This is a genomic window from Streptomyces sp. NPDC005576, assembly GCF_042871745.1.
In the GTDB taxonomy this organism is placed as follows: domain Bacteria; phylum Actinomycetota; class Actinomycetes; order Streptomycetales; family Streptomycetaceae; genus Streptomyces.
This window is the reverse complement of the sequence record NZ_JBIAJC010000001.1, coordinates 651,618-709,288: the sequence shown is the minus strand read 5'-3', so window position 1 is coordinate 709,288 and position 57,671 is coordinate 651,618. Positions and strand designations below refer to the sequence as shown.

Here is a 57,671-nt window from a genome sequence, read left to right as displayed (position 1 = left end):
CGGCGGCGGCCCCGGCACCGGTGAGCACCCACACGTCGTCCAGCGAGCGTTCCGCGAGGCCGTCCGCCAGGGAGCGCCGCCACTGCATCGCCGGATGGTCGGCGCGTACCGCCGCCACGTCGTAGAGGAAGAGCCCCGAGGCACCGAGCACCACCAGGGCGAGGAGGGCGGCCGGGACGCGGCGGGACGACCAGAACCGCCCGGCCCGCCCGGCCCGTCCACCGGCCGGCTCGTCGGTCGCGGGGACCGGCCGGTGCGAGGACGAGGAGGCGTCCCGGTCGGGGCCGCCCGGCTCCGGCGGGCCGACGACGGGGAGCCGCTGGGTGCCGTGCTCCGTGCCGCCGTCCTGGTACGAGGGTTCGCTCACCGGATCCTCCCCTGTGCCGAGGAGCCGGTGGCCGCCGAGTGCAGGCGTTCGATCCGCACGGCCACTTCGGGCACCTCCATTCCCGCCAGCGTCTTGACCCGCTCGGCCACCTGTCGGCGTACGGCACCGCACTGACGGCCGATGTCGCCGGGGTAACCGAGCTCCAGGCTGACGTGTACCCGGGCGGAGTCCCGGTGAACGGTGACCGAGGCATTGGGCGGTGCACCGTCCTCGGGAATCTCGTCGATGGCCTCCCGGGCGGCCTGCGCAGCGATCTTCGCGACGACCCGGTCGGCGATCCGGGTCTCGCCGCGCTCCGCCGCGGGAACCGGGCCGGTCACCGTCGTCACCGTTGCCGGCCGCCGCGCTCGCGACTCCGGAAGAAGTCGCCGGGTTCCAGGTCGCCGTCCAGGAAGCGGCCGGCGATGAAGCCGATCGCGCCCAGTGCGGCTACCAGCAGGAAGGCACCGAATCCGCCGAAGTATCCGGCGAACCCGAGTGCCATGCCGGCCACCATGCCGACCACGGCCATGCTCATGCTGACTCCTCAACTGCCTTGTCGCGCAGGGGTAACGGGGCCCGGTTGGCCGGCCGGCCGCCGGGCCCCGGGGCATGACCGACCGCAGGGCACACGGTGCGGCCGGGGACTACTGGACCCGCGAGGACGAACCGTCGTCCTCGTCGTCCTCCTCGTCGGGCAGCTTGACGTCGCTGACGGCGATGTTGACCTCGACCACTTCGAGCCCGGTCATCCGCTCCACGGCGGCGACCACGTTCTCGCGGACGTCGCGGGCCACCTCGTGGATGGCGAAGCCGTAGTCGACGACGATCTCCAGGTCGAGCGCGGCCTGGGACTCGCCGACCTCGGCCTTCACTCCCCGCGACGGCGACTTGCCGCCGCTGCCGCCGCCGGGCACCCGGTCGCGCATGGCGCCGAAGGTGCGGGACAGCCCGCCGCCCATGGCGTGCACGCCGTCGACGTCGCGTGCCGCCAGTCCGGCGATCTTCTCCACGACTCCGTCCGCGATCGTGGTTCGCCCGCGGGTACCGGCGTCGCCGCCCCCGCGCTTGGTCAGGCTCCTGCCCCGGTCTTCGCCGGAGCCGTCCGGGCCGGGGCGCTGCGTGGTGGTCTCACTCATGGCCGCTCATCCCTTCGATGGGGCAGGGGTGTACTCCCTTGCCCACATTAGGTGCGCTTGTCCGGGTTCGCGCTGCGGATACGGCAGGCTGGGGCGATGACAACGGCGGACGGCCCCCGGCGGGCGGATGGATGGGCGGCCTCGGTGCGCGAGCGGCTGGGTCTGGGACGGTTGCTCCCTCTGGGCGGTCCGGCGGACGGGGCGTGGATCGCCGAGCGGGCCGCCGCTTCGGTGCTGCGGGATTCGACGGCCGGGCCCGGTGCGGTGCTCGGGCGGCTGCGCATCGGCGCGGCGACGGCGGGCACGGCCCCCGGCACGGCACCGGGGGGAGGCCCGAGGACGGCGACCGGAGAGCGGTACGGAGAAGTGCTGCGGGAAGAACTCCGGCAGGACGGCGCACAGGGGCCGCCCGCGCCTCCGAGCGCACTGCCGCCCGGGCCGCTGCGGATCGAGGCGGAGTTCACCGCGATCGCCGACCGCCCCCTGCCGACCTCCGCCGCCCTGCTCAGGGAAGCCCTGCTGGAGGCGGCGTCTCGGCGGCTGGGGCTCGACGTGGCCGAGGTGGACCTGCGGGTGACGGGGTTGCTGGACGAGGGGCCGACCGGACCGTCCGGGTCCACGGCCGGCGCTGCTCCGACCGTGCACCCGGACGGTCCGGTCCCGGCGGACGCGCCCCCGGCCGGTGCGAGGGCCCGCGAACGGGTGGCCTTTCCCCGGCCGGAGATGCGCGCGGGGCGGGACGACGGGCCTGCGGGGCTGGCTGCCGCGGCGGTCCCCGGTGTGGTCTCGCTGACCCGGGTGCTGGGCACTCCGGTGACCACCTGCGCCGACCATGTGCGGGTCGAGGTGGCGACGGCCGACGGCCACCGCGTGCTCGACGTGGCCCGCGCGGTGCGCACGGCCGTGACGGGCGCCCTGGAGGACGGGCCGCCGGTCTCGGTGCTGGTCACCGCGGTGGTGGAAGCCCCGGAACGGAGCTGAGGGCCGGCCGGACGGGGCCGGCCGGCCCTCGGTACGTCCGGATCACTGTCAGTCGGTGAGGCCGGCCAGGTCGCGCAGTCGGCGGCCCTGGGCCGCACGCTCGGCGGCGCGCTGCTCCTCGTACGTACGCGAGATCGCGCCGCGCAGCAGCGCCTTGGTCTCGATCACGGCGTCCCGCGGCGCGGCCAGCAGGGCGGCGGCCAGATCCTGGGTCGCGGCCTCGAGCTGGTCGGCGGGGACGACGAGGTTGGCGAGGCCCGTGCGCTCGGCCTCCCCGGCCGTCACGAAGCGGCCGGTGGCGCACATCTCCAACGCGCGGGCATACCCCACGAGGTGCACCAGGGGGTGCGTGCCCGTGAGGTCGGGGACGAGCCCGAGACTGGTCTCCCGCATGGCGAACTGCACGTCGTCGGCGACGATCCGCAGATCGCAGGCGAGGGCGAGCTGGAAGCCCGCCCCGATGGCATGGCCCTGGACGGCCGCGATCGACACGATGTCGTTCCGCCGCCACCAGGTGAACGCCTCCTGGTACGCGGCGATGGTCGCGTCGAGCCCGGACTCGGGCCCGCGCGCCATGTCGAGGAAGGACGGCTCACCGTCGAAGCCCTCGGGAGCGAACGCCTGCCGGTCGAGGCCCGCGGAGAAGGACTTGCCTTCGCCGCGGAGCACCACCACCCGCACGGTACCGGGAACCGCCCGCCCGGCCTCCGTCAACGCCCGCCACAGAGCGGGAGACTGAGCGTTGCGCTTGGCCGGATTGGTCAGGGTCACCGTGGCGACCGCGTCATCGACGGTGAGTCGTACGCCGTCCTTGTCGAGCAGCGGGTCGAGCGAGGTCATCGTGCGCCTCCGGATCGGGGTGCTGTCAGCACTTCACTTGCTAAGTGACTGAACAGTAACCACCAGGGCGACCGTGTGGTCGACCGGGTGGCCCACCCCGATTTACGGTGGACCCGCTGCCCGCGCCCGAGACCCGCCGCCGACGGTCAGGCCGATCCGGCCTTCTTGCCGCGTGTGGCTCCGCCGCGTCCCCGCAGGGTCACGCCGGACTCGCTGAGCATCCGGTGGACGAATCCGTAGGAGCGGCCCGTTTCCTCGGCCAGCGCCCGGATGCTCGCACCGGAGTCGTACTTCTTCTTCAGGTCTGCCGCGAGCTTGTCGCGCGCGACGCCGGTAACCCGGCTGCCCTTCTTCAGAGTCTCGGCCACCCGTGCCTCCTCAGGGAAGTGCGCTCTGGTTTCTCATGATCACCCCTACCGTGCGCCCTGGCCACCCATTCAGCAAGGTACGTACAACCCGATTCCGCGCCAGGGAAGGGCTCCATGGAAGCGGAATGAAGCATTCCGAGGGGCTCAGGAGGCAGGTGGGGAGAGCACGAAAGAGAAAGCGCAGGTCAGGGCCGTCCGAGGTGAGGGCGCCGAAAAGACTGCGCCCGGCAGGTATCTGCCGGGCGCCGCGCCGAGGGATGAGACCGTCTCGCACAGATGAGGGATCACGCGTAGGCCGAATGATCCATTCGGCGTGGATCATTCGACAGGGACAGCTTCGGACGTACCCGGACAAGGGGCCGCCCCTGCCGCCGGGCCGGGCCGGGTCAGGCCAGGGCGACCAGGTCGCGGTAGTCGGAGCCCCAGAGGTCCTCGACCCCGTCGGGGAGCAGGATGATGCGCTCGGGCTGGAGCGCCTCCACCGCGCCCTCGTCGTGGGTGACGAGGACGACCGCGCCCTTGTACGTCCGCAGCGCCCCGAGGATCTCCTCGCGGCTGGCCGGGTCGAGGTTGTTGGTGGGCTCGTCGAGCAGCAGGACGTTGGCCGAGGAGACGACCAGCGTGGCCAGGGCGAGCCGGGTCTTCTCCCCACCGGACAGGACACCCGCCGGCTTGTCCACGTCGTCGCCGGAGAAGAGGAACGAGCCGAGGGTCTTGCGGACCTCCACGAGGTCGAGGTCCGGCGCCGCGGAGCGCATGTTCTCCAGGACCGTGCGCTCCGGGTCGAGGGTCTCGTGCTCCTGGGCGTAGTAGCCGAGCTTGAGGCCGTGGCCCTCGATGATCTCGCCGGTGTCGGGCTTCTCCGCACCGCCGAGGAGACGCAGCAGGGTGGTCTTGCCGGCGCCGTTGAGGCCCAGGATGACGACGCGGGAGCCCTTGTCGATCGCGAGGTCGACGTCGGTGAAGATCTCCAGTGAGCCGTACGACTTGGAGAGGCCCTCCGCCATGAGCGGGGTCTTGCCGCAGGGCGAGGGTTCGGGGAAGCGCAGCTTGGCGACCTTGTCGGAGACCCGGACCGCTTCCAGCCCGGCCAGCAGCCGGTCGGCGCGCTTGGCCATGTTCTGGGCCGCGACGGTCTTGGTGGCCTTGGCGCGCATTTTGTCGGCCTGCGAGTTGAGCGCGGCGGCCTTCTTCTCGGCGTTCTGGCGCTCGCGCTTGCGGCGCTTCTCGTCGGCCTCGCGCTGCTGCTGGTACAGCTTCCAGCCCATGTTGTAGACGTCGATCTGGGACCGGTTGGCGTCGAGGTAGAAGACCTTGTTGACGACGGTCTCGACGAGGTCGACATCGTGGGAGATCACGATGAAGCCGCCGCGGTAGGACTTGAGGTAGTCACGCAGCCAGACGATGGAGTCGGCGTCGAGGTGGTTGGTGGGCTCGTCGAGGAGCAGGGTGTCGGCGTCCGAGAAGAGGATGCGGGCGAGCTCGACACGACGGCGCTGACCCCCGGAGAGGGTGTGCAGCGGCTGGCCCAGCACCCGGTCCGGGAGGCTGAGCGCCGCAGCGATGGTGGCCGCCTCTGCCTCGGCGGCGTATCCGCCCTTGGTGAGGAACTCCGTCTCCAGGCGCTCGTACTTCTTCATCGCCTTCTCGCGGGTGGCGCCCTTGCCGTTCGCCATCCGCTCCTCGTTCTCACGCATCCGGCGGAGGATCTCGTCCAGGCCGCGGGCGGAGAGGATGCGGTCCCGGGCGAGGACGTCGAGGTCGCCGGTGCGCGGGTCCTGCGGGAGGTAGCCGACCTCGCCGGAGGAGGTGATCGTCCCTCCGGCGGGGGTGCCCTCGCCGGCGAGGCACTTGGTGAGCGTGGTCTTGCCGGCGCCGTTGCGGCCGACGAGGCCGATGCGGTCGCCCTTGGCGATGCGGAAGGACGCGTTTTCGATGAGGACACGGGCGCCGGCGCGCAGCTCGATGCCGGAAGCGGTGATCACGGTAAGACTCCAGGGCGGTATGGACGGCGGAGGGACGAGGGCGGAGGTCTCTCGACGCCGCTAATGCACAAGGAGAATTGCCATGGGCCCATTCTACGGGCGGTGCGCAACTCCTCCGCCGTGCGTGGGCCCGGACCGCCGGGCGGTGCCCGAATGAGACGGGAATCACAGCCTCCGGCGCGTGGCGGAGGGTGCCTTCCATGACGGGCACGTGCGGGACGCCGCGCACCACCCCGTACACCGCATCCCCGGGGCGGGCCGGGGGACGTGCCGGTCAGGCGGGACTGCCGCCGGTGTGCACCTGGAACGCGGCGCGGCGCATGGCCTTGGCGAGCGCCGGATCGGGGTGGGCGGCGGCCAGCGCCACCAGGACCTGGACGGTACGCGGGTGGCCGACCGCCCGGACCTCTTCGAGCAGCGCCGGGACGGTGCCCTGGACGGCGGAGTCCAGATGCCGTACGAGCAGCTCCGCCTCGCCGTGGTCGGCGACGGCCGCCGCGGTGTCCACCCAGAGCCAGGTCGCCTCCTCGCGGCTGAGCACCTCCTGGGCGTCGTCCGGGTCGGCGCCCTCGTACTCGGCGAGCCAGAGCAGGGCGTACGGGCGGATCGAGGGGTGGGTGACGACCGCGCGGACCTCGGGTTCGGCGGGGGCGCCGACCACGCGCAGCGCCTCGAAGGCCAGTCCGCGCAGCAGCGCGTCCTCGCCGCGGGCGACGCCGAGGAGTTCGGCGACGGCGCTGGGGACCGTGCGGGCGGCGAGCCAGGCCCGGTATTCGGCGCGGGCGGGCCCCGGAGTGAGCCGGGCGCAGCCGAGGAGCATGTCGGCGGCGGGCTGTTCGATGTTCCCGGCCGGGCTCTGCGCGGCGACGCAGATCTGCTCCAACTTGACCCAGACCGCCCAGTTGCCGAGCGGGGTGAGGGTGGCGTGACCGGGTTCGAGGGTGAGGGCGCCGACGGCGGCGAGGCCCTCCAGGGCCCAGTCGAGCAACAGGGCGTTCAGCTCGTCGGAGGGTGCGGCGGCGGGGGCGACGGGCCCGGCGACGGGCCCCGTACCGGTCGGCGTGTCCCCGGCGCCGGGGGCGTACGGCACCTCGCAGCGTTCCTCGTGGAGCTCGGCGACGCGCTGGCCGAGGAGGTCCAGGAGCACGGGTACGGGGACGGGCCCGGCCGAGAGCTGGAGCAGCGAGAGCACTTGGGGCACCGCCTCGATCGCCTCGGCGACGGCGGTCGTCTCGATGCCCTCGGGCGAGGCGTGCACCAGCGACCAGGCGTCGAAGAGCGCGACCCAGCCGCGGAGCACCGCCGAGTCGTCGCGGTCCCAGGCGCGCAGGCGCCAGCCGGGGCGCACGGTGTCGCCGTGCAGCTCGACGAGGCCGGCCAGCCGGGCGCGGTCCCAGCCGGCCAGCACGCGGTCGGGGCCGAGACCCAGCTCGGCGGCCGCCCGGTCCAGGTCGGGAGCGGCGAGCGCCGCGCCGGGGTTGCCGCCGTCGGCAGCGGCCCAGCGGGCGACCCGCACGTCCGCGGCGAGCACCTCCCTGGCCTGGCGGGCCAGTTCGGTGCGTGGCGGAGTGCCCTCGGGAGGGCGGGGGGCGGGCCTGCTGCGGCGGGTCGTCACGGCCTTGCGCGCCGTGGCGAGGGGTCGCGGGCGGACAAGTCGCAGCCTGGAGTCGCGCGGGTTACGGGACGTCACGGGGAGCAGTCTTGCCTCTGACGGGCCGAAAGCCCAAACGGAGGCCGTGCCGCCTCGTCCGAGCGGCCCCGCCCGGCCGTCACCAACCGGGCGGTTTGCCCCCAACTCTCACATCAGGGGCGTGAGAAAGCGGCGGAGGGACTCCTCGTAGGCGGCCGGGTCCTGGTTCCACATCGACGCGTGGGGGGCGTCCGGCACGGGGTGCAGGGTGACGAGGTCGGGGCGGAGGCCGGCGAGTTCCCGCGAGGGGCCCCAAGGGGCCAGGGTGTCGCCGGGGCCGTGGAAGATCAGCGTCGGAACGCGCAGCACGGTCGGCAGCCTGCCCTGGAGGAGCGGGGCGCCCCGCAGGCCGGTCCTCCCCTGGGCGGCGCGTACGGCGAGCGGCATCAGCGCGGACGGGACGCCCCGGGCCGCGGCGAGGGCGCGCAGGGTGGTCTCCCAGTCCATCACCGGGGAGTCCACCACGAGGCCGGCGACGCTGTCGCGGAGCGCGGAGTCGACGCAGGCGTGCAGGGCCATGGTGGCACCGGTGGACCAGCCGAGCAGGACGACCTTCTCGGCGCCGTAACGGAGGGCGTAGCGGATCGCGGCGTCGAGATCGCGCCATTCCGAGGCGCCGAGGTGGTCGAGCCCGTCCGGAGAGCGCGGGGCTCCGGCGTCGCCCCGGTAGGAGAGGGCGAGTACCGGGAGGCGGAGGTCGTTCAGGAAGCCCGTCACGTTCAGGGTGTGCTCGCGCGTGGTGCCGATGCCGTGCAGGGCGATGACCCAGGTGGAGCGGTCGGCCGGGACGTACCAGGCGGGCAGCGCGCCGAGTTCGCCGGGGATCTCCACCTCGTGGTGGACGAGCCCGAGGGCGGTGCCGGGGTCGCCCCGGTGCACCTCGGGGGTCATCCGTACGCGGGTGCCGGGTTCCAGGGAGCCCCGGGTGACGCGTTCGAGCCGGCGGACGACGGTGTCCGCGGAGAGCGCGGGTTCGTCGGTCACGGGGCCCACGACGGCGTGGACGTCCTGTCCGGCAAGACCCCAGAGTCCGGGGCGGAGCGAGGCGAAGGAACGGGTCAGTGTCACCCGCCCGGGCGCCGTCGCGTGCACGGTCAGGCCGCGGTCGGCCGGGAGGGGGCGACCGGCGGGGACCGTGAGAGCGGTACCGCCGGCGTATCTGCCGACGGCGACCGCTGCCGCGCCGGCGCCGATGATCGTGGAGACGGCCGCTGCCGTCGCTGTTGCCGGGCGCACGGCTTCAGTGTCGGGGCAAGGCGGTGCGGGGGGCCAGCGGGATGGGCCGTCCGGTGGGCCCGGCGTGTCGCGGGGCGTGTCGCGGCGGGGGGCCGACGGGACGCGTGGTGGGACCCCGGGGCCCCTGGGGCAGGGCGGGTCGACGGGCGGCCGCGGGCCGGGGCTCGCAGGGGCGGGGTTCACAGCGGAGGGGCTCGACGGGGCGGGTGCGGGCTTCCCGGGGCGCGGAGCCGGCCGGGGTTCAGCCGCGCTGGCCGTAGCCCCTGAGCGCCTCGGCGACCTCGTCCAGCTGCTCCGGGGAGAGCAGGGACGGGGCCCGGCCGGGGACGGAGCCGGCCGCGAGCCAGACCCGGCAGAGCCATTCCAGCTGGGCGGTGCGGTCGTACGCCTCGTCCAGGCTCGATCCGTATGTGACCGTGCCGTGGTTGCGGAGCAGGCAGCCGGTGCGGTCACGGAGGGCGTCGAGCATCTTCGCCGCCAGCTCGGGCGTGCCGTAGCGGGCGTATCCGGCCGTGCGGACCGGACCGCCGAGCATCGCGGCCGCGTAGTGGACGGGCGGGATCTCGTCGACGAGCGTGGAGACGGCGGTGGCGTGCACGGCGTGCGTGTGCACCACGGCGCGCGCGCCGGTGGAGCGGTACACCGCGAGGTGGAGCGGGAGCTCGCTGGTGGGGGTGAGGGTGCCGAGGACGCGGTGACCCCCGAGGTCGACGCCGGTCGCGTCCTCGGGGCCCAGCCGGTCGTACGGTACGCCGCTCGGGGTGACCAGCACGGTGTCGCCGACGCGTACCGACACGTTGCCGGAGGTGCCGACCACGAGGCCGTCCGCCGCCGACCTGCGGGCCGTGCGGACGAGGTCGCCCCAGGCGCGGGAGAGCGTGTCCGGTCGGGGGTCGTGGTGCTTCTCGGCGCGCTCCTCGGTCATGGACGAGACCCTAAGGGCTGTCCCGCACTTCCTGGCGGGGCAGCCCTCAGGGACCGTCGAGAGGATCTCCCTGTGAATCGTGGGGAAGGGCGACGCCCCCTCCGAACGTGACCGGAACGACATTCAGGGCCCTGTCCGGGCTTGTCCGGCTTCCCGGTCCGGGCCGGATACGCAGGTGGAGGGCAGTCCCCCCAACGGCCCCGGCGCCAGGCCGACTCGCCCTCGCGGAGGACCGGAACGCCCCGCCCGACCGAAGGGGCACCGCAATGCCCCGCCCAGTTCATCTTCCGTTCACTCAGGTTGCCTACGTTCATCGTGCCAATGACGTCGAACGATTGCCTGGGTAAATGGAACACATCACGCTGCTGCTCGCGATAGTCGTCGCGACAGCTCTCGTGTTCGATTTCACGAACGGTTTCCACGACACCGCCAACGCGATGGCCACCACCATCTCGACCGGCGCCCTGAAGCCCAAGACAGCAGTGGCGATGTCCGCCACCCTCAATCTGGTCGGCGCGTTCCTGTCGGTGGAGGTCGCCAAGACGATCTCCGGCGGGATCGTCAATGAGGACGGCCTCAGAACCGAGGTCATCTTCGCGGCGCTCGTCGGCGCCATCCTGTGGAACCTGATGACCTGGCTGGTCGGTCTGCCGTCCAGCTCGTCGCACGCCCTGTTCGGCGGACTCATCGGTGCCGCCGTGATGTCCGCGGGCTGGTCCTCGGTCGACGGCGGCACCGTCGTCACCAAGATCCTGCTGCCCGCCGTCGCAGCCCCGCTGGTGGCCGGTGCCGCTTCGATGCTCGCGACGAGGCTGTCGTACCGCGTCAACCGGAACGTCACCGACGAAGCGCAGCTGAAGTCGACGGCCAAGGGTTACCGGGCCGGGCAGATCGCTTCGGCCGGTCTCGTCTCGCTGGCCCACGGCACCAACGACGCACAGAAGACGATGGGCATCATCACCCTGGCGCTCGTCACCGGCGGTGTCCTCTCCCCCGGCTCGAACCCGCCGGTCTGGGTGATCTTCTCGGCCGGTCTGGCCATCGCCCTGGGGACGTACTTCGGCGGCTGGCGCATCATCCGCACCATGGGCAGTGGGCTGACGGACCTCCAGCCGCAGCAGGGCTTCGCGGCCCAGACCAGCGCGGCGACCGTGATCCTCGCCTCCTCGCACCTCGGCTTCTCGCTCTCCACCACGCAGTCGTGCTCCGGCGCGGTGATGGGCGCCGGGCTCGGCCGCAAGGGGGGCACCGTGAAGTGGTCCACCGCGACCCGGATGTTCGTGGCCTGGGGCCTCACGCTCCCGGCAGCCGGCCTGGTCGGCGCGGGCGCCGAGTTCCTGACCCGGCAGGGCACCTGGGGCATCGTCCTGGTCGCCGTACTGCTCATCGCGGGCTCCGGCGCCATCTGGCTGCTGTCGCGGCGCCAGCCGGTCGATCACACCGGCATCGCCGAGGCGGACGAGCCCACGGGCATCGTCGCCGCGGCCGTCGCCGCCGTCTCCCCGCCGCCGGCCGGCCTTCCGGTCACCGGCCTCACCGCCACCATCCCGTCCCCGCTCCCCGCCGCGCCCGTCGTGGCGACGACCACCGACCCGGTCCGTCCGGCCGCGGTGTAAGGACTCGTCCCCATGAAAATCGACTGGGCAGCACTCGCCACCGTCTTCGGTGTCAGCCTCGTGGTCACCGTGGCGCTCGTCGGCTTCTTCAGCCTCGGCGTCGCGGGTCTCGCCAAGCGGGCCGGTACCGCTCCGAGCGGCGGCTCCGGCTCGTCCGCCACCCTGGCGCGCACCGGCGCGTACGCCTGCTTCGCGCTGTGCGCGGCGGCGGTCGCGTACGGCATCTATCTGATCGTCGCCTGACCCGCACCTCCGTACGTCGCACCACCCCCTCGGGCCGGACACACCGTGTGTGTCCGGCCCGATGTGCGTCCGGTTGTGGGTCCGAGCACACCGCGGTCCCGCAGGTCAACGGCGAGTTGACGGGCCTTCGCGCTGCGTGGTGGACTGCCGGAGCCATTCACGGCGACAGCAGAGGAAGCCGGTGCGAGTCCGGCGCGGTCCCGCCACTGTCACCGGGGAGCGGCGCCCCTGTCCTGTCACGTGCGTCGTGGCACGGTCCGCCCCGCGCGGGCCGGACGGCAGGGGTGGCCGCCGATCCGGGAGCCAGGACACTCTCGTCGCCGTGCCGTCGAACCAGGGCGCGGACCCTGAGTGAGGACATACGCCATGCCCGGCCGCCGTGCGCCCGATCCCCTGTCCGTCGTGCCGACCGTGCCGGGGCCGCTCCCTCACGCGGCGGGCTGAGCCGTGCGTGCCGACCGCCTCTTCGCGTACGGCGCCACCGCGGGGCTGATCGCCGACCGATGGCTCGGCGACCCTCGCCGGGGTCATCCGGTCGCCGGCTTCGGCCGGGCCGCCGCCGCCGTGGAGAAGCACCTGTGGCGGGACCACCGGGGCCGGGGCGCGTTGCACACCCTGCTGTGCGCCGGAGGCGCCGTGGGGGCCGCCGCGCTCGCCTCGCGTGCCGTGCACCGCAGTCCCGCCGCCGCCGTCGCGCTGACGGCGGCCGTCACCTGGTCCGTCGTCGGGGGGACCTCGCTGGGCCGCGAGGCCAGGGCCATCGGCGCGGCGCTGGACGCCGGGGACGTCGAGGCGGCCCGCGAGCGGCTGCCGCATCTGTGCGGACGCGACCCGCAGGCGCTCGACGGCCCGGGGATCGCCCGTGCCGTCGTGGAGTCGGTCGCCGAGAACACCTCGGACGCCGTCGTCGGCGCCCTGGTCTGGGGGGCGCTCGGCGGGGTGCCGGGGCTCGTCGGCTTCCGTGCCGTGAACACGCTGGACGCGATGGTCGGCCACCGTTCGCCGCGCCACCGCCGCTTCGGGTGGGCCTCGGCCCGGCTGGACGATGTGATGGGCTGGCCCGGGGCCAGACTCACCGCCGCCCTCGCCGCCGTCGCCGGGGGACGGCCCGGGCAGGCCGTCCGGGCCTGGCGCGCGGACGCGGGCCGGCATCCGAGCCCGAACGCGGGCCCGGTGGAGGCCGCGTTCGCGGGGGCGCTCGGGGTACGCCTGGGCGGGACCCTCGCGTACGGCGGACGGATCGAGCACCGGCCGGTGCTGAACGGCGCCGAGGGGCGGGCCGTGGCCGTGGAGACCGGGGACATCGAACGCGCGGTGCGGCTGTCGCGCCGGGTGAGCGTGCTCGCGCTGGCCGTCTGCGTAGCCGGACGGCTGGCGGCGGGACGGGGGGCGACACGGCCGGTGGGGACACGGCGGACGGGGACCCAGGGACACATGATCACGGAACGGGGCCGGGCGTGAGCAGCGGGAACGCGGGCAGGGGCGGCGGGCTGCTCGTCGCCGGCACCACCTCGGACGCGGGCAAGAGCGTCGTCACCGCGGGGATCTGCAGGTGGCTGGTGCGGCAGGGGGTGAAGGTCGCCCCCTTCAAGGCGCAGAACATGTCGCTGAACTCCTTCGTGACCCGGGAGGGCGCGGAGATCGGGCGGGCGCAGGCCATGCAGGCGCAGGCCGCCCGGGTCGAGCCGTCCGCGCTGATGAACCCGGTGCTGCTCAAGCCGGGCGGCGACCGGTCCAGCCAGGTCGTGCTGATGGGCAAGCCGGTGGGCGAGATGAGCGCGCGCGGCTACCACGGGGGCAGGCAGGAGTCGCTCTTCGGGACAGTCGTGGAGTGTCTGGAACAGCTCCGGGGCACGTATGACGCCGTGATCTGCGAGGGGGCGGGCAGTCCGGCCGAGATCAATCTGCGGCGGACCGACATCGTGAACATGGGCGTCGCCCGGGCCGCGCGCTTCCCGGTGCTGGTCGTCGGCGACATCGACCGGGGCGGGGTGTTCGCCTCGTTCTTCGGTACGACGGCCCTGCTGAGCCCCGAGGACCAGGAGCTGGTCGCGGGCTATCTGGTCAACAAGTTCCGCGGTGACGTGTCGTTGCTGGAACCGGGTTTGGAGATGCTGCTGGGGCTGACCGGGCGGCGGACGTACGGGGTGCTGCCTTTCACGCACGGTCTCGGCATCGACGAGGAGGACGGGCTGCGGGTGTCGCTGCGCGGGACCGTCCGGGAGTCGGTCGTGGCACCGCCGCACGGCGCGGACGTGCTCCGGGTCGCGGTGTGCGCGGTGCCGCTGATGTCGAACTTCACCGATGTGGACGCGCTGGCCGCCGAACCGGGCGTGATCGTGCGGTTCGTCGACCGGCCGGAGGAGCTGGCCGACGCGGACCTCGTCGTGGTGCCCGGTACCCGGGGCACCGTGAAGGCGCTGGAGTGGCTGCGCGCCCGGGGGCTCGCGGACGCACTGGTCCGGAGGGCCGCCGAAGGCCGTCCGGTGCTGGGGATCTGCGGCGGTTTCCAGGTGCTCGGCGAGCGCGTGGAGGACGAGGTCGAGTCGCGGGCCGGTGTGGTGGAGGGCCTCGGTCTGCTGCCGGTACGCGTCCGTTTCGCGCGGCAGAAGACGCTGGCCCGGCCGACCGGTACGGCGCTCGGCGCGCCGGTGGAGGGGTACGAGATCCACCACGGCGTCGCCGACGTACGGGGCGGCGAACCGTTCCTGGACGGGTGCCGGGTGGGCCAGGTGTGGGGGACGCACTGGCACGGGTCGCTGGAGAGCGACGCGTTCCGGCGGGCGTTCCTGACGGAGGTCGCGCGGGCGTCGGGGCGGCGGTTCACGGCCGCCCCGGACACCAGTTTCGCCGCGCTGCGCGAGGAGCAGCTCGATCTGCTGGGCGACCTGATCGAGGAGCACGCGGACACCGACGCCCTGTGGCGGCTGATCGAGGAGGGCGCGCCGAAGGGGCTGCCGTTCGTCGGCCCGGGCGCGCCGGTGCTGCCGGGGGCGGGCTCCGACGTGGGCTCCGTACCGGTGGCCGTACCGGCGCCGGTCGCCATGAATACGGACGTTTCCGACACCATCGAGGAGGCCCTGTGAGCACGCCGTATCCGTTCACCGCGATCGTCGGCCAGGACGACCTGAGACTCGGGCTGCTGCTGAACGCCGTGTCACCGGCGGTCGGCGGAGTGCTCGTACGCGGCGAGAAGGGCACCGCCAAGTCCACCGCCGTGCGGGCGCTCGCGGCCCTCATGCCGGAGGTCGCGGTCGTGCAGGGCTGCCGGTTCTCCTGCGATCCGGCCTCCCCCGACCCGGCGTGCCCGGACGGCCCGCACGCGGCGGCGCCCGGCACTTCGCGGGCGGCGCGGACGGTGGAACTGCCGGTCGGTGCCTCCGAGGACCGGCTGGTCGGCGCGCTCGACATCGAACGGGCGCTCGCCGAGGGCGTGAAGGCCTTCGAGCCGGGTCTGCTGGCCGACGCGCACCGGGGAATCCTCTACGTGGACGAGGTCAACCTCCTCCACGACCATCTGGTGGACCTGCTGCTGGACGCGGCGGCGATGGGTGCCTCGTACGTGGAGCGCGAGGGCGTCTCCGTACGGCACGCGGCACGGTTCCTGCTGGTCGGCACGATGAACCCGGAGGAGGGCGAGCTGCGGCCGCAGTTGCTGGACCGGTTCGGGCTGACCGTGGAGGTGGCCGCGTCCCGGGACACCGATCTGCGGGTGGAGGTCGTGCGGCGGCGCCTCGCGTACGACGACGATCCGGCGGCCTTCGCGGCGGCGTGGGCCGACGAGGAGAGCACGCTGCGTGAGCGGATCACCGCGGCGCGCGCCCTGCTCCCCCGGGTCCTGCTCGGGGACGGGGCGCTGCGGCGGATCGCCGCGACCTGCGCGGCGTTCGAGGTCGACGGGATGCGCGCGGACATCGTGATGGCCCGGACCGCGACCGCGCTGGCCGCCTGGGCGGGGCGCGAGGAGGTGACCGCCGACGACGTGCGGCAGGCTGCCCTGCTGGCGCTTCCGCACCGGCGCCGGCGCAACCCCTTCGACGCCCCGGGGCTCGACGAGGGGAAGCTCGACGACACGCTCCGGGAGGCCGCCGAGGAGGAGAGCCGGCGGGACGAGCGGGACGGCGGCCCCCGGGGTGACGCCGGCCCCCAGGGTGACGGTGACCCCGACAGCGGGCCCGACCCGGACCCCGACTCCGATCCCGATCCCGGCGGGCCGGGCGACGGGGGCGGACCCGGCGGTGGGGTGCCTCCGCAGGGGGGCGGTCCCGAGGACGCGGCTTCGCCTTCGCCTTCGCCGGAGAGCGCGGACGCCCCGGCGGGCGGCCGGGGCGGTCCGGCGGGCGGGGAGCAGCAGCCGGTCGCGGCGGCGGAGCCGTTCCGTACGAAGATGCTGAGCGTCCCCGGCCTCGGCGAGGGAGCGGCCGGCCGTCGGTCGCGGGCCCGTACCGAGCACGGCCGGACGACCGGCGCGCGGCGTCCGGAGGGGGCGCTGACCAAGCTGCACCTGGCCGCGACCGTCCGGGCGGCGGCCCCGCACCAACGGGCACGCGGCCGGTCCGGGCGGGGGCTGGTGGTGCGCCGGGACGATCTGCGGCAGGCGACCCGGGAGGGGCGTGAGGGGAACCTCGTGCTCTTCGTGGTGGACGCCTCGGGGTCGATGGCGGCCCGGCAGCGGATGGGCGCGGTGAAGGGCGCGGTGCTGTCGCTGCTGCTCGACGCGTACCAACGGCGGGACAAGGTGGGGCTGGTGACGTTCCGGGGGCGGGATGCCCAGCTGGTGCTGCCGCCGACCTCGTCGGTGGACGCCGCGGCGGCCCGGCTGGAGACGCTGCCGACCGGCGGACGTACCCCGCTGGCGGCCGGGCTGCTGAAGGCCCACGACGTGCTGCGGGTGGAGCGGATGCGCGATCCCTCGCGCCGTCCGCTCCTCGTGGTGGTGACGGACGGCCGGGCGACCGGCGGTCCGGAGCCGGTCGCGCTCGCCGCTCGGGCGGGCCGGCTGCACGCCGCCGAGGGCACCGCGTCCGTCGTGGTGGATTGCGAGTCGGGGATCGTACGCCTCGGGCTCGCCGCACGGCTCGCCCGCGATCTGGGAGGCACCGCCGTCACGCTCGACGAGCTGCGCGCCGATTCGATCGCCGGGCTGGTCAAGGATGTTCGAGCAGCCGGGAGGGCCGCGTAATGCCGCAGGGACAGCCGACTTCGGTACCGGACGACGGGCTCACCACCCGTCAGCGCCGCAACCGTCCGCTTCTTCTCGTGCACACCGGGATCGGCAAGGGGAAGTCGACCGCCGCCTTCGGGCTGGCGCTGCGCGCCTGGAACCAGGGCTGGCCGATCGGGGTGTTCCAGTTCGTCAAGTCGGCGAAGTGGAAGGTCGGCGAGGAGAACGCGCTGAAGGTCCTCGGGGCCAGCGGCGAGGGCGGCACGGTCGCCTGGCACAAGATGGGCGAGGGCTGGTCGTGGGTCCAGCGCGGGCCCTCTGGCGAGAACGACAACACGGCGAACGAGGAGAAGGCCCGCGAGGGCTGGGCGCAGGTCAAGCGTGACCTCGCCGCCGAGACGTACAAGCTCTACGTGCTGGACGAGTTCGCCTACCCGCTGCACTGGGGGTGGATCGACACCGAGGACGTCGTCGAGACGCTGCGGAACCGTCCCGGCACCCAGCACGTGGTGATCACCGGCCGCAACGCCCCGCAGGCGCTGCTGGACGCCGCGGATCTGGTGACCGACATGTCGAAGGTGAAGCACCCGATGGACGCGGGTCAGAAGGGCCAGCGAGGCATCGAGTGGTGAGTTCTCCGGAGAGCGTTGCCCGCAGTGGCCCGCGCGGTGGGACGGGCGGCGGGACGGGCGGCGGGACCGGCGGTGGGGCGGGCGGTGTGTCCGCCGGTGTTCCGCGTCTGGTGATCGCCGCACCGTCCTCCGGCAGCGGCAAGACCACCGTCGCCACCGGGCTGATGGCCGCCTTCGCCGCGCGCGGGCTCGCCGTCTCCCCGCACAAGGTGGGCCCCGACTACATCGATCCGGGCTACCACGCGCTGGCCACCGGCCGGCCCGGCCGCAATCTCGACGCCTACATGTGCGGGACCGGTCTGATCGGACCGCTCTTCGCGCACGGGTCGGCGGGCTGCGACCTGGCGGTGGTGGAGGGCGTGATGGGGCTGTTCGACGGGGCTTCGGGGCAGGGTGAGCTGGCGTCGACCGCGCAGGTGGCGAAGTTGCTGCGGGCGCCGGTGGTACTGGTGGTCGACGCCTCCTCGCAGTCGCGTTCGGTGGCGGCCCTGGTGCACGGCTTCGCCGCCTGGGACCCCGGGGTGCGGATCGGCGGGGTGATCCTCAACAAGGTGGCCTCCGACCGGCACGAGACGCTGCTGCGGGACGCCCTGGAGGAATCCGGGCTGCCGGTCCTCGGGGTGCTCCGGCGGGCCGCGCAGGTGGAGACCCCGTCGCGCCATCTGGGGCTGGTGCCGGTGGCCGAGCGGCGCGCGGACGCCGTGGACGCGGTGGCGGCGATGGGCGAGCGCGTGCTGGCCGGCTGCGACCTCGACGCGCTGCTGGCACTGGCCCGTACCGCTCCCCCGCTCGCCGTCGAGGCGTGGGAGCCGGAGCGGTACGCCTCCTCGGGGAAGCGGCCGGTGATCGCGGTGGCGGGCGGGGCCGCGTTCACGTTCGCGTACGCCGAGCACGCCGAGCTGCTCACGGCGGCGGGCGCGGAGGTCGTCCCCTTCGACCCGCTCCACGACGAGAAGCTCCCCGACGGCACGGCCGGACTGGTCATAGGGGGCGGCTTCCCGGAGGTGTACGCCCCCGAGCTGTCGGCCAACGAACCGCTGCGCCGGGCGGTCACCGCGCTCGCGGAGAGCGGGGCGCCGGTGGCGGCGGAGTGCGCGGGGCTGCTCTATCTGGCGCGCGAGCTGGACGGCCGCCCGATGTGCGGGGTGCTCGACGCGAGCGCCCGGATGTCGGCTCGCCTGACGCTCGGTTACCGGGAGGCGGTGGCCGTCGCGGACAGCTCGCTCGCGGCGGCCGGCACCCGGATGCGCGGCCACGAGTTCCACCGCACCGTGCTGGAGCCGGGCGCCGGACCCGTACCGGCCTGGGGGATGCACCTGCCGGAACGCCGGGTGGAGGGCTTCGTCCGGGGCGGGGTGCACGCGAGTTACCTGCACACCCACTGGGCGGCGGCGCCGCAGGTGGCCCGGCGGTTCGTGGAGCGGTGCGGGGTGGGCTGAGGCCCTTTCCGTACGGGGGCCTTCCCCTACGGCGGCCTTTCCGTACGGCGGCCTTCCCGTACGGGGCGCGTCGTCCGTCGTGCCGCGTACGGTCCCCGGCGGGAGGCGGTGGCTCAGTCCGCGATGCCGACGACCAGCCAGATGAAGCCGACCCCGGCGATCGTGCAGAGCACGGTGGAGCGGGCCGGGTGGTCGTGGTGGGCCTCGGGCAGGATTTCGGCGGCGGCGAGGTAGAGCAGTGCGCCGCTGAAGAATCCGAGATATCCGCCGAGCAATTCCTCCGGAAGAGTGAACACCAGGGTGGTCGCCGCGCCCACGATCGGGGCGATAGCGTCCGCGAAGAGCATGAAGAACGCCTTGCGGCGATTGTTCCCGTAAAGACTGGTAAGGGTGTAGGTGTTGAATCCGTCGGCGAAGTCGTGGGTGATGACGGCCAGCGCGACGGCGGCCCCCATGCCGGCGCCGACTTGGAAGGCGGCACCGAGCGCGACCCCGTCCATCAGGCTGTGGCCCACCATCGCGGCAGCAGCGGTCAGCCCCACCTGGGGCACGCGTTCCTCGCCCGCCCCGTGTGCCGCCTGGCGTACGGCGAGCAGACGCTCCACCAGATGGGCCACCAGAAAGCCCCCCACGAACAACAGCAGCGCGGCGGGCACCCCCGCCACCGGCCGCCCCGCCGCATCGATCGCCTCCGGCAGGAGGTCGAGGCCGACCACACCGAGCATCAGGCCGCCGGCGAAGCCGAGCACCAGGTGGCGGCGGTCGGTGACGCGTTGCGCGACCCAGCCGCCGGCCAGAGTCATCAGGAACGCGCCGAGCGCGACGAACACCGCCATGGGCCCTTGCTAGCCGATCGGCACCGTTGCCCGCATCTCCGCAGGAGCGCCGTACGCCCCGCCGGGTGTCCCGAGGACCCGGCGGAGCGGACCGTACGAAAGGACTTCCCGTGACCGCGACAGCAGGGTCCGCGGACCACTCCCCCGCAGCGGCCGCCGGGCCGTCACTCGTCGTCGGCGTCGGTGCCCGCAGGGGCGTGCCGGGCGAGGAGGTGTCCGCGCTGATCGAACAGGTGCTGCGGACGGCGGGGCTGGCCGTCGCCGACGTGGTCGAACTGGCCACCGTCGAGGCGAAGACCGCTGAGCCGGGCATCATGGCGGCGGCGGCTCGTCTGGGGGTTCCGTTGCGCGGCCGGTCGGCGGCGGAGCTGACCCGGGTGCCGGTGCCCGGGGCGTCCGACGCGGTCGGCGCGCTGGTCGGTACGCCTTCCGTGGCGGAGGCCGCGGCGCTCTGCGCGGCGGACGAACTGGTGGTGCCGAAGACGAGGTCGGCGCGGGCCACCTGTGCGGTGGCCCGCAGGAGCGGACCGCGCGCGGTTCTCCCGGAAGCGGAATCTTCGGCCGCGCCGGTGACGGAAGACGCCGCGCCCCTCACCATGGCTGCCATGACTCCCCCCACGCGGTACATCGAGAGCGGCGGCCCCGACCTGCGTCACCACGGCGACGCGGAGGTACGCGGCCGGCAACTGACCGATCTCGCCGTGAACGTCCGGACGAACACCCCGCCGCACTGGCTGCGGGAACGCATAGCGGCCTCCCTCGGGGGGCTCGCCGCCTACCCCGACGGGGGTGCGGCGCGGGCCGCCGTCGCCGCCCGGCACGGGCTCCCGGCGAACCGGGTACTGCTCACCGCCGGGGCGGCCGAGGCGTTCGTACTGATCGCACGGGCCCTGCCGGCCCGGCGGCCGGTCGTGGTGCACCCGCAGTTCACGGAGCCGGAGGCGGCGCTGCGGGCGGCCGGGCACGAGGTGGGGCGGGTGATCCTGCGGGCGGAGGACGGGTTCCGGCTGGACCCGGCCGCGGTGCCGGAGGACGCCGATCTGGTGATCGTCGGCAATCCGACCAACCCGACGTCCGTGCTGCACCCGGCCGGTGTGCTCGAAGCGCTGGCGAGACCGGGACGGACCCTGGTGGTCGACGAGGCGTTCATGGACGCGGTGCCCGGGGAGCGCGAGGCGCTCTGCGGACGTACGGACGTCCCCGGCCTCGTCGTGCTGCGCAGCCTGACCAAGACGTGGGGGCTGGCCGGGTTGCGGATCGGCTATGTGCTGGCCGAGCCCGCGGTGATCGCCCTGCTGGAGGAGGCGCAGCCGCTGTGGCCGGTGTCGTCACCGGCGCTCGCGGCGGCCGAGGCGTGCATGGAGCCCCGGGCCCTGGCGGAGGCGGCCTGCGCGGCGGACCGGATCGCGGTGGACCGGGCCCATCTGCTGGCGGGCATAGCGGAGTTCGGGGAGATCGAGGTGGTGGCCCCGGCCCAGGGGCCGTTCGTGCTGATCCGGCTGGAGGGTGCGGCCGAGCTGCGGGAGGGGTTGCGTTCGCTGGGGTTCGCGGCCCGGCGCGGGGACACCTTCCCGGGGCTCGGACCGGAGTGGCTGCGGCTCGCGGTCCGGGACCGGGTGACGACGAACCGCTTCCTCCAGGCGCTGGACCTGGCGCTCCAGGCGCTGCCGGTGGGGGCCGGGAGACCGGCGGGGTGACGCAGGGCGGACGCAGGGCCGAAGCAGGACGGGGATCGATGGAACCGGCCTCCCGTACGCCCCGGCACCGCCCGGCCGTCCTGTCCTGTCCTGTCCTGTCCTGGCGCTTGTACCGGGCCTGTCCCCGGCCCGTACGCCCCGTGGCGCCCGGGTGCTCCGGCCGGTCCGCGCGCCCGCCTGAGCGCGCGGGCCGGCCGGTGCCCGTCGGCCGGATCAGTCCTGGGTGCGCCTGCGGGCGAGGACGGTCGCACCGGCGCCAAGCGCCAGCAGCAGGGCCGCGCCGCCGGCGATGAGCGGGGTGCTGGAGCTGCTGCCGGTCTCCGCGAGGTCGTCCCCGGAGACGGTGGCCGGGGAGTTGCCGGTCCCCGTCTGCGTCTTCACGTCGTCGCCGCCGCTGCCGGAGGTACCGTCCGTGGAGCCGGCGGAGGTGCCGTCCGTAGAGCCGGCGGAGGTGCCGTCCGTGGAGCCGGCGGAGGTGGCGGGGGTGCCGGTGTCACCCGTGGCACCTCCGCCGGTCGTGCCGCCGTCACCGGAACCGCCCTCCGTGGCACCGCTGTTCGTGGAACCGGCGCTCGTGGAACCCGTATCCCCTGAGCCCGTGGCGCCGGTGGTGTCGCCCGCACCGCCGCTGCCGCCGGTCGCGCCGCTGTCCGCGGCGCCGCCGCCGCCCGTACCGCCGTCGTCGGAGCCGCCGTCACCGTGACCGCCGTGCCCCGAACCACCGTGCCCCGAGCCGCCATTGCCCGAACCACCGTCGCCCGAGCCGCCGTGACCGGAGCCGGGCGTGGTGCAGGTCGCCTCCGCGAGGGTCACCTCGCCCCGCACCTCGGCGACGTTGAGCTTGAGCGGGTTGAGGGAGATCCGCAGCTGAAGTGCCGTCGCGGCGGCGGTCTTCGAGGTGGTGCCGGTCTTCGACAGGTCCAGGGTCACCCGCCCGACACCCGGCACGTCCACCCTGCTCGTACCGCCCGCTGTGAGGGTGGTCCGCTTGCCGAGGACCGTCACGTGCCCGAGGACGTTCGACTCCGCGACCGGCTTCCGGCCGACCTCGCAGACGGCCTTGGACGTGACCTTCTCGACCTCGATGAGCGAGAGCAATGGCAGGCCGGGCACCTGGACCCGGGCCTTGACGAGGTTGCTGTGGCCCTCCGCGCGACGCCTGTCGACCGTCGCGCCCGAGGTGGCGACGTCGGCCCGCAGCACCTGGACCGGGCCCCGGTCCACGCCGTCCAGCTTCACGGAGAGCGCGGTCCGCTCGGCGCTCTCCGGGGCATGGACCTCATTGAGCGTGGTCTTGAGCGGTACGCCGACGGTCCTGTTCAGGAGTGAGACGTCGAGCGCCGTCCGGAGCACGACCGCGCTCGCGCTGCCCTCACCCGCGCCCGTCGTCACCGGGGCTGCGGCCTGCGCAGGGAACGCGGCGAACAGCGCGACGGGCGCGGCGGCGACCGCCAGGGCGGCGAGACGGAAGGTATTGCTGTTCAAGATGGTGGAACCCCCACAAGAGACATGGAGCCAACGGCGCAGTCCAACGGGGGACATCACGTGCGCCGGTGGCCTCGACCCAGTGAATCTTTTACGCACAGAGGGTGAATGGACGGACACCCGAAGCCGGTTCACCCCAAAGGGGGGTTTTAGCGTACGCATTCGAATGTTGCGGCACGCATGTTCCACTGACTCACCCGTTTCGCCCAACTGGACTCACTCGCAGACGACTTGGGTAGTCAAACAAGGCAAGCCCAACGAGTGGGCGGCCGAATTGTCACTGCCTGTCAACGCACCCTCCGTCGCCGCATCCCTCCCGGTCTCGCCGGGAGGCGAATGTCGGCAACTCCGCGGCCCGGACTCTGCCGCACCCTCGACCGAGGAGCGCCAACGACTGGTGGCAGGCTGTGCCCATGGCTGAAGACCCGCATCCGCCCCACCGCTCCGGCGCCGCGCACAGATGGCCGTTCGCCGACCTCGGGAGCACCGCTCCCGGGGTGCACGCCGACGCCGGCGGAGTGCGGTGCAGGGGTGCGCTGCGGCGGGTGACGATTCCGTGGCAGGACGTCGTGGCGCTGCGCGTCCACCGGGCGCCCATGAAGTCCGGGGAGCGCCGACGGGTCAGCCTGCTGCTGCGTGACGGGCGCGTCCGCTCCCTGCCCCGGCCCCGGAGCTACCGGATCACGGACCCGGAGTTCGACGCGGAGGTGGAGGCGCTGCGGGTGCTGCACCGTCGCCACGGGACGCCTGCCGAACCGGACCACCTGCACGTCATCACCACCCGCACCGGGGGGCACGGCGTGACCGGACCGATCGCCTGGTGCGTTCCGCTGCTCCTCGTGGCCATGGTGATCTCCCTCTGGGCGGTGCCGAACTCCCTCGCGGACGAACGCGCGTGGCGGGCGGTCGTGCCGTGCACCGCCGCCACCCCCCTCGCGGAACGCGGGGAATGCCTGTCCACGCTCCCTGGGGTGGTGGTGCGCACCGATGTCCACGAGCGCCGCAAGTACAACTCGCTCTATGTGTCGGCCGGTAGGAAAACAGACCGGATCCGTGTGTCCCACGAGACGGCAGGGGCGTTCGCCCGCGGTGACCGCCTTGAGGTGACCTTCTGGCGCGGCAGGCCGAGGGCTTTCACCGGCGCGCACGGGCAGTGGCACGAACACCGGGCTCCGGCAGGCCAGTTGCTGGCCCTCGCGGTGGCGCTCGTGCTGGCGGCCGGCTACCCCGCCGCCCGCGCCGTGCAGCGGGTGCGTGGACGCAGACTCCCGGACGACGAGGTACTCCCCTCGGCCCTCCCCTTCGCGGGGGCCCTGCTCGTGACGGCCCTGTGGCTGTTGCCGCTCTGCGTACTCCACCCCACGGACATGCTCGGCTCTCCCACGACGACCACGTGGGCGGGGGTGGGCGCGGCGGTGACGGCGGGGCTCCTCGTCCTGGCCTTCCACGTCAGCCGCGTCCGCCCTCCCCGGCACACGGTCCGCGCCGGCGATGCCGGCAACACCGAAAACACCGAAAACACCAAGGACACCAAAGACACCCACGACGCCGACGACACGGTCACGGCCGACGGGGAGGCGGTCTTCCTGTCGGCCCGCTTCCTGGAAGCCACGGAGTACAACCCCCACCATTTCGGCACCCATGTCGTGCTGGGCGGGGGCGATGTCCTCGCGGTCTCACCGCACGCGGGCCCCGGGCGGTTCGGGGTGCACAGGGTGCCCGTGGAGCGGCTGACCCTTCTCCGGGTGCGGCGGGTCCGGGGCGGCGACGGTGACGAGGTCTCCAGGGGGTGGCACGTCGCCGAGTTCGACGACGCGGGCACCCCCGTGCGCCTCTCGGCCGCCCCGGACGACCTGGCCCGCATCCTGCGCGCCCTGGAGCGCGCCGCGGCGGCCGGCGAGGACACCGAGCGCGCCCGCTCTAAGACCTGAGTGTCCTGGCCGGTTCGGCCCGCTGCGGTCGGTCTGAGCGGCCCGCTGCGGTCGGCCCGGCGCGGGCGTCCCGGGGGGAGCCGCCCCGGCGGAGACCGGTCTCCCGGTGGCAGGTCAGCCCACCACCCGGCCGTTCAGCACCACATGGCGGGGCGCCGCCAGGACGCGTACGTCGGCGCGCGGGTCCTCGGCGTACACGACCAGGTCGGCCGGGGCGCCCTCCTCCAGGGCGGGGCGGCCCAGCCATCGCCTCGCTCCCCAGGCGGTCGCGCCGAGCGCTTCCAGGGGCGGGATACCCGCCTGGACCAGTTCGGCGACCTCCTGCGCCACCAGACCGTGGGCGAGCGAGCCGCCCGCGTCGGTGCCGACGAAGATGGGGATGCCCGCGTCGTGGGCCGCGCGCACGGTGTCGTACCGGCGTGTGTGCAGCCGGCGCAGATGCGCGGACCAGCGGGGGAACTTGGCCTCGCCGCCGTCCGCGAGGCGTGGGAAGGTGGCGATGTTGACCAGGGTCGGCACGATCGCCACCCCGCGTGCGGCGAAGAGCGGAATCGTCTCCTCGGTGAGCCCCGTCGCATGCTCGACGCAGTCGATGCCGGCCTCCACCAGATCGCGCAGCGAGTCCTCGGCGAAGCAGTGCGCGGTGACCCGGGCGCCGAGCCGGTGGGCCTCGGCGATCGCGGCCTCCACCTCCCCGCGCGGCCAGCAGGGGGCGAGGTCGCCCGCCTCCCGGTCGATCCAGTCGCCGACCAGTTTCACCCAGCCGTCGCCCCGGCGGGCCTCGCGCGCGACGTAGGCGACCAGGTCGCCCGGTTCGATCTCGTGGGCGTAGTTACGGATGTAGCGACGGGTCCTGGCGATGTGGCGGCCGGCCCTGATGATCTTCGGTAGGTCCTCCCGGTCGTCGGTCCACCGGGTGTCGGAGGGTGATCCGGCGTCGCGGAGCAGCAGGGCGCCCGCATCCCGGTCGGTGAGTGCCTGCTTCTCGCTGGTGGCCGCGTCGACGGGGCCGTGGCGGTCGAGTCCGACGTGGCAGTGCGCGTCGACCAGACCCGGAAGCACCCATCCCTCGACGGTCTCCGCCCCGTCCGCACCGGCGGGCCGCTCGAAGGTGATCCGGCCGTCCACGGACCAGAGTTCGTCGCGCACCTCGTCGGGGCCGACGAGCACCCGTCCCCTCACCCGCAGCACGCGCCGGTCCCGGTCGCGGTGATCGCGCTGGTCGCTGTGATCGCTCATGTGCGGCACTGTACGAGGCGGTCGGTACTCTCGGACCGAGCGCTGTTCGTACACAGGCCCGCAGAATGACTGACCGAACCGAAGAGAGCACCACCGTGACGCACCCCTTCCTCGACCTCGCCCCGCTCACCCCCGCGCACTTCGCGGCCATCGAGAAGCGGGTGGCCGGTCTCCTCGCCACCGAGCAGGACGTGGTGATCATGCAGGGCGAGGCGCTGCTGCCCCTGGAGGGCTGCATCCGGGGCGCCGCCCGGCCCGGTACGACCGCGCTCAACGTCGTCACCGGCCCGTATGGCCAGACCTTCGGCAACTGGTTGCGGGACTGCGGCGCCGAGGTCGTCGACCTCACGGTGCCCTTCCACACGGCCGTCACCGCCGAGCAGGTCGCGGAAGCCCTGGCCGACCACCCGGAGACCGACTTCGTCTCGCTGGTGCACGCCGAGGCGGCGACCGGGAACACCAACCCCGTCGCGGAGATCGGTGAGGTCGTCCGGGCGCACGGCGCGCTCTTCATGCTGGACGCGGTGGCTTCGGTGGGCGCCGAGCCGCTGCTGCCGGACGTCTGGGGCGTGGATCTGTGCGTGATCGGCGCGCAGAAGGCGATGGGGGGCCCGGCGGGCGTCTCGGCGGTCTCGGTGAGCGCGCGTGCCTGGGAGCGGATGGCCGAGAACCCGCAGGCGCCGCGCCACTCCTACCTCTCGCTGCTCGACTGGAAGCAGCGCTGGATCGACGGGGGCCGCAAGGCACTGCTGCACGCCCCGGCGCAGTTGGAGATGCTGGCGCTGGAGGCGTGTGTCGAGCGGATCGAGTCGGAGGGCCTGGAGGCACTCATGGCGCGTCACTCCGCTGCGGCCGCTGCCACCCGGGCGGGTGCGCTCGCGCTGGGCGGTGGGCTGACGCCGTACGTCCACGAGGCGCACGACGCCGCGCCCGTCGCGACGACGCTGCGCGTTCCGGACGGGGTGGACGCCTCCGCGCTGGTGGCGCGGGCGCTTCTCGCCGAGCCCTCGCTGCCGCTGATCGCGGGGGGCGGGGCGCTGTCCAGGGAGATGGTCCGGGTCAATCACTACGGGGTGGACGCCACGCGGGGGGCTGTCCTCGCCTCCCTCGCGGCGCTCGGGTCGGCGCTGGCCGGGACCGGCCGGCAGGTCGATCTGGAAGCTGCCCGCGAGGCCGTCCAGGAAACCTGGCCGAGCGAATGATTCCCGGGGTGCGGCACATTTCCCGCACCCGATGACGCGGAATTCAATGAATGCGGGGTGCTGCTTATCGATAAGCAGCACCCCGCATTCATGTGCCCGGACTCTCGTGGGGTAAACGCGCAGAGCCGAGAGGGTGTCCGAATGGGCCGACAGGGCGCGGGCCGCAGAAGTCACGGGGTTGTGACGGACTCCACACAGGGGGCGTAATGCCGGATAAATCCGCTACGAATCGCCAGAAAAAGCCCGCCTGCCCGGTCGGGTTCGCACTCGCGTGATAACACGTCCACCTCCACCACCCAACCCTTTTCGCCGGTGCAATCGAGAAATTTGCTGGGTAAATTCCCTTGCATGAGCGCCGCACCAGCAGACCTTGCCCGTGCCCGAACAGACTCCGCCGACCTCAATGTGCCGCATGCGCCGAGCGCATTCCTCACCGTGGACGCGCCACGCGTGGAGGACGGGGCCTCGCTGTGGCGCATCGCCCGCGACTCCGAAGTCCTCGACCTCAACTCCTCCTACAGTTACCTGCTCTGGTGCCGTGACTTCGCGGCGACCTCGGTGGTCGCCCGGGGCGAGGACGGTGCGCCGGTCGCCTTCGTGACCGGCTACGTCCGCCCGGACCGCCCGCAGACGCTCGTCGTCTGGCAGGTGGCGGTCGACGCCGCGTACCGGGGCCGTGGGCTGGCCGCCACCCTGCTGGACGCCCTGACCGAACGGGTCGCCGAGGACCAGGGACTGGTAGCGGTCGAGACGACCGTCACGCCGGACAACACCGCCTCGGACCGGCTCTTCACCTCGTACGCCGAGCGTCACGACGTGGGGCTGGAACGCGAGGTGCTCTTCGGTGGTGAGCTGTTCCCGGAGGACACGCATCTCCCCGAAGTCCTCTACCGCATCGGCCCGTTCGGCAGTTGACGGCAGCAGTCGCGGCCAGGCCCGCCGCCCGCGAGGGTGCGGCCGGCACCCGGGTCGTCCGCGCCGTCACCCCGGGTGTGCGCCGTGTGCGCCATCGCGCCGCCGGTGTGCACCGCACCCCTTGCCACCGACCACAACCCCCCTCAGGAGAGATCGTCGTGACCATCACCCCGCCCGCCCTGAGCGTCTTCGAGACCCTGGAGTCCGAGGTCCGGAGCTACTGCCGGAGTTGGCCCGCCGTGTTCGACCACGCGCGGGGAGCCCGGCTGACGGACGAGGACGGCCACAGCTACCTCGACTTCTTCGCCGGTGCGGGTTCCCTCAACTACGGCCACAACAACCCCGTGCTGAAAAGGGCGTTGCTCGACTACATCGAGCGGGACGGCATCACCCACGGGCTGGACATGGCGACGACCGCGAAGCGCGCCTTCCTGGAGACCTTCCAGAACGTCATCCTGCGTCCGCGCGATCTGCCGTACAAGGTGATGTTCCCGGGCCCGACCGGCACCAACGCGGTCGAAGCCGCGCTGAAGCTGGCGCGCAAGGTGAAGGGCCGCGAGTCCGTGGTCTCCTTCACCAACGCCTTCCACGGGATGTCGCTCGGCTCGCTCGCCGTGACCGGCAACGCGTTCAAGCGGGCCGGCGCGGGCATCCCGTTGGTGCACGGCACCCCGATGCCGTTCGACAACTACTTCGACGGCCAGGTCCCCGACTTCCTCTGGTTCGAGCGTCTGCTGGAGGACCAGGGCTCCGGACTGAACAAGCCCGCCGCGGTGATCGTGGAGACGGTCCAGGGCGAGGGCGGCATCAACGTCGCCCGCGCCGAGTGGCTGCGGGCGCTCCAAGAGCTCTGCCACCGGCAGGACATGCTGCTGATCGTGGACGACGTCCAGATGGGCTGCGGGCGTACCGGTGGCTTCTTCTCCTTCGAGGAGGCGGGCATCGTCCCGGACATCGTCACCCTGTCGAAGTCCATCAGTGGCTACGGACTGCCCATGTCCCTCTGCCTGTTCACTCCGGAGCTGGACGTCTGGGAGCCGGGTGAGCACAACGGCACCTTCCGCGGCAACAACCCGGCGTTCGTCACCGCCGCCGCCGCACTCGACGCCTACTGGGCCGACGGCCACATGGAGCAGCAGACGAAGGCGCGCGGCGAGCAGGTGGAGCAGGCCCTGCTCTCCCTCTGCGCCGAGGAGACCACCGCCTCCTTCCGGGGCCGCGGCCTGGTGTGGGGGCTGGAGTTCACCGACCCCGCGCGCGCCTCGGCGGTCACCGCCCGGGCCTTCGAGCTCGGACTGCTGCTGGAGACCTCGGGTCCGCGGAGCGAGGTCGTGAAGCTGCTGCCGCCGCTGACCATCACGCCCGAGGAACTGGACGAAGGGCTGCGCACGCTGACCCGCTCCGTCCACGAAACCGCCACCTGACCCGTTCCGTCCATGAAACGGCCGCCTGACCCGCTCCGTCCACGAAACGTCACCACCGCGAGAGAGGCACCCCACCACCGTGATCGTCCGTTCGTTCAGCGACATCGAGAACACCGACCGCCATGTGAAGTCCGCCTCCGGGACCTGGGAGAGCAAGCGCATCGTGCTCGCCAAGGAGAAGGTGGGCTTCTCCCTCCACGAGACCATCCTGTACGCGGGCACGGAGACGTCGATGTGGTACGCGAACCACATCGAAGCCGTCCTCTGCACCCGGGGAGAGGCCGAACTCACCAACGACGACACCGGTGAGAAGCACTGGATCACCCCCGGCACGATGTATCTGCTCGACGGCCACGAGCACCACACGCTCCGGCCGAAGACCGACTTCCACTGCGTCTGCGTCTTCAACCCTCCGGTCACCGGACGGGAGGACCACGACGAGAACGGCGTCTATCCGCTGCTGACCGAGGAGGCCTGATCATGACCACGTACGCCCGCACCGACCCGTACCCCTCGCGCGGCGCCGCCGAGACGATCGTGCCCCGCCGGGACCCGGTCGTCTGGTCCGCGCCGGGCGCCCCCGGGCCCGTACCCGTACAGAGCCTCCTCACCTTCGAGCGGGACGGGTTCCTCGCCGTCGACCAGCTGCTCACCCCGGACGAAGTGGGCTTTCATCGCGCCGAGATGGAGCGGCTCGTCGCCGATCCGGCGGTACGCGCCGACGAGCGGTCGATCGTCGAGCCGGCGTCGGGGAAGGTGCGTTCGGTCTTCGAGGTGCACCGGATCAGCGAGGTCTTCGCCCGGCTGGTCTCCGACGAGCGGCTGGTGGGCGCGGCCCGCCAGATCCTCGGGTCGGACGTGTACGTGCACCAGTCCCGGATCAACGTGAAGCCCGGCTTCGGCGCCTCGGGCTTCTACTGGCACTCGGACTTCGAGACCTGGCACGCGGAGGACGGTCTGCCGAACATGCGGACCGTCTCCCTCTCGATCGCGCTGACCGAGAACCACGACACCAACGGCGCTCTGATGATCATGCCCGGTTCGCACCGGTCGTTCCTCGGCTGCGCGGGTGAGACGCCGGAGGACAACTACAAGAAGTCCCTCCAGATGCAGGACGCGGGTATCCCGTCGGACGAGGCGCTGACGGAGATGGCCGGCGCGCACGGCATCAAGCTCTTCACGGGCAGGGCGGGTTCGGCGACCTGGTTCGACTGCAACGCCATGCACGGATCGGGTGACAACATCACCCCGTTCCCGCGCAGCAACGTCTTCATCGTCTTCAACAGCGTGGAGAACGCGGCCCAGGAGCCGTTCGCGGCTCCGGTGCGGCGCCCGGAGTTCATCGGGGCCCGCGATTTCACTCCGGTGAGGTAGCGGGAGCGCGCGTGGGCGGGTGGGGGTGGAACGGTTCCGGCCGCTTCACCCCACCCGCCTCCGTACTCACGCCGGTGCGGGGCCGCCCCGGCGGGCGGGACCGGTCTCCACCGGACGGGCCTCGTCACGGCTGTACGCGGACCAGCCGCCGACGTAGAGCCGGCCGCTGCCGAGCCCGGTGTGCTCCAGGGTCAAGAGGTTGTGGCAGGCCGTCACGCCCGAACCGCAGTAGGAGACCACGGTCGACGCGTTCTCCGGGACCACTCCCCCGGCGGCGAAGTTGTCCCGGATCGTCGGCACGGGCAGCAGGCGCCCCAGGCCGTCCAGGTTCTCCCGGCAGGGGATGTTCGCCGCACCGGGTACGTGGCCCGGGCGGGGGTCGACGGGGTCCTGGGCTCCGACGAAGCGGTCCCGGTTGCGGGCGTCGACCGGCAGCACGTCGGGCCTCCCGAGGTGGTCGGCCTCGACCAGGGCCTCCACCGGCCAGGGGCGCACGGAGAAGTCGCCTTCCCGGGCCGGCACCGGTTCGTCCGCCGTCAGGGAGCCGGGGTGCACCCGGGTCCAGGCATCCAGCCCGCCGTCGAGAACGGCCGCGCGGCGCCCGGTGACCCGGAGCATCCACACCAGCCGGGCCGCTATGACGCCGCCCTGGTCGTCGTGGGCCACGACGATGTCGTCGTCGTCGATCCCCAGCGCCCGCATGCCCTCGGAGAACACCTCGGGCGACGGCAGCGGGTTCCGGCCGCCGACCGGTGTCGGGGGCCCCGCCAGCCGGCGGTCGAGGTCCACGAACACCGCGCCGGGCAGGTGCCCGCCCTCGTACGCGGTCCGCCCGCTGCGCCCGTCGAGGTACCACCTCACGTCCGCGAGGACCACGCGCCCCGGCAGACCACCCAGCTCTTCGACCCGCACGAACGGCGGGACGTCCACACACGCGTCCATGGCCGCAGGCTAATCAGCCGTCCACCATTCGAGCCATACCGTTTCGCCTGGCGAGACGTCAGTGGTCGGGGCAGCGCACGGAGCCCGCCCCTGAGCGCTCCCGTGCCCCGGTGTCATGCCGACGGCATCGTCCGGTCGGGCGAGGAAGCCGGTACCGGGTCCGGCAGCTCGCGCAGGTCGGCCATCATGTCGAGCGACCGCGAACCGTCCGCCCCGACGAAGGACCCGAACCGCCGGAACCCGTTCTTCTCGTAGTACCGGAGGGCGCGGGCGTTGTCGGCGAGGACCCCGCCCCAGAGGATGACCCTGGACCGGCCGAGCCGTCGTACGGCTGCCACGACGAGGGGAAAGGCCAGGGTCCCCACCCCTCGCCCCTGATGGTCGTCGGCCAGGGTCGGACCGAAACGGCAGTCGGTCCGTTCGTCGAGAGCGACGCCTGCCGCCCGGTACCGCGCGATGTCGCCCGGAGTGAGGGCGAGAGAGAGTTCCAGGAGGCCGACGATCCTGGCGGACCGCACGTCCTCCAGTACGAACCTGAGTTTGTCGTAGCGCGCGATCGCGTCGCACAGCTCCCGGGCGGCCTCACCGCCGTACCCGTCGAAGGTGCTGAACCGCCTCGACGTGGGAGACAGGCCCGCCAGGAAGGACGCCAGTCCCTCGGCGTCGGCAGGAACGAGCGGACGGAAGACGGTCTTTGTGCCGTCGCGCATGTCCAGACGGTACGTCAGGACCTCGGGGTGCTGAGCGATCTCCGACAGTGTGAGCATCCGAGGGCCTCTCCTCCGGCCGGGATCACGGCGCGGGCCCGGGTGCCGCGAGCGTACCGGCCGCGCGCCCCCGGACGGAGGACGACGACGGCCTTGCGCTGACGGTCGCCGTGGCGGCACCGCGGCGGCATCCCCTCCGGGGGCGGCCTCTCGACCGCGACCACGACCGACCGGTGTCCTGCGGCGGATGCCCCGCCGCGCCCGCGGAAGCGCCGGGCGCGGCGGGGACGGTCACGTCTCAGGTGGGCCGCCCGGGTTCAGCAGGGCACCTCCTCCAGCACCTCGACCACGTTGACCAGTTTGGCGAGTTGCTTGGTCACCTGGTCGAGTTCCTGGCTCTCGATGTCGACGACGATCGTCATCAGGGACCGGTCCGGCTTCCCGTCCGGGGCGACGGCGAGTGAGTCGATGTTGAAACCCCGGCGGGCGAACAGGGCCGCGACGCGGACGAGTACGCCGGGCCTGTTCTGCACCACGGCGGTGAGGGTGTGCTTGGGCATGCTGCTCTCTTCCTCGCGCGGTGGACGTCAGTCGGTTTCGTCGCCGAAGTCGGGGCGGATCCCCCGGGCGAACTGGACCTCGTCGTTGGAGGTACCGGCAGCCACCATGGGCCAGACCATGGCGTCCTCGTGGACGATGAAGTCCACCACGACCGGACGGTCGTTGATCGAGTTGGCCTTCTCGATGACCGCGTCGAGATCGGCCGGGTCCTCGCAGCGCAGTCCGACGCATCCCATCGCCTCGGCGAGCAGGACGAAGTCCGGGACGCGTGTCCCCCGGACCGGTCGCTCCTCCCCCTCGCCGGCCGTGGGGCCGGAGTGCAGCACGGTGTTGGAGTACCGCTGGTCGTAGAAGAGGCTCTGCCACTGGCGGACCATCCCGAGGACACCGTTGTTGATGACCGCGACCTTGATCGGGATGTTGTTCAGCGCGCAGGTGGCCAGCTCCTGATTGGTCATCTGGAAGCAGCCGTCACCGTCGATCGCCCACACGGTGGATCCCGGGAGGCCGGTCTTGGCACCCATCGCGGCGGGAACGGCGTAGCCCATCGTTCCGGCTCCGCCGGAGTTCAGCCAGCGGGCGGGCCGTTCGAAGCCGATGAACTGCGAGGCCCACATCTGGTGCTGGCCGACGCCCGCCGTGAAGACCGTTCCCTCCGGGGCGAGTTGGCCGATGCGCTCGATGACCTGCTGGGGAGCCAGTCCGCCCGCGGGTGCGGGGTCGTAGCTGAGCGGATAGCGGTTGCGCCAGTCGTTCAGCTGCTTCCACCAGGCCGTGAGGTCCCGGCCGGCGCCCGACTCCTGCTCGGTCCGGACGGCGATGATCAGCTCGGTCAGCAGATCGCGGGCGTCGGCGACGATCGGCAGGTCCGCCCGCCGGTTCTTGCCGATCTCGGCGGGATCGATGTCGGCGTGCACGACCTTGGCGTACGGGGCGAAGCTGTCCAGCCGGCCCGTGACACGGTCGTCGAAGCGGGCGCCCAGCGCGACGATGAGGTCGGCCTTCTGCAGCGCGGTGACCGCCGCGACCGTACCGTGCATGCCGGGCATGCCGAGGTGCTGGGGATGGCTGTCGGGGAAGGCACCGAGCGCCATCAGCGTGGTGGTGACCGGCACGCCGGTCAGTTCCGCCAGGGCTTTCAGCTCCTCGTCGGCTCCCGCCTTGACGACACCGCCACCGACGTAGAGCACCGGGCGTTCGGCCGCCAGGAGCAGCTTGGCCGCCTGGCGGACCTGCTTGGTGTGCGGCTTGGCGATCGGGCGGTAGCCGGGCAGGTCGTTGCGCTGCGGCCAGTGGAAGGTGGTCTGCCGCTGCATGGCGTCCTTGGCGATGTCGACCAGGACCGGGCCGGGGCGGCCGGTGGCGGCGATGTGGAAGGCTTCCGCGATCACCCGGGGGATGTCATCCGGGTCGGTGACCAGGTAGTTGTGCTTGGTGATCGGCAGGGTGATGCCGCAGATGTCCGCCTCCTGGAAGGCGTCCGTACCGATCATCGCCGAGGGCACCTGTCCGGTGATGGCGACGATGGGAACCGAGTCCATGTAGGCGTCGGCGATCGCGGTCACCAGGTTGGTGGCCCCCGGTCCGGAGGTCGCCATGCAGACGCCGACCCTGCCGGTGGCCTGCGCGTAGCCGGTGGCCGCGTGGCCCGCGCCCTGTTCGTGGCGGACGAGGACGTGACGGACCCTGGTCGAGTCCATCAGGGGGTCGTACGCGGGAAGGACCGCTCCGCCCGGAATGCCGAAGACGGTGTCCACTCCGACCTCTTCGAGCGAGCGGATCAGGGACTGGGCCCCCGTCAGACCGGTCTCGGCGACGGCCCCGGGGGTACCGGTGTCGTCGGTGGTGGTCCGCGGGGCGGGGGTGGTGGAAGGGGCTTCCGGACCGTGTGCGCGGTCCGTCGTGTGTGTGTTCATCGTGCCGACCTCTCGGTTTCGTCGACTGTGGGGACCCGTGGGAAGGGCGGGGGCCGGCCCGTGGCCTCGCGTTCGCATCGGTGCGCGTCCGCTCGGACCACGTGGCCGTTGTCGTGAAACCGGGGCAGCAGGATCTTTCTCCGCGCCGGTATCCGGCGCCGCGCGCTGAGAGGTGGTTCAGCAGGTGATGCGGCGCCACACCGTCTTGGGGCGGCCGGGGCTCTGGTGGGCCGGGCCGCGCGAGGGTGGGAGTGTCGCGGCTCAGCCCTTGCGGGCCGCCGCACGTGCGGTGAACTGGAGGAAGAGCAGGGCTGCGACCGCCAGCGCCGCCCCGAGACCGTACACGGTGGTCGCCCCGTGGGGGAGCGCGATTCCGCCGAGCACCGTCCCCAGGCCGATGCCCAGGTAGATGCCGGAGGAGTTCAGGGAGACCACCAGCGGGGCTTCCTGCGGGGCGACCTCGATGAGGCGGTGCTGCTGCGCGGGCGTCTGGCACCAGCTGCTCGCGCCCCAGAGGAGGACGAGCACGCCGACCAGGAGCATCAGGGAGACATGGCCGGCCGCGACCCAGGTCAGCAGGCCGAGCGCGAGCACCATGGCGATGTAGCCGACGGTCAGGACCCGGACGGAGCCCCAGCGGTCGGTGGCGTAGCCGGACGCCAGGTTGCCGAGTACGGCGCCCAGTCCGTACAGGAAGAGCATCCACAGGTCCGCGTGGTCGGGGACCCGCACCGCCCGCAGGACCGGGACGCTGTAGGCGTACGCGGTGTAGCTGGCCCCCATGCCGAGCACGGTGAGCGGCAGCACGGCCAGGACGGCGGGCCGGCGCAGCACGGCGAGCCGGGTGCGCAGCGGAACGCGTACGTTCCCCGGCAGGGCCGGCATGATCAGTCGCACTCCGGCGGCGATGAGCACGCAGAGCCCGGCCACGATGCCCAGGGCGGTGCGCCAGCCGAGCCAGTGGCTGGCGAGGTTGCCCAGCGGCACGCCGAGCGCGGTCGCGACGGTGAGGCCGCCGATCACCACGGCCAGGGCCCGCGCCCGGAGTTCGGGGCGCACGAGCGCGGCGCTCACCGCGCCGGCGCTCGGTGTGTAGGCCGCCGCGCCCGCTGCCGCCAGGACCCGGCTGATGATCAGCACGGCCAGGTTCGGCGCCAGCGCCGAGCACAGGTTGGCCAGGCCGAGGGTGATCAGCGCGCCGACCAGCAGCGCCCGGCGGGGCAGGCGCGCGGTCGCCGTGGCGAGCACGGGCGAGAGTACGGCGTAGGCGGCGGCGAACACCGTGATGGACTGGCCGGCGGCCGCCGCCGAGACGTGCAGGTCGTCGGCCATGGACGGCAGGAATCCGGCGACGACGAAGGCGTCCGTGCCGACGGCGAAGGTGCCCAGGGCCAGCACCAGGGTCGACGACAGGCCGCTCTGCTCGGGCGTGTCCTGGCCGCCGGCCGATCGGCGGCCGGACGCAATCGAGACATTGGACATCCAGGTTCTCCTTGCTTGTACGCGCTCACTCCACGGGGTGCTGCGTGCTCAGCGGCCGATGCGCTCGTGATGGCGCCGCGCCCGCTCGGCGGCGGAGGCGGGTGCGGCGGCCATGAGGTCCGCCACGGTCTGCGCGGCGAGTTCCCTGCGCCACACCAGCTCGGCCCTGCGCATCGCGCCGGCGACACCGCAGGGCTGCTGGAACTCGTGGGCGGGTGCGCCCGCCCCTTCTCCCCGCTGCCGGATCTCGGTGCACTGGAAGACGTCGTCCGGACCGTCGATGGCGGCGACGACATCCATGAGCGTGATCCGCTCGGGCCGCCTGGCCAGCCGGAAACCACCCCGCGCTCCCGGGGTGGACGTCAGGATGCCTGCCCGGTCCAAGGCCTGCAACTGCTTGTTCAGGTAGGCCGGCGGCAGGTCGAACCAGGCCGCGAGCCTGGCCGACGACACCGCCTCGGCGTCCCCGAGCCACGCCAGCGTCAGGCAGCAGTGCAGCCCCCACTCGACTCCCGCACTCATCCGCATAACCAGGACACTACACGTCCAGGTTCCATTTTCGCGCGCTCTCCCCGGAATCTGTCACCCCTGCGGGGGTTGCTGCGCACAGCAGTTGACGTCACCCCAGGTCTGGCCGGGAGGTGCGCGGACACGGGTACGGAGCTCGGTCACGGTCAGGCGCCGCTGCCGGTCCGGAGAAGGACCCGTCTGCCGTTCAGATCGCCCCGCTCCATCCGGCGGTGGACGTCGGCTGCGGCGCTCAACGGGAGCACCTCGGTGCTCCGGGGGCGGAGACGCCCGGCGGCGAGGAGCCGGTTGACGGTGGTGGCGGCCTCGGCGAGTTCGGCGCTGGTGGCGTGGGAGATCACGAAGCCCACGATCGAGCAGTCCTTCATGTAGAGCGCCCCCGCCGGGAGCACCGGACGCGAGCGGGCGCCGGCCAGCAGGACGATCCGGCCGCGTGGGGCGAGCAGGTCGACGGCGGTGGCGAGGTCGTTCGAGCCGGAGGTGTCGAGATGGGCGTCGACGCCGCGCGGGCTGATGTCGCGCACGCGCCGGGCCAGTTCGGGGTCCCGGTAGTCGAGCACCTCCGCCGCGCCCAGGCCGCGACAGTAGTCGGCGTCCTCGGCGGAGGCGGTGGCGATCACCCGGGCGCCGGCCTCGGCGGCCAGTACGACCAGCGCGCCGCCGACGTTTCCGGCCGCACCGCCCACCAGGACGGTCTCACCGGGCCGGACGCGGCCGTGGGTGAAGAGGCCGAGATGCGCTGTCGCGGCCGGATGCACCATGGCCACCGCCTCGTCCGGATCCACGCCTTCGGGGAGGTGGTACAGGCGGTCGGCCGACACCACGGCCTGTTCGGCGGCGGCCCCTTGGCGCCCGCCGTGGCCCAGGCTGTTGGACCAGACCGGGTCGCCGACGGCGAAGCCCGGGGTGCTCGGCCCGGTCGCGGCGACCGTGCCGACCAGATCACGGCTCACCACGAGCGGGAACTCGGCGGGGGTCCTGAAGAGCCCGGATCGCACGAAGGTGTCCACCGGATTGACGGTCGTGACCGTGACGTCGACCAGTACGTCGGTCGGGCCCGGCCTGGGGGCGGGGATCTCGCCGTAGCGGATGTTCTCCGGCGGTCCGAGTTTCTCTATGAAGGCTGCACGCATGGTCACGGAGTCTCGCACCACCCCGGCGAAGACCGTCGTGATGAGGGGTTTTTCCGTCAACTCCACATCGGAGAGGCCCGTCCGATGGTCCGGCCACACATGCGCGGTGGTGTGTCCGGACCTCCGGAAGGCGCTCGGCGGCCGGATGGTGGTCCGGCCATCGGTCACCGCGCGCGGCAGGTGTTCTGTGCACCTGGGCCGGATCCGAAAGAGCTGCCTAGCGTGGAGCCGCTTGAACCCGCGTTCGATCTTCTGCGTTGAGGAGAGCTCGATGAATCACGTTGGCCTGCACAGGGGGGACGTGCGGCGACAGGGGAACGTATCGGTGTGCGCCGACGTCCACGACGTCGTCCTCACCGAGCTGTGCTCGTTCCTGTTCGCCTCGCTGGCCCGGGCGGACCAGCGCCGCAAGGGCGTCGAGTACGTGCGGGGGCTGCTGGGCGCCCAGGGCCGGAAGTCGATCCGCAACATAGCGGGCCTGACCGGTGGCCAGGCCACCGAACAGAACCTGCACCACTTCGTCAGCAGCTCGACGTGGGACTGGGGTCCGGTCCGTCAGGCACTGGCGGACCACCTGGTACGAGTCGCCCCGCCGCAGGCCTGGGTGGTGCAGCCGATCGTCATCCCGAAGGCGGGAGAGCGTTCGGTCGGCGTGGACCGCAGGTTCATCCCCTCGCTCGGCCAGGTGCTCAACGCGCAGCAGGCCGTCGGCGTCTGGTCGGCGTCGGAGGAGGTGAGCGTGCCGGTGAACTGGGGGTTGCACCTCTCGCAGGCCTGGCTCGACGACGCGCCGCGGCGCAGGCAGGCGTCCATCCCGGAGAGCGTGGACCCGCAGACGCTCGGCGAGTGCGCGGTGGAGACGTTCCTGGAGCTGATGTCGGCATGGCGGCTGCCGGTGCGGCCCGTGGTGATGGACGCGCGGGAGGCGGACGGCATGACGATGGTGCGGCGGTTGCAGGGCGCGCACGTGCCGTTCGTGGCCCGGGTCACCAGTACCCTCGCGCTGAGCCTCGTCGACCAGGCGTTGCCGGGCCACGGCGCCGACGCGCTTCCGGCCCACCAGATCCTCGGGGCGGCCCGGGACCTGCGGCGGCCGGTGGCGTGGACGGACCACGCCCAGGAGTCGAGGCAGCGGACCAGCCTGGTCGCCGGGGTCCGGGTCCGGATTCCCTCGCGCGGCCGGCGCCTGTCCCTGCCCGGCCACCGCCCGGTGCGCGGCGACGGGGATCTGCTGCTGATCGGGGCGGGGACGAACGGAAGGCGCTGGCCCCAGGAGTTGTGGCTGACCGACCTGACGGAGCAGTCGCCGGCCACGTCGTTCCGCCTGAGCAGGCTGACGGGCCGGGTCGAGCGGGACTTCACCGAGATCGCCGATCAGGTGGGGATCAGGGATTTCGCCGGGCGCTCGTTCGGCGGCTGGCACCGCCATGTCACTCTCGCCTCGGCCGCCCACGCGGTCACCGCGCTGGCCTGGGCCAACGACCGCCGACTGTGCCGGGCGTCCTGAGGGCCACGGCGGCGGTCCGGCCGGACCGGGTGAGCACCCCCGGCCCGGCGGGCCTCAGGACCGGCCCGCCGACCCCGGCGGGGCACTCCGTCCGATCAGGATCTCGCGGATGCGCGAGAGCCTGAGCGCGAGCTGGACCTCGAGCGCGCGCTCGGGTCGCTGCCAGTCCCGTCCCAGGAGTTCACCGATCCGCTCCAGCCGGCGGGCGACCGTGTTGGGATGGACGTGCAGCCGCTGGGCCGCGTGCGTCGGGCTGTTGCCCGTCTCGAAGTAGGCGGTGAGGGTCCGGGTGAGTTCGGTCTGCCGCAGCTGGTCGTACTCGAGTACGGGACCGATCACCGACTCGACGAAGCCCTCGGCGCTGCGGTCGTCCCCGAGCAGCACACCGAGGAAGCCCAGTTCGCGTGCGGAGGCGGAGTGTCCGGTGGTGCCGATGGCCGTCATCGCGTCGAGGCAGCGCAGCGCCTCCCGGTGGCAGTGGAAGACGGAGGCCGCGTCGGTGACCGGCCCGGCACCGGCGACCGTCACCGGTTCGTCGAGCAGGAGCGGCAGTTCGTCGGAGACCGCCGCCGCGGCCGCGCCCGCGTCGGTGCCCGGCAGAAGCAGCACGACGCTGTCGGTGTGGACGGTCTTGAGCCCGTTCATCCGGTGCGCGTACGAGGAGGCCCAGGTGAAGGCCTTGCCGCGGGCTTCGCCCTCGGGCCGGGCGATGACCACGACGTGGGGTGTGCTGAGGTCCATGCCGAGCCGACGGGCACGTTCCTCCAGTTGGCGCGGCGGCCGGGGCGGAACGGCGAGCAGTTCTTCCAGGAGTTCGTCGTGGGCGCGGCCCTGGGTCACGGCGGTCTTGCCGGCTTCCAGCAGCAGCTGGACCGCCACCGCCTGCGCGACCAGCCGCAGCAGCTGGTTGTCGCGTTCCGTGGGGTGTTGTTCGGGCTTCAGCAGCAGCGCGCCGAGATTCTCCTGACCGGCGCTGATCGGCGTGGCCCACATGCCGCCGTCGATCGCGACCGGCTCACCGGCGGCATGGGCCTCCATGATGGCCGATGCCGTGGCGGCGAGGCCGGCTTCCGGTATCCGGCCGACCGTCGTGAGGACCGTGCCGTTGGCCGCGCAGATCCGCACGCTGCCGCGCAGGTACCGGCTCGCCACCGTGGCCAGCGTCTTCGGGTCCGCACCGTTCAGACCCAGCTCGATCAGTTCGCGGTGGATCCGGCCGAGCTCGCGGCTCTCGGCCAGGTCCCCGGCCGTCCGGGCGTTCTCCCTGGTCAGGACCTGCGCGGTGGTGACGGTCCGCTCCAGGAGCTTGGTCCGTTCGATGGCCAGGCCGGCCAGGTCGCCCAGGGAGCTGATCAGGGAGATCTCGTCCCTGGTGAAGTGGCGTACGGAGCGGTCGGCGACGTAGAGGGCACCGAAGGGAAGCGCGTCGTGGCTCAGCGGGACGGCCAGGATCGCCCGCAGCCCCTCGACCCTGACCACCTCGTCGATGTTCGGACTGTGCTTTATCCCGGGGTCGTTGAGATAGTCAGGGGTCCAGACCGGTCCCAGATTGGCCAGGGCGGTGTTGCCCAGTCCGGCGTTCCCGGGCAGCCGGAGCCCGACGTTGAGTGTGGACGTGTGACCGTCCGAGGCGTGCACGTACGAGACCCCGTCCTCCGGACTGGGGAGGCTGATGTAGGCCATGTCCACACCGAGCAGCAGTCGCGCACGACGGGTGACGACCTTGAACATCACGTCGAGATCGTTGGGGATGACCAGGTCGCGCGCGGTGTCCAGCAGCATGGACAGACCGGCATCACGCTGCTGCCGGCGTTCCCGCCGGGCGTGGATGTTCAGGGCGAGCTGGGTCGTGGTCTCCAGGATGTCCAGCTCGTCGGCGGTGGCGCCGTCGCGGCGCGCCTGCGCCACGAGTGCCTCGAAACGCGCCGGCGGGGCCTCGTCCGCCAGCAGTCTCAGTACCGCCAGTGCGTCCGTCCCGCCCGGATCTCCTTGCCGCGCCATGACGCCCCCGCCCTCTGCCCCCACTGGTGTGCGGCCGCGACCACGTGTGATCGCCAAATTACTTACCGGGGTGGCCGGAGTCAACGTTTTGTTGATCTTGTTCAAGGGGTGGACGGTGGCCGGGGCACCACGGCCGGCGGTCCGTTGTGTTGCTGGGTCACCTTCCACCCATGCGGTCCCGTGGGCAGGATTCCACCGGAAGACGGCACGGAGGGCGGCTGCGCCCGATGGCCGAACAGGCATTCAGAGGAAACGATCATGAAGGTGGTACAGGACTACCGTCGGTCCCTGGAAAGGAGCCGGCAGGCCCTGGAGCAGAAGGACCGGCCGGCGAGTTTCAGACTGTGCGGGCGGGAGTGGGACCTCCTGCCGGAGGTGTTCGCGCCGGTGTACTCGCCGACCACGGCGTTCTCCATGGAACTGATGGGCCTGGCGGATCCGGCGGCGTCCCCGCGGACCGGCTCACTGCTGGAGATCGGCTGCGGGACCGGGGTGATCGCGGTGGCCAGCGCGCTGAGCGGCTGCACGTCGGTGGTGGCCACCGACATCAACGAGGCGGCGGTCCGGAACACGGCGATGAACGCCGTACGGCACGGCGTTCAGGAGCGCGTACGGAGCGTGCGCAGCGACCTGTTCGCCGGCCTGGCCGCGGACGAGCGCTTCGACACGGTCTTCTGGCACTCCAACTACGTCCTGGCTCCGGAGAGTTACCAGTACAAGACCATGCACGAACGCGGCTACGTCGATCCGGGGTACGCGACGCACCGCCGGTATCTGGCCGAGGCGCCTCACCGCCTGACGCCGGAGGGGATCGCGCTGCTGCACTTCAGCGGGCGCGGCGACCTGGTCACCCTGACCCGGATCGCCGACGCGTGCGACCGGACGCTCAGGGTGGTGCGCAGTGCCGTCTTCCAGGAGGGTGAGCACGAGGTGGAGCACATGCTGCTCGCGGTGGAGCCGACATGCTGACCGAACGTCACACAGCGTTGCCCACCAGCCCGTCGGAAGGCTCCGTGCGCACGCTGCTGATCGACAACTACGACTCGTTCACCTACAACCTCTTTCACTATCTGGCCGAGGTGAACGGCCGGGAGCCCGAGGTCGTGGTCAACGACGACCCCCGCTGGAACCTCAGGTACGTGGCGGAGTTCGACAACGTCGTGCTGTCCCCCGGACCTGGCAGTCCGACCCGTGCCGCGGACTTCGGCATCTGCCAACAGGTGCTGGAAGAGGGGTCCTTGCCCATCCTGGGAGTGTGCCTGGGGCATCAGGGGCTGGCGGCACTGTACGGAGCCCGGGTGCACCGCGCACCGGAGCCCTGCCACGGCCGTGTCTCCCCCGTGCTGCACACCGGAACCGACCTCTTCGAAGGACTCCCTTCCCCCTTCCGGGCGGTCAGGTACCACTCGCTGGCCGTCGACCGGCTGCCGTCCGAGCTGGAAGCCACCGCCTGGACTCCCGACGGAGTCCTGATGGGAGTGCGGCATCGCGAACGCCCTTTGTGGGGGGTGCAGTTCCATCCGGAATCGATCGGCGGCGAGTACGGGCACCAGCTCCTGGACAACTTTCGCCGGCTGACGCGGCAGCGCGGCTCCGGCCGACCCGTCCCCCGTGCGGCGGCGGCCCCCGGCGAGGCCGGCCCGCGCCCGTCGGCTGTCCGGACGGCCTCCGACGAGGCACCGCCGCGCCGGCTCCGCGTCCTGACCCGCTCGACGGAGACCCGCTGGGAGGACGAACTCGCCTTCGACCGGATCTTCCGCCAGGGCGAGCACGCCTACTGGCTGGACAGCAGCCGGCCCGACTCCGGCCGGGCCAGATTCTCCCTCATGGGGGATGCCGGCGGCCCGCTCGCCAGGATCGCCCGGGCCGACGTGACGAGCGGAACGGTGACGGTCCGGTCGGCGACGTCCACGGAGGTGGTCACCAGCGGCTTCTTCGAGTGGCTGGACCGCGACCTCGCGTCGATCCGGACCGAAATCCCGGAACTGCCCTTCGACTTCGCCCTCGGCTGGGTCGGCTATCTGGGCTACGAGTTGAAAACCGAGTGCGGCGGCCGGCCGGCCCACCGCTCGCAGGAACCCGACGCCGTGATGGTCTTCAGCGACCGCGCGCTGGTCCTCGACCACGCCACCGGCACCACGCATCTGCTCGCCCTCGCGGACGAGGGCACGGAGGAGCAGGCCCGGAGCTGGCTGGAGGAGACCGCCGCGCAGCTGGCCGGACTCACCGGGCGCGGCGCCTTGCACCCGCCCCGGCCCGAGCCTCTCGACGCCCTGCGCATGCGGCACGACCGGGCCGCCTACCTGGACCTCATCGACATCTGCCAGGAGGAGATCGCCGCCGGCGAGACGTACGAGGTCTGCCTCACCAACATGATCGAGGCCGACGGGGCACCGGACCCCTGGCAGGGCTACCGGTTCCTGCGCCGCCACAGCCCGGCTCCGTTCGGAGCCCTGCTGCGTTTCGGTGACCTCTCCGTGCTGAGCACCTCGCCCGAACGGTTCCTGCGGGTGGACCGCCACGGCGTCGCGGAGTCCAGGCCGATCAAGGGGACCCGGCCGCGCGGGGCGACACCGGGCGAGGACGAGGCGCTGGCGGCCGAACTGCGGACCAGCGAGAAGGACCGCGCCGAGAACCTGATGATCGTGGACCTGGTCCGCAACGACCTCGGGCGCTGCGCGGAGATCGGCTCGGTGGAAGCGGGCGACGTCTTCCGCGTCGAGACGTACGCGAGGGCCCACCAACTGGTCAGCACGGTGCGCGCCACGCTGCGGGCGGACTGCTCGGCCGTCGCGGTCACCCGGGCGGCCTTCCCGCCCGGTTCCATGACGGGCTGCCCGAAGGTGCGCACGATGGAGATCATCGACCGGCTGGAACAGGGGCCCCGCGGGGTGTACTCCGGCGCCATCGGATATTTCTCGCTGACCGGGGCGGCGGATCTCAGCGTGGTGATCCGCACCGCGGTGATCACGCCGGGGCGGCTGCGCTACGGCGTCGGCGGCGCGATCATCGCGCTCTCCGACGCGGCGGAGGAGTTCGAGGAGACCGTGGTCAAGGCTGCGCCGCTGCTCGCCCTGGCAGGACTGGAGCTGCCGGAACGCGACCCGGACCCCCTGATCCACTGAGCGGTTCGTGCCCCGTCCGGAGGCCTTCACCGGCGGTCGGCCGACGGCCCGCGGCGCACGGCAGGAGAGTGCCGATCGCCGCGGGCCGCCGGCCGCCGGTTCACCCGCCGCGCCGCCGGCCGGTACAGCGGGAGGGCGTACCGGGCGCTGCGTCCGCGCCACTTCAGACCACCGTCCCGTCCGCGGACGGCGCCGGAGGGCGCGCCGGGCCGGGCGCGGGTAAGCGGTCGCCCTGCTCCCCGTGACCGAGGGGCGCACGTCCGGAGAGCGGTGCGCACCGGGAGACCGGATCGCGCGGAAGCGTGGCGTCCGTGCACACCACCGGGAGGGCTGCCATGGAAGGATCACCACACTTCGCGTCGTCCGTGCCGAGGGATTCGAACAGCAATGGACGGATGATAGGCCGCCGTTCGGTCCGGCTCGACTCCCCGGCCCCGTTGATGTCAAGTCGGTCGTGACCTGCCGTCCTGCCGGGACGCCGGGCCCTCGAAGGGCGCGCCGCACCGGACCTGATGGAGTATCGGCCACCTGACGAAGTGCGCCGGCGGCCGTTGGCAGCGCCCGGCGCCGGGTCCCAGGATCGGGACGAACCGCAGCCGTCCGGCGGCCGGCCACGCAGACCATCGCCGGCCAGGGGCGCTGCGCTTCCCACCCACCCGTCGCGGGGGGGGCGGTCCTGGTCCACCGACAGCGCGCCTCGTCCCCAGGGGCCGCAGCCGCCCGGGGGCGGCGACCGCACTCGCCCGGTGCCGGCCGTACCGGCCACCCCCACCTCCATGCCACTTCTGGCTTCTCCGAGTCGCTTTCTCGCGAGACCCGCCCGGCCGCCGAGGCCACCGTACTTTCGCTCCGGGAGTCACTCATGGTCACCGCACCGTCTGCCGTCCGGTCCAGACCGGCTCTGCAGCAGCCCGACTGGGCCGACAGCGAACACATACAGGACGTCAGGAACGAACTCGCCGGACGGCCGGCCCTGGTGGCCGCCGAGGACACGCGCCGGCTGCGCTCGCTCCTCGCCGACGTGGCCGCCGGGGAGGCGCTGGTGATGCAGACCGGCGACTGCGCGGAGGACCCGGCGGAGTGCTCGGCCGACTACGTCGCCCGCAAGTGCGGCCTGCTGGACGTCCTGGCGGGCCTCATGAGGATGAGTACCCACAAGCCGGTGGTCAGGGTCGGCCGGATGGCCGGCCAGTTCGCCAAGCCCAGGTCGAGTCCGACCGAGATCGTCGGCGGCGTCGAACTCCCGGTCTACCGGGGCCACATGGTCAACTCCCCCGAGCCCGACCCCACGTTGCGGCAGCCCGACCCCCGGCGCCTGCTCGACGGTTACCGGGCGGCCGGCGAGGCCATGACCCATCTGGGATGGCTCGACCCGGCGGGGCGCTCGGCCGCCTCTCCGCCGGTGTGGACCAGCCACGAGGCGTTGCTCCTCGACTACGAGCTGCCGATGATCCGGCAGGACGAGGACGGCCGGCCGCTGCTGACCTCGACCCACTGGCCGTGGATCGGTGAGCGGACCCGCCAGGTGGACGGCGCCCACGTGGCGTTGCTCGCCTCCGTCGTCAACCCGGTGGCCTGCAAGGTCGGCCCGAACATGGCGGTCGACGAGCTGCTGGAGCTCTGCGCGGTGCTCGACCCGGAGCGCATCCCGGGGCGCCTGACCCTCATCGCGCGGATGGGTGCGCATGCGGTCGCCGACCGGCTGCCGCCGCTGGTCGGGGCGGTGAAGGCGGCCGGACACCCGGTCGGCTGGCTCACCGACCCGATGCACGGCAACACCGTCACCGCGCCGGGCGGGCTCAAGACGCGCCTGGTGGACACCGTGGTCCGGGAGGTCCGGGACTTCCAGTACGCCGTGCGCTCCGCGGGCGGGGTGGCCGGCGGGCTGCACCTGGAGACCACCCCCGACGACGTCACGGAGTGCGCCTCCCACGCGTCCGGGGCGGCCCACGTCGGCGACAAGTACACCAGCTTCTGCGACCCGCGACTCAACCCCGATCAGGCCGTGGCCGTGGTGTCGGCCTGGCAGGGCTGACGACGGGTCCGCGGACCACACCGACCGACAAACTCCGGGCCGGCACCGGGCCGGCAGACAGGGAGAGCCGACACATGATCAACACGGTCAACGCGGTCAGCACCGTCGACGAGGTCGCGTTCGTCACGGGGGCGGCGGGGGGCATCGGCGAGGCCGTCGTCCGGGCACTGGCCGAACGAGGAGCGGTGGTGGCCGCCGCCGACCGGGACGCCGAGGGTCTGCGCGAGGTCGTGGCCAAGCTGACGGCGGAGGGCCTGCGGGTCACGGCCTTCCCGCTGGACGTCACCGACAGTTCCGCCGTCGAAGCGGTGGTCGACGCGGTGGAACGGGAGCTCGGTCCGGTGGAGCACCTGGTCAACACGGCGGGCGTACTGCGTCTCGGTGACGTACGGGAGTTCACCGACGAGGACTGGCTGGCCACCTTCGGGGTCAATGTGCACGGCGTGTTCCACGTGTCCCGCGCGGTGGTCAACCGGATGATCCCGCGCGGCCGCGGGGCGGTCGTCACCGTGGCGTCGAACGCCGCCGCCACGCCTCGCGCGGGGATGGCCGCGTACGCCGCCTCCAAGGCCGCCGCGACGATGTTCACGAAGAGCCTGGGGCTGGAGGTCGCCGGGCACGGCATCCGCTGCAACCTGGTGGCGCCCGGCTCGACCGACACCCCGATGCTCAGCTCCATGTGGCACGACGAGTCGGGCCCGAAGGGCACCATCCAGGGCCGGCCGGAGGCGTTCCGGGTGGGTATCCCCCTGGGCCGGCTGGCCCAGCCCTCGAACGTCGCCGACGCGGTGGCCTTCCTCCTCTCCGACCAGGCCTCCCACATCACCCTGCACGACCTCACCGTCGACGGCGGCGCCGGTCTCGGCGCCTGACCCGCCGTACCGCCGGGGCCCGGGGCCGCGGCCCCGGGCCCCGGCACCACCCGCACGCAGAACGTTCCCAGCAAGGAGAAAAGGCTATGGCAGGCCTACCGGCCATCGAGTCGTACCCCATGCCGACAGCGGGCGAACTGCCCGGCAACACCGCGACGTGGAGCGTCGATCCCGACCGCGCGGTGCTGCTCGTCCACGACATGCAGCGCTACTTCCTGGAGCCCTTCCCGGCCACCGCGGCGCCGGGCGGCGATCTCGTACGGAACGCCGTCGCGCTCCGCGAACGGGCCGCCGCACTGGGCATGCCGGTCGCCTACACCGCCCAGCCGGGAGGAATGACTCCGGAGCAGCGCGGTCTGCTCGCGGACTTCTGGGGCGCGGGCATGCGGGTGGATCCGGCGGACCGCGAGGTCGTCGAGCCGCTGGCACCGGCGCCGGGCGACTGGGTATTCACCAAGTGGCGTTACAGCGCCTTCTTCCGCTCCGACCTGCTGGAGCGGATGCGCGCGGCGGGCCGGGACCAGCTCGTCATCTGCGGCGTGTACGCGCACGTCGGCGTGCTGATGACCGCGGTCGAGGCCTTCACCAACGACATCCAGCCGTTCCTGGTGGCGGACGCGGTCGCCGACTTCTCCGCCGACTACCACCGGCTCGCCCTGGAGTACGCCGCCGAACGCTGCGCGATGGTGGTCACCACCAAGGAGGTCTTCGTATGAGCGCGGACCTCCTGGGGCGGGTGCTCGCGGGGCGGGCGCCGGCCTTCGCCCTCCTGCACCGGCCCGAGGCGGCCGGCCGGGGAACCCTGGACGTGCTGCTCGGCGAGGTCACCACGCCGGCGACGCTGGCCGAGATCCCGCTGCCCGCACCGGCCGGGCCGGAGGGCGGTGCCCGCCACGAGGTTCTGGCGATCGTTCCCTACCGCCAGATCGCCGAGCGCGGCTTCGCGGCCACCGACGACGGTTCCCCGTTGATCGCGATGACGGTCACCGAGCAGGCCACGATGGGGCTCGCCGACGCGCTGGCGCTGATCCCGGACACCCCGATCGAGCTGACCGACGGCCACTTCGACGTCGCCGACGACGAGTACGCCGAGATCGTCCGCCGGGTGGTCGCCGACGAGATCGGCCGGGGCGAGGGCGCGAACTTCGTCATCAAACGGTCCTTCGTCGCGGACATCACCGACTACACGCCGGCCGCCGCCCTGGCCTTCTTCCGCCGTCTGGTGGAGCGCGAGGCGGGCGCCTACTGGACGTTCGTCGTGCACACCGGCGACCGGACCTTCGTCGGGGCCACCCCCGAGCGCCATCTCAGCCTGAGCGACGGCGTCGCGGTGATGAACCCGATCAGCGGCACGTACCGGTACCCGGCCTCCGGACCGAGCCTCCACGGGGTGATGGACTTCCTCGCGGACCGCAAGGAGGCCGACGAGCTGTACATGGTGGTCGACGAAGAGCTCAAGATGATGGCCCGCATCTGCGACACGGGCGGCCGGGTGGTCGGCCCGTACCTCAAGGAGATGGCCTGGCTGGCGCACACCGAGTACTTCATCGAGGGCCGCACCGGTCGCGATCCGCGCGAGATCCTGCGGGAGACGATGTTCGCGCCCACCGTCACCGGCAGCCCGCTGGAGAGCGCCGCCCGGGTCATCGGGCGGTACGAGCCCACCGGCCGGGGCTACTACAGCGGCGTGGTCGCGCTGTTCGGCCGGGACGAGCGGGGCGGGCGCGCCATGGACTCGTCCATCCTGATCCGTACCGCGGAGATCGGCCGGACCGGACGGATCGCGATCGGCGTGGGTGCCACGCTGGTCCGCCACTCCGACCCGCTCTCCGAGGTGGCCGAGACCCGGGCCAAGGCGGCCGGCCTGCTGTCGGCGCTCGAGTCGGGCGGGCCCCGGAGCTTCGCCGACCACCCGAGCGTGCGGGCCGCGCTGGAGCGGCGCAACGCCACCATCGCGGACTTCTGGCTCAGCGGGCGGGAGGCCGCGGGCGGCCCGTCGCCCGAACTCGCCGGTCGCCGGGTGCTGGTGATCGACGCCGAGGACACCTTCACCTCGATGATCGACCACCAACTGCGCTCGCTCGGACTCGATGTGACGGTGCGACGGTTCGACGAGGACCACACCGTGGACGGGTACGACCTGGTCGTCATGGGCCCCGGGCCGGGCGACCCGCAGCAGTCCGATCACGCCAAGATCGCCTCCTTGCGGGCGACGGCGCAAAGGCTCCTGGACGACCGGCGGCCGTTCGTCGCGGTCTGCCTGAGCCACCAGGTGCTGAGCGGGCTGCTCGGCTTCGGGCTGCGCCGCCGTGACGTCCCGAACCAGGGCGTCCAGCGGGAGATCGACCTGTTCGGCTCCCGGGAGCGGGTCGGCTTCTACAACACCTTCGTCGCCACCAGCGCGGTGGACGTGATCGAGGCCGAGGGGGTGGGACCGGTCGAGGTGAGCCGGGACCGGGAGAGCGGTGAGGTGCACGCGCTGCGTGGCCCGCACTTCGCCTCGATGCAGTTCCACGCCGAGTCGGTGCTCACCCAGGATGGCCCCCGGATCGTCCAGGGCCTGATCACCGCGCTGCTGCCGTCGGTCGCGCTCTCCTCACGGTAGCGGCCCGGCCGACGCGCGAGCGGGGTGGACGCGGCCGGCCCGTACCGGGGAATTCCCGGTACGGGCCGACGCGCGTCCAGCCGCCCGGTGGTCAGCGGGCTTCGTCCTGGGGGGTGTTCAGCTGCCGGGCCAGCTCCAGGCGCTTGATCTTCGTGGTGGCGGTGTGCGGCAGGTCGTCCAGCCGGCGCTGTACCGGCTCCGCCAGCTCGGGGAGACCGGTGACCGCGCCGCGCCACCGGGCGAGGTCGAGCGGCCGGTCGTCCCGGGTGCACACGACGGGTACCGGCGCCCCGCCCGCACCGGGGACGATGATGACCTCCAGCAGCTCCGGGAGCCTCGTGAAGAGCTTGTCCTCGATGTCCAGCGTGCTGCTGATGCCGGGGATCTCGTCGACCTCCCGGTCCAGCAGGTGGAGGCAGCCCAGCCTGGTGCGGTAGCCGAGGTCCCCCATCTGCCACCAGCGCCCTTCGGAGAACTGGTTGTCGAACCGGTCCTCCTCGCCGAGGTACGTGACGATCTGCCCGCCGCTGCGCGCCTCGATACGGCCCGGGTTCTCCTTGGTCGGCGGCCTGCCGTCCCGGCTCACCACCCGCATCTCGGTCAGGCCGGGGAAGTTCACTCCCACGCACCTGCCGTCGGCGCCGGCCCGGTGCTTGCGGGTGTAGGTACGGGCAGCGATGGCGCCGGTCTCGCTCTGCCCGTAGGTCTGCGCGAAGAACGGCATGCTGCGCTCCGACGCCCCCAGCAGGGTCTCCACGGTCCGCGGGTGGATGGCGTCGAAGGTATTGCTGAAGCACCGGACCCGCGCGAGCGGCTTCGCCGGGTGCTTCGCCAGCGTCTCCCAGTTCAGCAGCGTGTTGGGGTGGGACTCGATGACTCCCGGGGGGACGCGGGCGAAGAGCTCGGCGGCGCGCTCCGGGTCGTCGTCCCGCAGCAGGATGAGCGGGTGGCCGCGCAGCGCGAACAGCGCCACCCCGCTGATCATGCGGGAGTGCGCGAAGGAGACGTGGACGGCGATGGGTTCGTGACGTCCCACCGGAGCGAGCAGCACCGACTGCGGACGGCAGCGCGCCTGGATCGTGTGGCCCGTCTGCACCGCGAGTTTCGGCAGGCCGGTGGTGCCCGAGGTGTGCGTGATGAGCGCGGGCAAATCCTGCGGCATGGTCACCGGGGAGACGCGTTCGGCCCCCGCGAGGGCGGCGAGCGATGTCGCCCCCGGGAACTCCCCGGTCGCCACCAGCACCCTTTCGGCCAGCTCGAAGACCTCGGCGGGCAGTTCGGACTCCAGCTTCGGCTGGTCCGTGAGCAGGGTCGGCCGCCCGAGCCGCTGCAGCAGCCGGGCAACGGTGGCGCCGTCCAGTTTCGGTGAGAGCAGCACCGGCACCCCGCCGACGCGCGCGACGCTGTAGGCGAGCAGCGAGATGTCGAAGTTGTCCGACTTGTGGATGACCACACGTTCCCCGGGCCGCACCCGTGCCGCCCACAGCCGGGAGGCGGTGTCGTCGACCAGGCCGGCGATCTCCGTGAGGGTGATGCGGCGCCCCAGCTCGGGCGCGATGTCGAGATCGTGATCCAGATAGACAGGGTTCGCGGGGTGACGCGCGGCCGCCCGGTCGAAGACCGTGCCCAGCTGGATGCCCTTGTTGCCGACCCGTTGCAAGAACATGCTTCTCTTCCCGTTCGTTTGGTCTCGGAAGCGAAATCGCACTCCGCCACCGGCCGGCCGTGTCCCGGGGTGGGTCGCGGCCGACGAGGCCGGAGTCGTGGAGCGGGCGTCGAGGGTCACGGCGGGGTGCGGGCGCCGCCGCACCGTTGCCTTCCCGGTGGATGCCGGCGTCGCCCCCGTGCCCCCGCAGTCGGCGTCCGGAAGAACTCCGCGTGTACATCCTCGGGCGCCTCTTCGGCGGCGACCAATGGTGAGCGCCGCACTGTGTCAACTCGGGCCCCGCGCCCGGCGGGGCGGGCCGCTGGGAACCGTCCGCCGCGGTCCGCCACCTGACAAGGTCGGGCGGGGATGGTTGCCCGGCCTCTCCGGTCCGGGCAGGCTCGATCCCACCGGGGCCGGCATCCCCCCAAGGGCCACGACCCGGCGGGCGGCGTCCGGGCCCGGGGCGGCCCGTGCCCCGGGCGGCACGGGCCCGGCGGCAGCCGCCCGCGTCCCCCCGTGGCCCGACACCTCCGGGTACCACCACGAATCCACGAGAGCGGGCCTGAAGGCATCCGCGGGCGGGCAACGACGCCGCGCCCGGAGCGGGTACGTCCCGGGCCCCCACCGTCGCCGGCGTCCGGACGCCGTCTTTCCCACCGTGGCGCGCACCGCACACAGGAGAGGACACATGACCACCATCCCCCGACGGCCCACCGACCCGGTCGACGGCCGGTGGATCGACGACTGGCGCCCCGACGACCCGCGGTTCTGGGCGGACGGAGGCCGTCACGTCGCCCGCCGGAACCTGATCCGGTCGATCCTCTCCGAGCACCTCGGCTTCACCGTCTGGACGCTGTGGAGCGTGGTCGCGGTCAGGCTCGGCGGCGGTTCCCTCTCCACCGACCAGCTGTTCTGGCTGATCGCCCTCCCCAACCTGGTCGGGGCCCTGCTGCGGGTGCCCTACACCTTCGCCCCCGCCCGGTTCGGCGGTCGCAACTGGACCGTGGTCAGCACCCTGCTGCTGCTCGTCCCGGCCGGCCTGCTCGGCATCGCCGTCGACGACCCCTCCACGCCGTACTGGGTCCTCCTGCTGATCGCCGCGACCGCCGGTGTCGGCGGCGGCAACTTCGCCTCCAGCATGGCCAACATCACCCACTTCTACCCGCGGTCGAAGCAGGGTGCCGCTCTCGGCCTGAACGCGGCCGGCGGCAACATCGGCGTCAGTTCCGTGCAGCTGGTGGTGCCCTGGGTCATCACCACCTTCGGTCTCGCCGCGGCCGGCTGGATCTGGCTGCCGGTCATCCTGCTCGCGGCGTACGCGGCGTACCGGGGGATGGACAACCTGCGGAGCGCCGGCTCCACCGCAGCGGCACAGCTCAGGATCGCGGGCAGCGCCCACACCTGGATCATGTCGGTGCTCTACGTCGGCACCTTCGGCTCCTTCATCGGATACGCGACCGCGCTGCCGCTCCTCGTCCAGGTGGAGTTCCCCGAGCAAGGCCTCGCCCCGTACGTCGCGCTGGGCGCACTGATCGGCTCCTGCACCCGGCCGGTCGGCGGCAGGCTGGCGGACCGCTGGGGCGGTGCCCGGGTGACGCTGTGGAACTTCGCGGTGATGGGAGCGGGCGCCCTCGGCGTGGTGGTCGCGCTGCGCGCCCACAGCTACCCGCTCTTCCTCGGCGCGTTCCTCCTGCTCTTCGTCACCGCCGGCGTCGGCAACGGCTCCACCTACCGGATGATCCCGGCGATCTTCACGGCCCGCTCGGCCCGGCTCGCGCGGCTGCGTCCGGGCGCCGACGAGGAGGCCGTGGCCGCCCGGGGCCGCCGTGACAGTGCCGCCGCGCTCGGCATCACCTCCGCGATCGGCGCGCTCGGCGGGTTCTTCGTCAACCGCGCCTTCGGTGCGTCGGTCGCGGCCACCGGGAACGCCGAGGCGGCGCTGATCGCCTTCGCCGTCTTCTACGCGTGCTGCCTGGGCCTGACCTGGCTCTGCTACCTGCGGCGCGGGGCGAGCGCCCGGACGCCGGCGCCCGGCCTGGTGGACCTCCGTGTCTGAGCCGTCGGCGCGGACGCCCGCCCCGGCGCCCCGGACCCCGCCCACCGCGACGCACTGCCCGTACTGCGCCCTCCAGTGCGGGATGTGGCTGGAGCCCGGCCCGGAGGGCCTGACCACCGTACGGCCACGGGCCCTGGCAGCCCGCCCGGGCGGTGCGCCGGGCCGGGCGGCGCTCTGCCAGAAGGGCTGGACGTCGGTGGAACTGCTCCACTCCCCCGAACGGTTGCTCACCCCCCTGGTCCGCCGCGACGGCGAACTCGTCCCCGCCTCCTGGGAGGAGGCCATGGACCTGATCGTCCGGCGGGTCCGGCGGCTCCAGCGGCAGGACGGCGCGGACGCCGTCGCGGTCTTCGGCGGCGGCGGGCTGACCAACGAGAAGGCCTACCAGTTGGGGAAGTTCGCCCGGGTCGCGCTCGGTACCTCGCGGATCGACTACAACGGCCGCTTCTGCATGTCCTCGGCCGCCGCAGCGGGCAACAGGGCCTTCGGGCTCGACCGGGGCATGCCGTTCCCGCTGGCCGACGTCGCCGAGGCCGGCGCGATCCTGCTGATCGGTTCCAACCCGGCCGAGACCATGCCCCCGTTCACGCAGTACCTGCTGGCGGCCCGCGAGGCCGGCGGGTCCCTGATCGTCGTCGATCCGCGCCGCACCCCCACCGCGGAGCACGCGACCCTGCACCTCCAGCCGGCGCCCGGCACCGACCTGGCCCTCGCCAACGGCCTGCTGCACATCGCGATCGCCCTCGGGCACCTGGACGAGGAGTTCGTCGCCCGCCGCACCACCGGCTACGACGAGGTTCGGCGGGTGGTGGCCAACTACTGGCCCGAGCGGGTCGAGCGCATCACCGGCGTTCCCCTGCGCGACCAGCGGCGGGCCGTCCAGCTCCTGGCCGGCGCCGAGCGGTCGATGGTGCTCACCGCGCGCGGCGCGGAGCAGCACAGCAAGGGCACCGACACCGTCTCGGCCTTCGTCAACCTGGCGCTGGCGCTCGGTCTGCCCGGCACTCCGGGCGCCGGATACGCGTGCCTGACCGGCCAGGGAAACGGCCAGGGGGGCCGCGAACACGGCCAGAAGGCCGACCAGTTGCCCGGCTACCGCCGGATCGACGACCCCGCCGCCCGGCGCCACGTCGCCGGCGTGTGGGACGTACCGGAGGAGTCGCTGCCCGGGCCCGGGCCCAGCGCGTACGAGCTGCTGGACGCGCTCGGTACCCCTGCCGGGGCGCGCGGGCTGCTGGTCTTCGGCAGCAATCCGGTCGTCTCCGCCCCGAACGCCCGGCACGTCGAGGCACGGCTGCGCTCCCTGGACCTGCTGGTCGTCTCGGACCTGGTGCTCAGCGAGACCGCCGCGATCGCGGACGTCGTCCTGCCGACCGCACAGTGGGCCGAGGAGGACGGCACGATGACCAATCTGGAGGGGCGCGTGCTGCGCCGCCACAGGCACCGGCCGCCGCCTCCCGGCGTGCGCACCGACCTGGAGATGATCGCGGACCTGGCTTCGCGGCTGGGCCACGCCGCCCGCTTCCCGGCCGAGCCCGAGGCCGTCTTCGAGGAGCTGCGCCGGGCCAGCAGGGGCGGGGTGGCGGACTACTCGGGCATCAGCTACCGCCGGATCGACGAGGAGGACGGCGTTCACTGGCCCAGCCCGGAGCGGGCCGGGGCCACGGCCACGGGCACCCCCCGGATGTTCCTGGACTCCTTCGCCCACCCGGACGGGCGCGCCCGGTTCTTCCCGGTCGAGTACCGGCCGGCCGCGGAGGAGCCCGACGACGAGTACCCGCTGTACCTGACCACCGGCCGGGTCATGCAGCACTACCAGAGCGGCGCGCAGACGCGCCGGGTGCCCACCCTCCTGGCGAGCGCGCCCAGGCCGTTCGTCGAGCTCCACCCCGACCTGGCGGCCGTCCTCGGCATCGGGGAGGGCGCGCCGGTCCAGGTCGTGACCAGGCGGGGGAAGGCCGTGGCCGAGGCCCGGCTGAGCACCGCGATCCGGCGCGACACCATCTTCATGCCCTTCCACTGGGGCGGCGCCGGCCGAGCCAACTCGCTGGTCGGGTCCGCCCTCGATCCTCAGTCCCGGATGCCCGAATTCAAGGTGTCCGCCGCCCGGTTGGAGTCGGTCACGTGCGACACGTAGTAGTGGTGGGCAACGGCATGGCGGGCCACCGGATCGCCTCGGAACTGCACGCCGGCGGCTCCGAGGTGCGGATCACCGTGCTCGGTGCGGAGCCGCACGCCGCCTACAACCGGGTCCTGCTGACCAATCTGCTGGCCGGGAAGGCCGACGAACGGAGCATCCGGCTGCCGGACCTCCCGCCCGGGATCACCGTACGGACCGGCGTCGCCGTCACCGCCGTCGACCGCGCGGCGCGCACCGTGACGGCCGCCGACGGCAGCGTCACCGGCTACGACACGCTGGTGCTCGCCACCGGGGGCTCGGCGCTGCTGCCGCCGGTCAAGGGGCTCCACGGGGACGACGGGGTGCGGCTGCTGCCGGGGATCGTCGTGTTGCGGACCCTGGACGACTGCCAGGAGGTGTTCCGCCTCGTCGAGGGGGCGGAGCGGCGTACGGACGGGGACTCCGCCCGGGTCCTGGTCCTCGGCGGGGGCCTGCTCGGCCTGGAGGCCGCCCGGGGTCTGGTGCAGCGGGGCATCGGGGCGGAGATCCTCCAGGGCGGGGAGTGGTTGATGAGCCGGCAGCTGGACGGAGCCGGCGGCCGGGCCCTGCGGGCCTCCCTGGCCGAGCTGGGCGTGGCCGCCCGGGTGGGTGTCCAGGTCGAGTCGGTCGTCGGGGACAGCCGGTTCGAGGGCGTGCGGTGCGCGGACGGGCAGCTGGTCCCGGGGGACGTACTGGTCGTCGCCTGCGGTATGCGCCCGGCCACCGCCCTCGCGGCGGCGGCCGGACTGCCGGTCGGGCGCGGGATCGTCGTCGACGACCGGATGCGTACGGCCGATCCCCGGATCTTCGCGATCGGAGACTGCGCCGAGCACCGCGGGACGCTCTACGGCCTGGTCCAGCCCGCCTGGGAGCAGGCGCGGGTCGCCGCCCGGACGATCGCCGCGCTCCCCGGCACCGAGCCCTACCGGGGCACCCGGGTGGTGACCCGGCTCAAGACCACCGGTATCGACCTCGCCACCATGGGCGAGGTCGGCGCGGACGGCTCCGACGACGGGGACGAGGTGCTCACCTACCTCGACTCCAGCCGGAACGTCTACCAGAAGCTGGTCATCCGGGACGGCCGGGTGGCGGGCGCGATCCTCGTCGGTGGCAGCGCCACCGTCGGCACCATCACCCAGCTCTTCGACCGGCGGGCGGCCGTGCCGCAGGACCGGCGGCTGCTGCTCTTCCCGGAACTGGCCGGGGCGGCGGCCCGCACCACCGCTGCCGCCGACGAGTTGGTCTGCCTCTGCAACGGCGTGCCCAGGAGCGAGATCCTGCGGCACTGCGCGGGCGCGGGCGCCGCTCGTTCGGTCGCGTCCGTCGCCGCGTCGACGCGGGCGACGACCGGCTGCGGCGGCTGCCGTCCGCTGGTGGAGGAACTCCTCGCCGGGCTGCCTCCGGCCGACGGGGCCGGGTGATGGCGCTTCTCGCTGCGGGGCCGGGCGACGGGACAGGGTTCCGCCGGGCGGGCCGGCGCCGACGGCTCCGCCACCGGCGGAGGGCGGGGGCACACGGAAGCGGGGGGGGGGGGGGGGGGGGGGGGGGGGGGGGGGGGGGGCCCCGCGGGGGGGGGGGGGGGGGGGGGGCGCGGCCCGGGGGGGGGGGGGCCCCCGGCCGGGGAGTGGGGGACGGGAGTGCGCGTGGCGCCGGCGGCCGGGGCTTCG

At 73.0% G+C, this 57,671-nt stretch carries 46 protein-coding genes, 1 pseudogene and 1 riboswitch (1 of these 48 only partly in view); of the genes and pseudogenes, 25 read left to right on the top strand and 22 right to left on the bottom strand.

Features of this window, described 5'->3' with window-relative positions; genetic code table 11:
• From ACFYPN_RS03065 to ACFYPN_RS03050, 4 genes are all read right to left on the bottom strand, one after another.
• A protein-coding gene (locus tag ACFYPN_RS03065) for a DUF6286 domain-containing protein (RefSeq protein ID WP_389296546.1) crosses the window boundary here: on the bottom strand, positions 1–367 show its 5' portion. Its footprint begins 335 nt before the window's first position; 367 of the gene's 702 nt are visible here — the first part of the coding sequence; the start codon lies at positions 365–367; its stop codon lies beyond the left edge, outside the window.
• Positions 364–717 (bottom strand): iron-sulfur cluster assembly protein, encoded by a 354-nt coding sequence (locus ACFYPN_RS03060; RefSeq protein ID WP_358762921.1) that lies wholly within the window; start codon positions 715–717, stop codon positions 364–366. Before ACFYPN_RS03060 ends, ACFYPN_RS03065 begins: the two co-directional genes overlap by 4 nt.
• Positions 714–905 carry a hypothetical protein gene (locus ACFYPN_RS03055; RefSeq protein WP_358762923.1) on the bottom strand — a complete coding sequence of 64 codons (192 nt, stop codon included), beginning with the start codon at positions 903–905 and terminating at the stop codon, positions 714–716. The genes ACFYPN_RS03060 and ACFYPN_RS03055 overlap by 4 nt, the downstream gene beginning before the upstream one ends.
• A gap of 109 nt (positions 906–1,014) precedes the next feature.
• Positions 1,015–1,506, bottom strand: coding sequence for an Asp23/Gls24 family envelope stress response protein (locus tag ACFYPN_RS03050; protein WP_358762925.1), 492 nt, complete (start codon positions 1,504–1,506; stop codon positions 1,015–1,017).
• Between the two features lie 96 nt (positions 1,507–1,602).
• Between ACFYPN_RS03050 and ACFYPN_RS03045 the strand changes: the two genes are divergently transcribed.
• On the top strand, positions 1,603–2,487 hold the full coding sequence (locus ACFYPN_RS03045; protein WP_389296545.1) for a hypothetical protein: 885 nt from the start codon (positions 1,603–1,605) through the stop codon (positions 2,485–2,487).
• A 48-nt stretch (positions 2,488–2,535) separates the two neighbouring features.
• On the opposite strand, the gene ACFYPN_RS03040 is transcribed toward ACFYPN_RS03045, so the two are convergent.
• The 6 genes from ACFYPN_RS03040 to ACFYPN_RS03015 all read right to left on the bottom strand — a co-directional run bounded on the left by ACFYPN_RS03040 (position 2,536) and on the right by ACFYPN_RS03015 (position 9,531).
• Entirely contained in the window at positions 2,536–3,327 is a 792-nt protein-coding gene (locus ACFYPN_RS03040) for an enoyl-CoA hydratase/isomerase family protein (RefSeq protein WP_358762929.1), read from the bottom strand.
• Positions 3,328–3,473: 146 nt separating this feature from the next.
• Positions 3,474–3,695: a helix-turn-helix domain-containing protein gene (locus tag ACFYPN_RS03035; RefSeq protein WP_358762931.1), complete on the bottom strand. Its 222-nt coding sequence runs from the start codon at positions 3,693–3,695 to the stop codon at positions 3,474–3,476.
• 386 nt (positions 3,696–4,081) lie between these two features.
• Entirely contained in the window at positions 4,082–5,680 is a 1,599-nt protein-coding gene (locus ACFYPN_RS03030; protein WP_358762932.1) for an ABC-F family ATP-binding cassette domain-containing protein, read from the bottom strand.
• Positions 5,681–5,954: 274 nt separating this feature from the next.
• Positions 5,955–7,295 (bottom strand): hypothetical protein, encoded by a 1,341-nt coding sequence (locus tag ACFYPN_RS03025; RefSeq protein WP_389296586.1) that lies wholly within the window; start codon positions 7,293–7,295, stop codon positions 5,955–5,957.
• A gap of 183 nt (positions 7,296–7,478) precedes the next feature.
• Positions 7,479–8,606: an alpha/beta hydrolase gene (locus ACFYPN_RS03020; protein WP_389296544.1), complete on the bottom strand. Its 1,128-nt coding sequence runs from the start codon at positions 8,604–8,606 to the stop codon at positions 7,479–7,481.
• A gap of 241 nt (positions 8,607–8,847) precedes the next feature.
• On the bottom strand, positions 8,848–9,531 hold the full coding sequence (locus tag ACFYPN_RS03015) for a class II aldolase/adducin family protein (protein WP_389296543.1): 684 nt from the start codon (positions 9,529–9,531) through the stop codon (positions 8,848–8,850).
• Positions 9,532–9,878: 347 nt separating this feature from the next.
• On the opposite strand from ACFYPN_RS03015, the gene ACFYPN_RS03010 reads away from it, so the two are divergent.
• From ACFYPN_RS03010 to ACFYPN_RS02980, 7 genes are all read left to right on the top strand, one after another.
• Positions 9,879–11,147, top strand: a complete 1,269-nt coding sequence (locus ACFYPN_RS03010) for an inorganic phosphate transporter (protein WP_358762938.1) — start codon at positions 9,879–9,881, stop codon at positions 11,145–11,147.
• Positions 11,148–11,159: 12 nt separating this feature from the next.
• Positions 11,160–11,390 (top strand): hypothetical protein, encoded by a 231-nt coding sequence (locus ACFYPN_RS03005; protein WP_389296542.1) that lies wholly within the window; start codon positions 11,160–11,162, stop codon positions 11,388–11,390.
• A gap of 170 nt (positions 11,391–11,560) precedes the next feature.
• Positions 11,561–11,704: riboswitch (cobalamin riboswitch) on the top strand.
• Positions 11,705–11,837: 133 nt separating this feature from the next.
• A complete protein-coding gene (locus tag ACFYPN_RS03000; protein WP_389296541.1) occupies positions 11,838–12,851 on the top strand; it encodes a cobalamin biosynthesis protein in 1,014 nt (337 codons plus the stop codon).
• A complete protein-coding gene (locus tag ACFYPN_RS02995) occupies positions 12,848–14,476 on the top strand; it encodes a cobyric acid synthase (protein WP_389296540.1) in 1,629 nt (542 codons plus the stop codon). The genes ACFYPN_RS03000 and ACFYPN_RS02995 overlap by 4 nt, the downstream gene beginning before the upstream one ends.
• Positions 14,473–16,572 (top strand): putative cobaltochelatase, encoded by a 2,100-nt coding sequence (locus tag ACFYPN_RS02990; protein ID WP_389296539.1) that lies wholly within the window; start codon positions 14,473–14,475, stop codon positions 16,570–16,572. Before ACFYPN_RS02995 ends, ACFYPN_RS02990 begins: the two co-directional genes overlap by 4 nt.
• Positions 16,572–17,186 (top strand): cob(I)yrinic acid a,c-diamide adenosyltransferase, encoded by a 615-nt coding sequence (gene cobO, locus ACFYPN_RS02985; RefSeq protein ID WP_358762947.1) that lies wholly within the window; start codon positions 16,572–16,574, stop codon positions 17,184–17,186. Before ACFYPN_RS02990 ends, cobO begins: the two co-directional genes overlap by 1 nt.
• Before the next feature lie 86 nt (positions 17,187–17,272).
• Complete coding sequence (locus ACFYPN_RS02980) at positions 17,273–18,625, top strand: cobyrinate a,c-diamide synthase (protein WP_358762949.1); 1,353 nt, start codon at positions 17,273–17,275, stop codon at positions 18,623–18,625.
• Positions 18,626–18,738: 113 nt separating this feature from the next.
• On the opposite strand, the gene ACFYPN_RS02975 is transcribed toward ACFYPN_RS02980, so the two are convergent.
• Complete coding sequence (locus ACFYPN_RS02975) at positions 18,739–19,461, bottom strand: ZIP family metal transporter (protein WP_389296538.1); 723 nt, start codon at positions 19,459–19,461, stop codon at positions 18,739–18,741.
• Between the two features lie 110 nt (positions 19,462–19,571).
• Between ACFYPN_RS02975 and cobC the strand changes: the two genes are divergently transcribed.
• Entirely contained in the window at positions 19,572–21,158 is a 1,587-nt protein-coding gene (gene cobC / locus ACFYPN_RS02970) for an Rv2231c family pyridoxal phosphate-dependent protein CobC (protein ID WP_389296537.1), read from the top strand.
• A gap of 213 nt (positions 21,159–21,371) precedes the next feature.
• Here cobC and ACFYPN_RS02965 read toward each other — a convergent pair whose 3' ends face one another.
• Positions 21,372–22,643, bottom strand: a complete 1,272-nt coding sequence (locus ACFYPN_RS02965) for an SCO1860 family LAETG-anchored protein (protein ID WP_389296536.1) — start codon at positions 22,641–22,643, stop codon at positions 21,372–21,374.
• A 413-nt stretch (positions 22,644–23,056) separates the two neighbouring features.
• Here ACFYPN_RS02965 and ACFYPN_RS02960 point away from each other — a divergent pair, with 413 nt between their 5' ends.
• Positions 23,057–24,574, top strand: coding sequence for a PH domain-containing protein (locus ACFYPN_RS02960; RefSeq protein ID WP_389296535.1), 1,518 nt, complete (start codon positions 23,057–23,059; stop codon positions 24,572–24,574).
• 114 nt (positions 24,575–24,688) lie between these two features.
• Here ACFYPN_RS02960 and ACFYPN_RS02955 read toward each other — a convergent pair whose 3' ends face one another.
• Positions 24,689–25,813, bottom strand: coding sequence for an amidohydrolase family protein (locus ACFYPN_RS02955; RefSeq protein WP_358764705.1), 1,125 nt, complete (start codon positions 25,811–25,813; stop codon positions 24,689–24,691).
• 95 nt (positions 25,814–25,908) lie between these two features.
• On the opposite strand from ACFYPN_RS02955, the gene ACFYPN_RS02950 reads away from it, so the two are divergent.
• From ACFYPN_RS02950 to thpD, 5 genes are all read left to right on the top strand, one after another.
• Positions 25,909–27,015: a pyridoxal-phosphate-dependent aminotransferase family protein gene (locus ACFYPN_RS02950; protein ID WP_389296585.1), complete on the top strand. Its 1,107-nt coding sequence runs from the start codon at positions 25,909–25,911 to the stop codon at positions 27,013–27,015.
• A 348-nt stretch (positions 27,016–27,363) separates the two neighbouring features.
• Positions 27,364–27,930, top strand: a complete 567-nt coding sequence (gene ectA, locus ACFYPN_RS02945; protein WP_358764707.1) for a diaminobutyrate acetyltransferase — start codon at positions 27,364–27,366, stop codon at positions 27,928–27,930.
• Positions 27,931–28,088: 158 nt separating this feature from the next.
• The gene (ectB, locus tag ACFYPN_RS02940) at positions 28,089–29,354 is read left to right on the top strand and encodes a diaminobutyrate--2-oxoglutarate transaminase (RefSeq protein ID WP_389296534.1); all 1,266 of its coding nucleotides are present in this window, start codon (positions 28,089–28,091) and stop codon (positions 29,352–29,354) included.
• 79 nt (positions 29,355–29,433) lie between these two features.
• Entirely contained in the window at positions 29,434–29,832 is a 399-nt protein-coding gene (locus tag ACFYPN_RS02935) for an ectoine synthase (protein WP_358764711.1), read from the top strand.
• A 2-nt stretch (positions 29,833–29,834) separates the two neighbouring features.
• The gene (gene thpD, locus ACFYPN_RS02930) at positions 29,835–30,728 is read left to right on the top strand and encodes an ectoine hydroxylase (protein WP_389296533.1); all 894 of its coding nucleotides are present in this window, start codon (positions 29,835–29,837) and stop codon (positions 30,726–30,728) included.
• A 66-nt stretch (positions 30,729–30,794) separates the two neighbouring features.
• Here the strand turns inward: thpD and ACFYPN_RS02925 are convergent, their stop codons facing one another.
• The 7 genes and pseudogenes from ACFYPN_RS02925 to ACFYPN_RS02895 all read right to left on the bottom strand — a co-directional run bounded on the left by ACFYPN_RS02925 (position 30,795) and on the right by ACFYPN_RS02895 (position 37,997).
• Positions 30,795–31,670: a sulfurtransferase gene (locus ACFYPN_RS02925; RefSeq protein ID WP_389296532.1), complete on the bottom strand. Its 876-nt coding sequence runs from the start codon at positions 31,668–31,670 to the stop codon at positions 30,795–30,797.
• Between the two features lie 113 nt (positions 31,671–31,783).
• Positions 31,784–32,437, bottom strand: a complete 654-nt coding sequence (locus ACFYPN_RS02920; protein WP_389296531.1) for a GNAT family N-acetyltransferase — start codon at positions 32,435–32,437, stop codon at positions 31,784–31,786.
• Between the two features lie 263 nt (positions 32,438–32,700).
• Positions 32,701–32,937: pseudogene (ilvN, locus tag ACFYPN_RS02915) on the bottom strand (acetolactate synthase small subunit); the annotation flags it as partial.
• A 27-nt stretch (positions 32,938–32,964) separates the two neighbouring features.
• Positions 32,965–34,854, bottom strand: coding sequence for an acetolactate synthase large subunit (locus ACFYPN_RS02910; RefSeq protein WP_389296530.1), 1,890 nt, complete (start codon positions 34,852–34,854; stop codon positions 32,965–32,967).
• 261 nt (positions 34,855–35,115) lie between these two features.
• Complete coding sequence (locus tag ACFYPN_RS02905) at positions 35,116–36,336, bottom strand: MFS transporter (protein WP_358764720.1); 1,221 nt, start codon at positions 36,334–36,336, stop codon at positions 35,116–35,118.
• Between the two features lie 48 nt (positions 36,337–36,384).
• Complete coding sequence (locus ACFYPN_RS02900) at positions 36,385–36,864, bottom strand: Rrf2 family transcriptional regulator (RefSeq protein WP_358764722.1); 480 nt, start codon at positions 36,862–36,864, stop codon at positions 36,385–36,387.
• A 146-nt stretch (positions 36,865–37,010) separates the two neighbouring features.
• The gene (locus tag ACFYPN_RS02895; protein ID WP_389296529.1) at positions 37,011–37,997 is read right to left on the bottom strand and encodes an NADPH:quinone reductase; all 987 of its coding nucleotides are present in this window, start codon (positions 37,995–37,997) and stop codon (positions 37,011–37,013) included.
• A gap of 271 nt (positions 37,998–38,268) precedes the next feature.
• Here ACFYPN_RS02895 and ACFYPN_RS02890 point away from each other — a divergent pair, with 271 nt between their 5' ends.
• Positions 38,269–39,504 carry a transposase gene (locus tag ACFYPN_RS02890; RefSeq protein ID WP_358764726.1) on the top strand — a complete coding sequence of 412 codons (1,236 nt, stop codon included), beginning with the start codon at positions 38,269–38,271 and terminating at the stop codon, positions 39,502–39,504.
• A gap of 54 nt (positions 39,505–39,558) precedes the next feature.
• Here ACFYPN_RS02890 and ACFYPN_RS02885 read toward each other — a convergent pair whose 3' ends face one another.
• Positions 39,559–41,505: a helix-turn-helix domain-containing protein gene (locus ACFYPN_RS02885; protein WP_358764727.1), complete on the bottom strand. Its 1,947-nt coding sequence runs from the start codon at positions 41,503–41,505 to the stop codon at positions 39,559–39,561.
• A gap of 258 nt (positions 41,506–41,763) precedes the next feature.
• Between ACFYPN_RS02885 and ACFYPN_RS02880 the strand changes: the two genes are divergently transcribed.
• The 6 genes from ACFYPN_RS02880 to ACFYPN_RS02855 all read left to right on the top strand — a co-directional run bounded on the left by ACFYPN_RS02880 (position 41,764) and on the right by ACFYPN_RS02855 (position 50,142).
• Positions 41,764–42,474: a class I SAM-dependent methyltransferase gene (locus ACFYPN_RS02880; RefSeq protein WP_358764729.1), complete on the top strand. Its 711-nt coding sequence runs from the start codon at positions 41,764–41,766 to the stop codon at positions 42,472–42,474.
• Positions 42,475–42,518: 44 nt separating this feature from the next.
• A complete protein-coding gene (pabB, locus tag ACFYPN_RS02875; protein WP_389296584.1) occupies positions 42,519–44,630 on the top strand; it encodes an aminodeoxychorismate synthase component I in 2,112 nt (703 codons plus the stop codon).
• 862 nt (positions 44,631–45,492) lie between these two features.
• A complete protein-coding gene (locus ACFYPN_RS02870; protein ID WP_389296528.1) occupies positions 45,493–46,665 on the top strand; it encodes a 3-deoxy-7-phosphoheptulonate synthase in 1,173 nt (390 codons plus the stop codon).
• Between the two features lie 74 nt (positions 46,666–46,739).
• Positions 46,740–47,537 carry a 2,3-dihydro-2,3-dihydroxybenzoate dehydrogenase gene (locus ACFYPN_RS02865; RefSeq protein ID WP_389296527.1) on the top strand — a complete coding sequence of 266 codons (798 nt, stop codon included), beginning with the start codon at positions 46,740–46,742 and terminating at the stop codon, positions 47,535–47,537.
• Between the two features lie 86 nt (positions 47,538–47,623).
• The gene (locus ACFYPN_RS02860) at positions 47,624–48,253 is read left to right on the top strand and encodes an isochorismatase family protein (protein WP_358764735.1); all 630 of its coding nucleotides are present in this window, start codon (positions 47,624–47,626) and stop codon (positions 48,251–48,253) included.
• On the top strand, positions 48,250–50,142 hold the full coding sequence (locus tag ACFYPN_RS02855) for an anthranilate synthase family protein (RefSeq protein WP_389296526.1): 1,893 nt from the start codon (positions 48,250–48,252) through the stop codon (positions 50,140–50,142). Before ACFYPN_RS02860 ends, ACFYPN_RS02855 begins: the two co-directional genes overlap by 4 nt.
• A gap of 91 nt (positions 50,143–50,233) precedes the next feature.
• Here ACFYPN_RS02855 and ACFYPN_RS02850 read toward each other — a convergent pair whose 3' ends face one another.
• Positions 50,234–51,808, bottom strand: a complete 1,575-nt coding sequence (locus ACFYPN_RS02850) for a class I adenylate-forming enzyme family protein (RefSeq protein ID WP_389296525.1) — start codon at positions 51,806–51,808, stop codon at positions 50,234–50,236.
• A gap of 670 nt (positions 51,809–52,478) precedes the next feature.
• Here ACFYPN_RS02850 and ACFYPN_RS02845 point away from each other — a divergent pair.
• From ACFYPN_RS02845 to ACFYPN_RS02835, 3 genes are all read left to right on the top strand, one after another.
• A complete protein-coding gene (locus ACFYPN_RS02845) occupies positions 52,479–53,846 on the top strand; it encodes an MFS transporter (RefSeq protein WP_358764740.1) in 1,368 nt (455 codons plus the stop codon).
• A gap of 82 nt (positions 53,847–53,928) precedes the next feature.
• Positions 53,929–55,983 (top strand): molybdopterin-dependent oxidoreductase, encoded by a 2,055-nt coding sequence (locus ACFYPN_RS02840; protein ID WP_358764748.1) that lies wholly within the window; start codon positions 53,929–53,931, stop codon positions 55,981–55,983.
• Positions 55,971–57,425 carry an FAD-dependent oxidoreductase gene (locus tag ACFYPN_RS02835; protein ID WP_389296524.1) on the top strand — a complete coding sequence of 485 codons (1,455 nt, stop codon included), beginning with the start codon at positions 55,971–55,973 and terminating at the stop codon, positions 57,423–57,425. The genes ACFYPN_RS02840 and ACFYPN_RS02835 overlap by 13 nt, the downstream gene beginning before the upstream one ends.
• The last annotated feature ends 246 nt before the right edge of the window (positions 57,426–57,671 follow it).

Excerpts from the sequence above, each read along its gene's own strand:
- ACFYPN_RS03055 (WP_358762923.1), bottom strand. The coding sequence starts at position 905 with ATGAGCATGGCCGTGGTCGGCATGGTGGCCGGCATGGCACTCGGGTTC.
- ACFYPN_RS03050 (WP_358762925.1), bottom strand. The coding sequence starts at position 1,506 with ATGAGTGAGACCACCACGCAGCGCCCCGGCCCGGACGGCTCCGGCGAA.
- ACFYPN_RS03045 (WP_389296545.1), top strand. The coding sequence starts at position 1,603 with ATGACAACGGCGGACGGCCCCCGGCGGGCGGATGGATGGGCGGCCTCG.
- ACFYPN_RS03040 (WP_358762929.1), bottom strand. The coding sequence starts at position 3,327 with ATGACCTCGCTCGACCCGCTGCTCGACAAGGACGGCGTACGACTCACC.
- ACFYPN_RS03015 (WP_389296543.1), bottom strand. The coding sequence starts at position 9,531 with ATGACCGAGGAGCGCGCCGAGAAGCACCACGACCCCCGACCGGACACG.
- ACFYPN_RS03010 (WP_358762938.1), top strand. The coding sequence starts at position 9,879 with ATGGAACACATCACGCTGCTGCTCGCGATAGTCGTCGCGACAGCTCTC.
- ACFYPN_RS03005 (WP_389296542.1), top strand. The coding sequence starts at position 11,160 with ATGAAAATCGACTGGGCAGCACTCGCCACCGTCTTCGGTGTCAGCCTC.
- cobO (WP_358762947.1), top strand. The coding sequence starts at position 16,572 with ATGCCGCAGGGACAGCCGACTTCGGTACCGGACGACGGGCTCACCACC.
- ACFYPN_RS02975 (WP_389296538.1), bottom strand. The coding sequence starts at position 19,461 with ATGGCGGTGTTCGTCGCGCTCGGCGCGTTCCTGATGACTCTGGCCGGC.
- ACFYPN_RS02960 (WP_389296535.1), top strand. The coding sequence starts at position 23,057 with ATGGCTGAAGACCCGCATCCGCCCCACCGCTCCGGCGCCGCGCACAGA.
- ACFYPN_RS02955 (WP_358764705.1), bottom strand. The coding sequence starts at position 25,813 with ATGAGCGATCACAGCGACCAGCGCGATCACCGCGACCGGGACCGGCGC.
- ectA (WP_358764707.1), top strand. The coding sequence starts at position 27,364 with ATGAGCGCCGCACCAGCAGACCTTGCCCGTGCCCGAACAGACTCCGCC.
- thpD (WP_389296533.1), top strand. The coding sequence starts at position 29,835 with ATGACCACGTACGCCCGCACCGACCCGTACCCCTCGCGCGGCGCCGCC.
- ACFYPN_RS02925 (WP_389296532.1), bottom strand. The coding sequence starts at position 31,670 with ATGGACGCGTGTGTGGACGTCCCGCCGTTCGTGCGGGTCGAAGAGCTG.
- ACFYPN_RS02920 (WP_389296531.1), bottom strand. The coding sequence starts at position 32,437 with ATGCTCACACTGTCGGAGATCGCTCAGCACCCCGAGGTCCTGACGTAC.
- ACFYPN_RS02910 (WP_389296530.1), bottom strand. The coding sequence starts at position 34,854 with ATGAACACACACACGACGGACCGCGCACACGGTCCGGAAGCCCCTTCC.
- ACFYPN_RS02905 (WP_358764720.1), bottom strand. The coding sequence starts at position 36,336 with ATGTCCAATGTCTCGATTGCGTCCGGCCGCCGATCGGCCGGCGGCCAG.
- ACFYPN_RS02900 (WP_358764722.1), bottom strand. The coding sequence starts at position 36,864 with ATGCGGATGAGTGCGGGAGTCGAGTGGGGGCTGCACTGCTGCCTGACG.
- ACFYPN_RS02895 (WP_389296529.1), bottom strand. The coding sequence starts at position 37,997 with ATGCGTGCAGCCTTCATAGAGAAACTCGGACCGCCGGAGAACATCCGC.
- ACFYPN_RS02890 (WP_358764726.1), top strand. The coding sequence starts at position 38,269 with ATGAATCACGTTGGCCTGCACAGGGGGGACGTGCGGCGACAGGGGAAC.
- ACFYPN_RS02885 (WP_358764727.1), bottom strand. The coding sequence starts at position 41,505 with ATGGCGCGGCAAGGAGATCCGGGCGGGACGGACGCACTGGCGGTACTG.
- ACFYPN_RS02880 (WP_358764729.1), top strand. The coding sequence starts at position 41,764 with ATGAAGGTGGTACAGGACTACCGTCGGTCCCTGGAAAGGAGCCGGCAG.
- ACFYPN_RS02870 (WP_389296528.1), top strand. The coding sequence starts at position 45,493 with ATGGTCACCGCACCGTCTGCCGTCCGGTCCAGACCGGCTCTGCAGCAG.
- ACFYPN_RS02865 (WP_389296527.1), top strand. The coding sequence starts at position 46,740 with ATGATCAACACGGTCAACGCGGTCAGCACCGTCGACGAGGTCGCGTTC.
- ACFYPN_RS02860 (WP_358764735.1), top strand. The coding sequence starts at position 47,624 with ATGGCAGGCCTACCGGCCATCGAGTCGTACCCCATGCCGACAGCGGGC.
- ACFYPN_RS02855 (WP_389296526.1), top strand. The coding sequence starts at position 48,250 with ATGAGCGCGGACCTCCTGGGGCGGGTGCTCGCGGGGCGGGCGCCGGCC.
- ACFYPN_RS02850 (WP_389296525.1), bottom strand. The coding sequence starts at position 51,808 with ATGTTCTTGCAACGGGTCGGCAACAAGGGCATCCAGCTGGGCACGGTC.
- ACFYPN_RS02845 (WP_358764740.1), top strand. The coding sequence starts at position 52,479 with ATGACCACCATCCCCCGACGGCCCACCGACCCGGTCGACGGCCGGTGG.
- ACFYPN_RS02840 (WP_358764748.1), top strand. The coding sequence starts at position 53,929 with ATGTGGCTGGAGCCCGGCCCGGAGGGCCTGACCACCGTACGGCCACGG.